Here is a 56655-nt window from a genome sequence, read left to right on the forward strand (position 1 = left end):
GGCAGGCCATCAGAAGTTCCATGAACTCCTCGACGACCTTCTCCCGTGTCGGCGGATTGAACCTGAAGTCGGTGCCGATGCCGCTGATGGCGTCCACCAGCCCCTTGTTCTCTTCAAGGAACGGTTCGATTTCGGATGCAAAATCAAATTCATAACCGCCCCTCGCCCTATCATATCTGCGGTCCACTTCATCGAGCAGCGCCCGCAGGTCTTCAAAAGATGCCTTTCTTGACAAAACTGCCACACTCCCTATAATTATCAATGGTTTAATTCCAATGATCTGTTGTATAATGTTATATTATCATCATACAGAATAATGGAAGGCGATGTACATGAAATATCCCAAGGGCATCAAACCCCGGCCGAAAGCTCCAATAAGCAGGAACCGCACACCGGACGGCAAAGTGAAGTACGGCTCCAGGGGGATGACTCTGGAAAAGGACCTGGACCAGACGAATGCATACTATCTGGAGACGGGGCGCGCCGTCATACACAAGAAACCCACGCCCGTGCAGATCGTCAATGTGGACTACCCTTCAAGGAGAAAGGCGAAGATTGATGAAGCTTATTTCAAGGTCCCTTCGACGAGCGACTACAACGGCATATACAGGGGCCGGTATATAGATTTTGAAGCAAAGGAGACACGCAACGACAAGCGCTTCCCCTTCATCAACATACATGAACACCAGGTGGACCATATGAGGCGCTGCCATGAGCAGGGAGGCATCGTGTTCATCATCATCAAGTTCTCATTATACGATGAAACATACCTGATGCCGATCGGGCATTTCCTGCCTTTCTGGGAAGCATTCCTTGATGGCGGCAGGAAGTCCATCAGGTACACGGACATAAAAGACGCGAGCCTGCTGCTGAAGCAGGGGATCAACCCGCGGATCAGCTACCTTGATGCAGTCGACGAATTTTATTTTGAGAATGGAGAATAGGATACTATGGAAGAGAACTATAAAAGAACCAAGGGCAGGAAGACTGGAAGCGGCACATCCAAAAAAGGGGGCCGGCGGTCCCGGGCCTCCCTCATCAAACGGATACTGCTGTGGGCGGTCCTCATTGGTCTGATCCTCCTCATCGTCGGTTCATTCCTGTTTGCGTATTACGCATCAAAATCCCCGGCATTCAGCGAGGAGAAGCTGAAGGATCCGATACCGGCGAAGATCTACGACAAGGATGATGAACTCGTCACCACGCTGTATGGCGGCCAGAAACGGATGCTGACGGATATAGACGAAACACCTGAGAAGGTCACAGATGCGATCCTTGCCGTGGAAGACAACCGCTTCTACGAGCATGGGGCCATCGACTTCGTAAGGCTTGGCGCTGCAGTGCTGAACAATGTCACTGACGGGTTCGGCAGCCAGGGTGCGAGCACGATCACCCAGCAGGTCGTCAAGCGGGTGTTCCTCACCGAGGAGAAGACGATCGAGAGGAAGGCGCAAGAAGCCTACCTCGCCTACCGTCTCGAGCAGGAATATTCCAAGGATGAGATTCTTGAGATGTACATGAACAAGATCTACTACTCCGACGGCATATACGGTATCCGGACGGCCAGCCTCTATTATTTCGGCAAGGAGCTTGAAGCGTTGAACCTGGCGGAAACGGCCTATCTCGCCGGCCTGCCGCAGCTGCCGAACAGATACAATCTGTATGTTGATTCTGAGACCGGGACGAATCGTGCACATACCGTATTGAACCTGATGCTCCATCATGAGCGCATTACGGAAGCCGAGTACAATGAAGCCATCAACACCGACATCACCGCCAACCTGGTTCAGCGTTCCGAAGAGGAGCGTGCCTCGAATGAGCCTGAGGATCCGGAATACGCCTCCTACATCAACGTGGTGAAGCGGGAGCTCCAGCAGAACGACAAGTTCAAGGACATGGAACTCGGGGAAGCCCTGGCCAGCGGCCTGTCCATCTATACAAACATGGACAGCAGCATCCAGACCGAGCTTCAGACGATGGTCAATGACCGGGACTACTACTACAATCCGAAGTTCAAGAGCGAGCACTTCAACCTTGCCTCGTCGATCCTCGATACCGAGACAGGCAATCTCGTCGCCATCTCAGGCGGCCGTGACTACCGCGAAGTGGTCATGCACAACCAGGCACTGGTGAAAAAGAATGTCGGATCCACCATGAAGCCGTTCCTGGCCTATGGCCCTGCCATCGAAAATATGGAATGGCGGACCGACCAGACGATCGAGGATGAAGCGGAATACCAGCCGGAAGGCTTTGATCATACGATATATAACTATGACAAACAGGATCATGGTGAAGTGACCATGCGCGACGCCCTGAGGCAGAGCCTCAACATACCTGCCGTCAAGACTTTCGAGACGGTGATGGACGAAGCAGGAGAAAATGCACCGGAGGAATTTGCGGAAGCCGTGGGACTCGAATACAGCACCGAAGAGGAGGAAGACCTCCCACTGACCTTCAATGATGTGCTCGGCGGCGGGGACTACTCCCGGTTCACACCATTGCAGATGGCAGAAGCCTACGCTTCGCTCGGCAACGGCGGCACCTACAATGAAGCCCAGTCCATCCGCTACGTGGTGACGGATGAGGGGGAAACGGTCGAATTCGAGCATGAGTCCGAGCAGGCGATGGAAGACTATACCGCCTATATGCTGACGGATATGCTGAAAGGGACTTTTGAACCTTACGGCAGCGCCGACTATATTCCGATGAACGGCCTTAACATTGCCGCGAAGACGGGGACGACATCCTACAGCAGCGATATCCGGGAAGAAAACAATCTGCCGGCCAGCTCAGCGAAGGATGCCTGGATCGTCGGCTATACGCCGGAGTACACGATGAGCCTGTGGACAGGCTTTACAGCGACCGAAGAAGGCGGAGACACTTCGTTCGTCGGTGCGGACGAGCATATCACGCCACAGTGGTTCTTCAGGGACATCATGCAGTCGATCAGCACATATAACGGCCAGGACTTCGAGCGTCCCGACAGTGTGGTCGACGTCAATGGCGATGAACTTGCTGTAAAAGGCAGTGAGGACATGCAGACTTATGAAGACGAACAGCGTCAGCGCAATACCCAGCAGCGCCAGCAGCCGGAGGAAGACATCGATGAACCGAACCAGGTGATCACCGAGGATCCTGAAGCGGCGGATGAAGCAGAACCATCCACTGAACAGGAAACGCCGGAAACACAACCTGAAGAGCGTACTGAAGAACAGGTTGAGGAACCGGCTGAAGAAGAAACCGAAGAACCGACAGAAGAAGTGACGGAACAGCAAACGGAGGAGTCGGAACCGGCCACAGAAGAGGAACCAACATCTGAAGAGACCGAAGCACCTGAACAGGAGCAGACGACCGAGGACCCGGCTTCTGAAGAAACCGGGGAACCAACGGAGGAACCGAATGAAGAAGAGACGGATGAAGCCGCATAATAAAAATCCCATGAGAATTTTTTCTCATGGGATTTTTCTATCTGTTCATCCTTATACGATAAGAAGCCAGCTTCTTGGTGAATTCATCATGGAGTGCCTTCAGCTGGATGATGCTGTGGTACTGGTAGGGGCGGGAGCGGATGTAGTCCTTGCGTTCCTTGAAGTTGAAGGGAAGCACATGTTCATGTGCCTCCTCCGGGATCTCATCGAGCACTTCATTGATTTGGAAGAAGATTTCCCCCTGATAGGCATCGTAGAGTGCATGATCCGGGTGCCTCGCCTCTTCAAGCAGCTTCTGGTGCATCTCCCCAATTGTCATTTGAGCGCCTTCGCCTTCATCCGCTTCTGCCCTTCCCGGCAGTCTTCAAGCAGCAGGCAGGTTTCACATTTCGGATTTCTGGCTGTGCAATGGTAGCGTCCGAAGAAGATCAGCTGATGATGGGTCTTGCTCCAGCGTGCTTCTGGCACCTTCTGCATCAACGTCTTCTCGACTTCAAGGACGGAATCCTTGTAGCGTGCGATGCCGAGCCTTTTCGCCACACGTTCGACATGGGTGTCCACAGCAATCCGCGGAACGCCGAAAGCCACGGAAAGCACGACATTGGCGGTCTTCCGCCCCACTCCTGCGAGACTCACGAGATCTTCGTAGTTGTCAGGTATTTCGCCATCGAAACGGTCGATGACATCCCTGCACAGCTTCTGGATGTTTTTGGCCTTGTTCCTGAACAGGCCGATCGAGCGGATGTCATTCTCAAGTTCCGGAAGTTCTACAGCAAGATAGTCCTCCGGTGTTCTGTATTTCTTGAAGAGGTCACGGGTCACCCTGTTCACAAGATTGTCGGTGCATTGTGCGGAAAGCAGGACTGCAATGGTCAGTTCGAATGGGTTGCGGTGTACGAGCTCGCATTCCGCGTCCGGGAACATCACATCTATCTTGTCGATCATCTCTACCGTCTTCTTTTTACTGATCAAAAACATCTTCTCCTTCCAGCCATGAACGTACAGGCATCCGGTCCACCTTTTCCGCCGGTTCATCCCTGCCTATCTGGTTCAGGATGCGTTCGACATATTGGAGTGAAGTGATCTGGTTCTGGTAGGCCAGATCGACGGCATCCCGGATTGTCTGCGGGCTGTATCCGGAATCTTCAAGCCAGCTGTTGATCCTTTCGAATTCATTCGGGCTGATGACCCTGCCATACAGGCCTTCGACATACTCGAACAGGGATCTGATTTCAGACGGGTCCGCCTTTTCGGGCGCCGTCGATTCCATCAGGCGGGAGAGCTTTCCATAGAGGGGTTCGAGATTGAACCGCTCTATGTATTTGCCCTCTTCCCGGATCGTCTCGACTTCGAGCAGCTCCTTCTGTATCAGGCCCTGTATGAGCCCGGCTATCTGGGATTCCGACATCGTCGTCCCCTTGGACAGATGTGAGAACTCCGGCAGCTGTGATGACCGCTGATGGATGTCCATCAGTTTGATGAGGACGACAAAGGACGATTCATCAAGGCCCAGCTCGGAATAGCAATCCAGCAGCACTTTGTTCACGGCTATGTTCATGTATCTTATATATTCTTCAAACATGCTGTATCTCCTTATAAAAATATCGCCTGACGGCGATATTTTCGTCTATGGATATAGTCTGTTGAGCAGGCGTGGGAACGGTGCCGTCTCCCTGACATGCTGTACGCCGCTCAGCCAGGCGACTGTACGCTCGAGGCCGAGGCCGAACCCGGAATGCGGCACGCTGCCGTATCTCCTCAGGTCGAGATACCATTCATAGGCCTCCAGATCCAGACCGCTCTCCTCGATCTTCTGCTTGAGGGTGTCGTAGTCATGGATCCTTTCACTGCCCCCGATGATCTCCCCGTAGCCCTCAGGGGCGATCAGGTCGGCACACAGGACGGTGCGCGGGTCTTCCGGATTCTCCTCCATGTAGAAGGATTTGATCTCCTTCGGATAGTTCGTGATGAAGACGGGCTTATCGAAATGGTTCGCGATTTCGGTTTCATGCGGTGCACCGAAGTCCTCGCCCCACTCTATATCATCAAAGCCCTTCTCCTGCAGCAGTTCCACCGCTTCCGTATACGTGATGCGCGGGAACGGTGCGCGGATCTTCTCAAGGACGCTTGTATCGCGGTCCAATATGCCGAGGTCGATTCTGCAGTGCTCCAGCACCTGTTGTACGAGGTACTCGACATACTGTTCCTGTACTTCGAGGCTGTCCTCATGGTTGTAGAACGCCATCTCAGGCTCTATCATCCAGAACTCGATAAGGTGCCTCCTCGTCTTGGATTTCTCCGCACGGAATGTCGGACCGAATGAGAAGACCTTACCGTGTGCCATCGCAGCCGCTTCTGCATACAATTGGCCACTCTGTGACAGGTAGGCATCTTCATCGAAGTATTTTGTATGGAAAAGTTCCGTCGTACCTTCCGGTGAACTGCTTGTGAGTATCGGCGGATCGATCTTCTTATAGCCGTTCTCGAAGAAGAAGTCATGAGTGCTCTTGATGATCTGGTTGCGGATGTTCATGACTGCATGCTGCTTCTTCGAACGCAGCCACAGGTGCCTGTTGTCCATGAGGAATTCAGGACCATGGGCCTTCGGTGTGATTGGATAACCTTCCGAGGCATGGATGACCTCTATGCCGTCGACTTCCATCTCGTAGCCGAAATCTGAACGGTCATCCGCTTTGATCGTGCCTGAAACATACATGGATGTCTCCTGTGTCAGACCTTTTGCCTTTTCGAAAAGATCTGCATCATTTTCCTTCACAACGATGCCCTGCATGAAACCGGTGCCGTCCCTGAGCTGCAGGAACTGGATTTTACCGCTGCCGCGCTTCTGCAGGAGCCAGCAGCCGATCGTCACCTGCTGGCCTTCATATTTTGCTGCCTGGTTGATTGAAATCTTCATGTTAAACTCCTTTGGAATGTTGTTCTACAAATTTTCTGATGCGGTCCAATGCTTCTGTCATATCTTCGATGCTGAGCGAATAGCTGAGCCGGATGTTGTCCGGTGAACCGAAGCCGGAGCCCGGGACTGCCGCCACGTGGACTTCCTCGAGGACCGCTTCAACGAATGCATCCACACCGTCGAACCCACACTTCCTGGCGCACTCGGCGAAGTTCGGGAACAGGTAGAAGGCGCCTTCCGGCTTGATGCAGTCGATGTATGGAATCTCCATCAGCTTCTCATAGGCCTTGTCCCTTCTCTCCTTGAAGGTGCGGTTGTACTCCTCAAGATAGGATGGGTCCATATTATAGGCAGCGAGCGCCGCCCACTGCGACGGTGTCGCCGGGTTGGATGTCGAGTGGCTCGACAGTGCGGTCATGCCCTTGACTACATCGCTGTCCCCGCATACGTAGCCGATGCGCCATCCGGTCATCGAATGCGACTTGCTGACGCCATTGACGATGAGCGTGTTCCTTTTCATCTTGTCGCTGAATGAGGCGATGGAGATGTGCGGATGGTCGTAGACGAGTGTCTCATAGATCTCGTCCGCAACTACGACGATGTCCGTCTTTTCAAGGTATTCGGCGAGGCTGCGGAGCTCCTCCTCCGTGTATACCATGCCGCTCGGATTGCTTGGGGAGTTCAGCAGCAGCATGCGTGTCCTGTCGGTCACATGGCGGTCGATGATTTCGGGAGTGATCTTGAATGAAGTGGACTCGTCCGTCTCCATGATGACCGGATTACCTTCAGCGAGCTTCACCTGTTCAGTATAGCTCACCCAGTACGGGGTCGGGATGAGGACCTCGTCCCCCGGGTCGAGTGTGGCCTGAAAAAGGTTGTACAGCACATGTTTCGCACCAGTGCCTACAAAAATCTCCGACAGCTCGTACTCGAGGCCGTTATCGCGCTTCATCTTTTCGATGATGGCTTCCTTCAGCTCGGTGATGCCGGAGGCGGAAGTATACTTCGTCTGGCCGTCCTTGAGCGCTTCATAAGTCTTTTCTATGATTTCATCAGGGGTGTTGAAGTCCGGTTCTCCGGCACTGAGGCTGATGACATCGACCCCCTGGGCCTTGAGGTCCCTGGACTTGGCTGTGATGGCCAGTGTCTGGCTGGGCGTAATATTCTTGATTCGTTGAGAGAGTTCCATATTCCTTCTCCTTTAGAGTTGATATAGTCATTATAAATCACGGAGCAGCCCTTTGAAAGACTCTCCATCCCCCTGAATGACATTTTCAGAAGGAAAGTACTTCAAGAAGGCATTCCTGTACTTCCTGTCGAGGATGCGCTTGTCGAAAAGGAGCAGCAGTCCGCGGTCCTCGGGCCGCCGCTGTACACGCCCGGCAATCTGCCTGAACTGGAAAACAGCTTCCGGCAGATCATTCTTATAGAAGTTCCTGAAATCCGACTTCTTTGGGACGGGGAATGGCAGTTTGGTGAGCATCAGACATTTCGTCCCCGATGCCTGCATATTGATGCCTTCATTGAAGCTTGATGTCCCAAGCAGTACACATCTGTCCAGGTGGTTGAACTGCGAGAGCAGCTTCTCGCTGCTCGACATCCGGGTCTGCCGCAATATGACGAAATCCTCGAATGTCGGGACATCAGCCGTATATTCATGTACCTTGTCCAGAAGCTCGAAGTTCGAAAACAGCACCATCAGCTTCTGGCCGGTCTCACTCAAGTAGACCGCGATGTATTCCACTATGGCAGCGGTGAAGTCATCATCATTGATGTCATAGGCGGGGATGTCTTCAGGAATGAAGATCTTCGTCCCGCCGAACAGATTTTCATTCTGCACGATGAGCGACTTGAACGGCCTGTCGCCATACCAATAGTCGAGGTGGCTGAACCCGCCGTTCACTTCGAGTGTGCCGGACAGCATGATGGTGGCTTTTATATGTCCGGCCCGCTCCCGTAGTGATGCCATATCCTCCTGCTGGACATGCACTTTTATCTTCTGGAGGTTCCTGTTCCCTTCCAGGACATATCTATCCTGCCTGATGGCCGCACCGAGGGCATTGAGCATCTTCTGGTAGTGGTGCATGTGGTTGTATATGACCTGATAGTTCCGTGTGCCGCGTACTGCTCCAAGGAAGGTCGACGTATGCCTGATGCCCGTTTCGATGTGGTGCAGCAGGTCGCTCGAGTTTCTGGCCTCGATTGCAGTGAACATCTTATCTATGTTCTGGTTCAGATGCTTGAGTATATCCTCGAGAAGGTATACGGAAGTTGCATCATTATGGCTGATATAGTTTGCCAGAAGGCGCTCCTGACTCGGGGTGCCGATCTGGCCGATGAAGAACTTCATCGCCTGGTAGCTGAAGGTGGTCTTCATCCGCTCCTCGAGCGAACGTTTGAGCTGATGGGCCTCATCCACGATGACCGTATCGATATCCGGGAGGTGGTCGATGCAGTCGATGAGGAAATAGTGGTTCGTCAAGGTGAAGGTCGCATGCCCGGCTTCTGTGAGCGCCCTGTTGAAGAAGAAATGTCCGGCCCCTTCCCCAGCCTGTATGGAGGCGGTCCTGTAGTATGCACGCTCCGGTCCCCTCAGGTGTATTTCCGACAGGTCCCCCGTATCCGTTTCAAGCAGCCATACAAGAAGCTTCATCTTCAGCTGGATGATTTCTGTATTGTTGTCCTCCAGAGACAGCAGGAGCTTGAATGCATCCAGGTTCAAATAGTTCTCCCTGCCCTTCAGTGCCACGGCAGGGATCGGCATGCCGATGGCGGCCTCCAATGCCGCGAGGTCCTCGATGAGGATCTGATGCTGCAGTATCTTTTTTGATGTCGAGATCAGCACCTTCTGACCATACAGCGAATGGAAGCTGATGACGGCGATGAGGAAGGCGATGGTCTTGCCGACACCGGTATATGCTTCGAGCGCAAGGTTCTCCTTCTGCTCCAGCGCCTCGAAGATCTCGTTGGCGAGACGAAGCTGTTCCGTCCTGTACCGTCTGCCGGAATGTGCAATGTAGCGATCGTACAGCTCTCCGACAGTAGCAGCCTCCATCTTGCGCCGCTCTCCCTTCTTCCGCCTGATGTAGAAGTCCCCATGGCGCTCGAGGCCTTCGGCATCGCCAGTGCGTGATTCTGCGACTATGGAGAAGATGACATCGGATAGATTGTATTTCAATGGCTTCGACAGGTGATAGAGATGCTTCAGCGTCTCTGCGTCGAGTGTCATCATCTTCTGCAGCAGATGAATGAGGAGTTCTGCTGTGGCTCTGGCGTCCTCATCGGCCCTGTGGGCGTTCGACAGCTCCAGGCCGAGTGCCTGGGCGATTTCATTGAGCTGGAAGCGTTCAAGCCTGGGCAGGAAAATCTTCGACAGTTCCACGGTATCGAGCAGATGATTGGGCTGATAGTCGATGCCGCATGATTTGAAGGCAGACTGCAGGAAGCCGAAATCGAATTCGACATTATGCGCCGTAAAGATGCAGCCATCGAGCAGCCCGGCCACCCGGGAGGCGATGTCCCTGAATTTGGGTGCATCTTCGAGCATGGAACTATCGATGTTCGTCAGCTCTCTTATGAAAGGTGTCAACTCGGTTTCATCCGACAGGAAGGTGGTGTACTGATCGATTATCTTCAAATTCTGTACGACCACAATGCTCAGTTGGATGATACTATCTTTATTCTTGTTATTTCCGGTAGTTTCGAGATCCACTACCGCAAACTTCTGATTCTGCATCTCATCACCAGTTCCCACTATAGTTCTATATCTGCACTTATGACTTTTCTGATTTCACCCGTCCGGTCGAGCACTTCAAGGAACCCGTCATCATCTATGTCGAGGGCTTTCGCCATGTAGCTCTCCCCGGTTTCCGTGATCCTCAATTCCTTATTGAACACGATGGCGCGTGACTTCCATTCTTCCCTGATTGCACTGAACGGCTCGTTCAGGAAACGATGATAATAGTGTTCGATGTTCCGGATGAGCTTCCCCATGAAATCATCAAGATCCATATCAACGTTTACATCCATCTCCCGTTCGATGGAAGTGGCGTTTGGGAGGTCCATTATGTCCTCGTCTCCGAATATGTTGATCCCAATACCACAGATTATAGCATTTATGACGCCGCTTTCGCTGACGACTTCAGTCAGGAAGCCGGACACCTTCCTCTTGTCTATATAGATGTCGTTCGGCCATTTTATGCCGCTTTCGATGTGGAAGACCTGATCGATCGATTTGGAGATGGCGAGCGAAATGAACAGGTTGAACCGGATGATTTCCGATATTGGTATATTGGGCCTGAGTACGAGCGAGAGGTAGAGGCCCCTATTCTTTGGTGAAGCCCATTCGCGGTTGAACCGCCCCCGTCCGCTGGTCTGCTCCTCGGCCACCACCATATAGGCGCCGTCATGATGTTCCAGCTTCTGCATTGCTTCGATCTGGGTCGATCCGGTGGTGGGCAGGTATTCCACATGGCTGAACAGCTCCGACTGTGCCACGAGCATCTCCAGGGCTGTGGGGCTTATGTAGCGCGGGTGTCCGGTCAGATGATAGCCTTTGCTTGTGACGGACTCGATCCGGTATCCTTCACGCTTCAGCGCGTTCATGTTCTTCCAGACTGCAGTCCTTGAAACGCCAAGCCTGTCAGCCATCTCCTGTCCGGAAATGAATCGGTCATTCTTCAGTAATTTCAATATCTCCTGCTTCATATTCGACATGTGTCTCCACCCACTCCATTATAATCTTCGTGTCATTCTCCAGACTGCCATCCAGGATCTTCTCCTCTACTGCTGAAAACACCTTCCTGATCCATCTGCCACCGCGCGCATTGAAGAGTTGCATGAGCATATTGCCATCAAGTTTGATGTCTGAAATGCCTGAGATGGGCAGCTGCGGCTTCAGTTCAATGGCGGACTTGAGCAGGTCCTTCTTCTCCTTCGATTCCGTGAAGGCGTTCAACTCCACGATTTCAGAGGCATTCTTCAAAATCTTCATGTCATACCCATAGGCGACTTCCTTGATGGTACTCGGCTTGTGTAGCATTCCTATCAGTCTGGTGGTGTCCTTGATCTCCCTTTTCATGTCATTGGAGAGTTTCAGTTCATGCAGATGGGGCTCGAGCCCGGGGTTCCTCCACATCTGGAGTGCAATCTCATTTTCCAGTGACCGGACATCCGTATCAAGGAAATCCTCATCCCCGATATTTTCAAGGAAGGCTAGATGCGCCTTGAGGCGGGTCTTCACCATCAGGGCTTTGGCCGCTTTGACGCCGGCACCCCTGTACAGCTTATCGAGTTCGACGACGCACCGCTCCACCGCAACGAATTCAAGGTTTTGCGCATGCGCAGCCATCGCATTTTCGGTCTCGGGGGCGACGTGGAATTCGAGATGGGCAGCAAACCGGGCAGCCCTCAGCATCCGCAATGCATCTTCGTTGAACCGCTCCTCCGGACAGCCCACGGTACGGATGACCCGCTCCTCTATATCCTTCATGCCCCCGTAGGGATCAAGGATCTCGAAGTTTTCATCCATGGCCATGGCATTCATTGTAAAATCCCTGCGTTCCAGATCGCTGTTGAGCTGGTTTGTGAATGACACCTGGTCCGGTCTCCGGAAGTCGCTGTAGCCCGATTCGGTACGGAATGTCGTCACTTCGAATGGAATGTCATCAATGAGCACGATGATCGTACCATGCTCTTTGCCCACATCGACGGTGCGTTCGAATATGCGTTCGATATCATCGGGCAGTGCATCGGTGGTGATGTCGACATCGTTTATTGCCCGCTGCATATGATGATCGCGCACACATCCCCCGACGAAATACCCCTTGTATCCATACGTTTCCAAAGTGCCGAGTATCCTATTGCCTATCAGGAAGAGTTCATGCATTGTTCTTTTCTCCAATCAGCTGATTGTACAGGGATTCATATTGGCTGACGATGACATCCGAGTGGAATCGGCTTCTGATATCTTCAAGCATGCGGGCCTGGAGCTCATTGTAGAGCGCATCATCCTCAAGAATCTTGATGATATATTCCCCGGCGCCGGTGTAATCTCCAATATCCACAAGATAGCCGGTCTTTTCATGCTGGATGACTTCGCTGATGCCACCGGCGACTGTACCGACGGGAACAGCGCCGCAATTCATCGCTTCAAGCAGGGCCAGGCCGAAACTCTCCTTTTCGCTCATGAGCAGGAAGATGTCGCTCATCATATAGAACTTCCTGACATCCGTCTGCTGGCCTGCAAATATGACGGATTCCTGCAGTCCAAGGTGTTTTACAAGCTGACGCACGCTGTTCATTTCGGGGCCGTCCCCTACAAGCACCAGTACACTGTCCATCTTCCCATGCACACCATCGAATGCCCTGACGATATCATCGATCCGCTTTATCTTTCTGAAGTTGGAAGTGTGCATCAGTACTTTCGTGTCTTGCGGAATTTCATAGCGGGCCTTCATTTCAGATTTGATCCGGTCCCGGCCGTCCATATTGAAATACGACTCGTCCACGAAATTATGCACGGTCTTTATTTCATTTTCGGGCTCTATCAGCGAGAGCGTCTGATTCTTGAGGCTCTCCGATACGGCGGTGACGATATCAGATCCATTGATGCCGAACCGGATTGCGCTGACCAGGGACATATCATATCCGAGAACCGTGATATCCGTCCCGTGCAGGGTGGTGACGATGCCGACATCCCTCTTTGCCATCTGTCGTGCGAGGATGCCGCAAACCGCATGGGGTACCGCATAGTGCATATGGATGACATCCAGATCATATTCGATGATCACTTCAGAGATTTTGCTCGCCAGTGTGATGTCATAGGGGGGATAACGGAATACGCTGTAATCATTTATATCCGTCTGATGGATATATATGTTCGGATGGTTGGCATCCAGACGGAATGGGACATTGGAAGTGATGAAGTGCACCTCATGTCCGCGTCTTGCCATCTGTATGCCGAGTTCAGTGGCGATGATGCCGCTGCCCCCGACACTCGGATAGCAGGTTATGCCTATCTTCATCAGATCTACCCCCTATCTTTATGGCTCAGATGATAGAGTACCGCCTCAGCCGTACCCTCATTCGTCGCCAGAGGCACGTCATATACGTCTGACAGGCGCAGCAGCGCACTCACATCCGGCTCATGGGGCTGGGCGGTAAGCGGATCCCGGAAGAAGATGATGCAGTCTATCGTATTGTTCGCCACCATGGCGCCGATCTCCTGGTCCCCGCCAAGCGGTCCCGATTTGCATCTGTGTACATCAAGGCCGGTATGCTTGATGATTCTGCCACCGGTCGTTCCTGTAGCGTATAGTATCTGGTTTCTGAAGAAATCCATGTGCTTATCTATGAATCTGAGGAGGTCATCTTTCTTTTCATCATGTGCAATCAATGCGATTTTCATATTATCATCCGTTCTTTAGGTTGCTGGTATTGATTATAGATAATGTTCCCTCTGGTGTGAAGGCGATTTTGGCACTTCATCATATGATGGCACTCAGTGTGTATCATATCATAATAATATTAACAGAATTCCGGACAAATAAAAAAGGAACCCTTTCACAGGCTCCTTTTTGCTTCTAGTTGCCGCTCCTGGCAATCAGAATGAATCTGACAAGTTCCGCCACGGCGACTGCAGTCGCTGCAACATAGGTCATTGCGGCTGCGTTCAATACCTTCTTGGCATGACGGTACTCTTTTTCGTTGACGATGTTCAATGATTCGATCTGGTTCATCGCCCGCTTGGATGCATCGAACTCGACGGGCAGCGTCACGATCTGGAACAGGACTGCAAATGCCATGAGTGCGATTCCGCCCCACAGTAGCAGTTCTCCAAGTCCCCCGCCTGCGTTGCTCTGTGCATACGTGATGAGCATACCGGCAATGATCAGGAAGTACGAGAAGTTGCTCCCCAATTGTGCGAGTGGGAAAAGTGCAGAACGGAAGTTCAGGAATGCATAGCCTGTCGCATGCTGGATCGCATGGCCGACCTCATGGGCTGCAACTGCCGTTCCGGCCACACTCGGTGTATCATAGTTATGCGGGGAAAGGACGAGTTTCTTATTCTTAGGATCGTAATAGTCGCTCAGGAACCCCTGTCCTCTTTCGACGGAAACATCATAGATGCCATTCTCCTTGAGGATTTCCTCTGCAACCTCACGCCCTGTAAGACCACTCGTTGAACGTACCTTAGAGTACTTGTTGAACGTGGACTTTACGTTCATCTGCGCGAGCATTGGAACAACCATTAAAATCACAAAATATACAATTATATACACGTGGATTCCAACCTCCAAAAGTTTTTCATACTTTATTTTACTTCAATTTTTCTTATATAGTCAATCAGAACGCCTTGGCACAAGCTGATGGAGCAGCACAAGTACGAATACGCTCAGCCAGAAGGCGAAATAGCCGATGTGCTCCTGATATTGGGACAGGTTGCCGTAGACCGGGTACTGTCCATATACGTAATCTATGATGTCATTATGGAACAGCCAGATGGCTGTGATATAGAGGTGTACAGGCCTGATTTCAAGGTGCGGCAGAAACAGGATTGCCTGGAGGGCCATGATGCCGTGTGAAGCAATGAGCATCAGGCCGATCCATGAAACAAAGCCCGTCTCCATGAAGGTGAGCAGGTTCATGACTACCGCCCACACACCATATTTGATCAGTGTTGTGAACGCAAGGGCATCGATCAGCCCCCACTTCTTTCCGATCAGTATAAAAATGATGAGCACCGACAGGAAAAGCGTAGCTGTCGGACTGTCGGGAACGAATGGAATGAAATACCACTCGGTATCGGACAACTGTCCCCTGTACCACCAGTAGCCGTACAGGGTTCCCAGTGCATTGGATATGAGAAGCAGGATCAGGAACCACCTGTTATACATCAAGTCGATAATTTTATACATTGGGATGAACTCCTATTAAAAAAAGCCCTATTGCTAGGGCTTTTTCTTATTCTATATCGTCATCAGTTCGAAGAATTCTCTGCCTCGTCTCGCGATGTCAGCTCGAGATTCGCAACAAACTCGGAAATCTGCTGGATTTCTTCTTCTGTAAGTTGATCTTCGAATGCAGGCATATCCCCTGCACCATTCGTTACGAATGCGTTAACCGTTTCAGCGTTGAGGTCAGGTTCGATCAGGTTTGGTCCCGATCCGCCAGTCAACTCACCGCCGTGGCAGCTTGTACAGTTCGAACGTATCAGATCCTGGAAGACAGGATCTTCAGTGTCCAGATTGGAGAACACGATCTGACCCTGCTGATTCTGTGTTTCCCAGTCATGGTAGGCAACCGACTCCCATGTAGTATAGAAGATGATGCCGAATGAGATGAGCATCATGGCAGCTGCTACCGGACGCTTCGTCCAGCGGCGCTCCTTGTTGTTGTCGAGCCAAGGGGCAAGGAGAAGCGCACCGACACCGAGACCTGGGATGACCATGGCACCGATGATGTTGAATGGTCCTGATGCATATGTGTATTTAAGAATTTGATAAAGGAATAGGAAATACCAGTCTGGGAGAGGTATATATCCTGTATCTGTAGGATCTGCCACCCTTTCGAGTGGCGCTGGATGCGCTACTGTCAAACAAAGGAAACCGATGAGGAATACTGCACCAGTCACCCATTCCTTCAGAAGAAAGTCTGGATAGAACTCTTCAGTACGACCCGGGAATTCCGAATAGTCGCGGTTAAGTTTTGGTTTGTCATACTTCTGTATTCGTGAATCGCCGACGAATGTCAACCCTTTTCCACGTTTCATATCATTTTACCTCCCTTGTCATTCCTATAGTGGTCCTGAGATACCTTGTCTACGTATCATGATGAAGTGGATCGCCATCAATACGAATAGAGCAGCAGGCAGGAAGAATACATGGATGGCAAAGAAACGTGTCAGCGTCTGTGCACCGATGATGGTTTCATCACCAGCAAGCAGCGTCTTGATCCATTCACCGACAAACGGTACACTCTCTGCGATATCCAAACCTACTTTTGTGGCAAACAATGCCTTCATGTCCCAAGGCAGCAGGTAGCCTGTAAATGCAAGTGCAAGCATTACCAGGAATAGCAATACGCCGACGACCCAGTTGAGTTCGCGTGGCGCTTTGTATGAACCTGTAAAGAATACCCTTAGAGTATGTAGGAACATCATTACTACTACCAGGCTGGCGCCCCAGTGGTGCATGCCTCTGACGATCAGTCCGGCCGCAACGTCATGCTGCAGGTAATAGACTGAATTCCATGCATTGACGATGTCAGGAACGTAATACATTGTCAGGAACATTCCTGATAAGATCTGTATAACTGTAATAAAAAACGTTAACCCACCGAAGCAATAGACGAACGCCGAGAAGTGGTACGCGGGGTTAACATGTTCTGGTACTTCATGGTCGGCAACATCCCTCCATATAGGAGTGATATCAATGCGATCGTCTATCCAATCATAGATTCTGTTAAGCACATTTTTCCCTCCTATACTAATTTACGAGTTCATTGGCTTTCATTTCGCCAATTGTGATGTAACCATCGGACACGCCGACTTCATACTGATCCAATGGTCCTCTTGGAGGTGTACCCGGTACGTTCTGACCATTTTTCTCATAAAGACCATTGTGGCATGGACAGAAGAAACGGTTCGGATTCGCATCGTCACCTGCCCAGGTCACCGTACATCCGAGGTGTTTACATATTGGGGACAGGGCAATGATATCTTCCCCGTCACGGTATACCCAGACGAAATCAGTGACTTCACTTTCATACCAGCCATCCTGCTGTTCATAGGAAAAGTCCACTTTGACAGGCTCTTCCGTAATATCATCAGCTGAGACACTTGTGGTGATCATGGAACCTGCTGCATCCTCCTGGAAGAGCGGATCCAATGCGAATCTTCCCATTGGCAATATAACACCAGCCGCCATGAAAGATCCTACTCCCATCAAGGAATAGTTTAGGAATTGGCGTCTTGTTACTTTTTGCGACATTCATATTTCCCCCCTCAAACGCGCGTTCTTTTACATATATTAATATAACTAGGACATTTCAATTTTAGCCTATTAGGTGAAACCGGTCAATAAGCTATCACAACTTTTGGGATTGACGGATGGCATAATGGTGTAAAACTACTTATTTCTTGAGTTCCATATTGAAATGATTCTTTTCATGACATCCTTGACTTCATCATTGATGAGGCTCATCTTCATTTCGATGCTCATATCCTCCAGTGGAATCCGGTTCAGCACGATGAAATGGGCATCTTCCACTTCCAGGTCATGATGGGTCAGTACAATGACTTTCTTGAAGCCGTATGACTTCAGTTGTTCAACATATGCTTCAAGCACTGATGTGATTCCTTCCACTGTCATTAGTGCAGGAGTGATGAAGAGACGCCCCTTCAGCTGCTTCTCCAACTGTATCGTCACCATCTGGATCATTTCCATATCGCTGGCGTTGGACTTGGCCCCTTCATCCATGTCTGCATTGGTAAAGGGGATCACTGCAGTATCGACAAATTCGATTTCATCCTTCAATACTTTCAGGTCCTGATGATTATAGAGCATGCTCTCACCTTTTCTACTTATTTTATCTGATTGAGGTATTCGGTCAGTCTGATGAAGCGCTTGTGGTCTTTGGCATCGAGCGCTTCATCTATCTGCCTTATGACGGCTTCCTGCCCCATCTTCTCGAGCGTACTGTCCATGTCCGTCTCAAGTGACTTCATCTTATGGTAGCGTGCATCATGACGGCTGAGGTTGAAGTCGAGGAACAGTGTATGCTCCTGGTTCATGTTCAGCTCATGGAAGATGACCTCACCATCAACAGTGACCGTATTCCCCTTTTCGAAAAGGAGGGTGGGACTGGCGCTCCCGCTGTCGGAGATGCGCAGCTTCCTGTCGACGGTGCCCTCATCCCGAAAGACGACATTTCTGGACACCGTCGGGTGGGATTTGATGAAGTTCAGTATCCACACCGCCACCCGGTCATCGAATTCATAGTTGTACAGTATATAGTCAATGAAATCTTTCCTATATTTGGTCATGTTCATCATCAAAACGCTCCTTCTCGAACTGCCAATCCACATTGTCAGGTTCCATAATGATGAGTTTATCCAGTACATCCTTTCTTGAAGGATGCCGGATTTCCGTCAAGTACTCATAGTAGTCCGTATAGAACTCGATGGATTCCCCGATCAGCTTCGATGCCTCCTGGTACAGGGACAGCGCATCGGCATCATTTTCATTTTCCTGCTGGATCTTTGCAAGAAGATACAGGCTTTCCCCGGAGAGCGCATGGGTGTCGAGGCGTGATGTATACGTCCCAACCTCCGAAGTACGTCCAGTCTTCAGCAGAGTCTCAAAAAGCATCAGATAGGCGTCATCATAATCCTGATCCAGGGAGAGCGCCCTGTCGAAGCTCTCAAGCGCCTTTTCCTCCTCTCCGTTTCGGAAGTGGAGTCTGCCTAGGTGGAAGAAGAAGAGAGGTTCTGTATCGTCCTCTTTGATGTAGTCCCCGATCAGCTCTATGGCCGCCTCCAGGTCATGTTCGGTCTCGTGGACATTCATGAGCAGGATGTAGGCATTGACGTAGTAGGGTTCATTCTCTATCACCTGTCTGAGGAGGTTCTTGGCGGATTCGTATGACTGCAGTTGATACTCGAGAAGCGCCTTCCTGTAGTAGTCGTCGTTGGAATAGTATTTCTCGTCTGCAGCCTCGAAGTACATCTGTGCATTTTCAAGGTCGAGCTGATTCATGTGGAGTTCGGCGAGGCGCAGATTCAGTTCCACACCGTTCACTTCCTGGAAGCCATTGCTGATGAGCATTTCGTAATGCCGGATGGCATCCGGGAATTCACCATCCTCATAATAGATTTCTGCAAGGGCGAAATCCAGTATCGGATCATCGCTCAGCGCCTTCGCTTCCAGCAGCGACCTTACAGCGACATCGCTCATGTTGAGCTGCTGGAAGATTTCCGCCTTCAGCATAAGGACAGCCGGCGTCTTGTCGGCTTCATTCACCAGACTCAATGCTTCATCCAGGCGGCCATCTGTAATCAGTATGTCCACCAGGTAGGCAAGCACTTCGTCGTCGTGTCCGGTATTACTGTTTAGATGCGAGAAGATCGTCTCAGCAGGCTTGTGGAGACCTGACGCGATCAGCGTGTCCCCGAGGATGAAGAGTGCTTCAAGATCCATCTCATCAACGAGCTGGCTGATGTTGCCGAGCACCTCATCGAGTTTCCTTTCAGGATACTCCCCTTTTTTCAGTTGATCAATAACTTCATATATCTGGTCCTGCATATTATGCTTCCTTCCTTAACTTTTCCAGATCCTCCATAAATCCTGGATAGGATATGTCAATGGCAGAAACATCATCGATTTCTATCGGTGTGTCACTGATGATGGAGGAAATGATCAGCATCATGATGATGCGATGGTCATTATACCCTTTTACCGGCGTATTTTCCTCTATGGAGACTTGGCCCGGATGTACGGTGAAGCCATCCTCATACTCCGTAAAGCTGATTCCGAACTTTGAAAGCTCGTCGATGACGGCGCGGATCCGGTCCGTTTCCTTATATCTCAGTTCGTCCGCATCCCTGACAGTACACGCTTCAGTACTGTAGGCGGCAAGCAGCGCGATGATCGGAATCTCATCGATGAGGCGCGGGATGATGTCGCCGGAGATATCGAATCCTTTGAGGTTTGGCGTATGGGAGGCATGGACCGTTCCTATTGCCTCACCTTCACTGGAAGTCTGTTCGACCCTCACATCGGCACCCATCATTTCGAGTACATCAAGGATGCCGGAACGTGTGCTGTTGAGGGAGACATTTTCAACAGTAATGCTCGAACCGGGCTTCAGCACGGCAAGTACTATGGGAAATGCTGCCGACGAGATGTCTCCGGGAACCGTAACATCGGAAGCGGACAACGCATTGCCGCCCTTGAGTCTGATTACGCCGTCTTCTGCAGAAATGTCCGCCCCGAACTGTTCAAGCATGATTTCAGTATGATTCCGTGAAGGGGATGGTTCATGGATGACGGTCGTCCCTTCCGTATAGAGGGCGGCGAGCAGAATGGCACTCTTCACCTGGGCGCTTGCCATCGGCATCGTATAGCTGATTGGGGAAAGCCTGGCCGGCCTGATGATGATGGGCGGATATTTTTCATCCTTCAGCGAAATGTCCGCGCCCATTTCAGCGAGGGGCCGCTGGATGCGGTCCATCGGACGCTTGGCGATCGACTCATCCCCCTCCATCTCGGCAGTGAGGCCGAGCCCGGCAATCAGCCCGGTGAGCAGGCGGGTCGTCGTCCCCGAATTGCCGGTATATAAAGTCTTCGCAGGGGCGTGAAGCTGTGCGGCTCCCGGTGAAGTGACGACCCATTCCCCCTGTTTCTGTTCCACCTCTGCACCAAGGGCGCGCATGCATTCCAGGGTGCGGTGGGTATCCTCGCTCGGCAGCGGATAATGGATGCGGGTCGTCCCTGCAGCAAGTGCGCCGAACATGAGGGCCCGGTGGGTGATTGACTTGTCTCCCGGGACTTTTAAAGTGCCGTTGAATTTGCTGTTCATTAAAGACTTCATAAGCTCTCCTTTAGATAAGAAAGATATTTTTTGAGTTCGGTGTTTTCTATTTCAATGAAATGGCACTGGCCGATGGATTTCATCAATACAAAACCGGTCGCTGCACGGCTCTGGTTCTTCTTATCCCTTCCCATCAATGACATCATTTCATCCTCGTCGATGGACTTCAATTTATGGATCGGATAGCCATGATGGCTGAAATATTCCCTGAAATGGTCCAGATCGAATATTTTCCGCCCTTCCACTTCATTTGAGAGGAACATCGTGAAATAGAGTCCGAGTACGACTGCGATGCCATGAGGCATTTTATATCTATATTCTATGGCATGGCCGAGAGTGTGTCCAAGATTAAGATATTTTCTGATCCCCGACTCCTTTTCATCATTCAGGACATGATGCATCTTCGTTTCTATGCCGCTGATGATGAATGGTTTCAGGGCGTCAAGCGTAATCTCCCCACGTGTTTCAGCCATCAGGTCCCGTACGGTCTCCTCGTCTTTCAGGAGGGCATGCTTGAACACTTCACCGAAGCCGCTGAGCACTTCGTCCTGCGGAAGCGTCTCAAGGAGGCTGAGGTCGTAGATGACCGCCTTCGGCCTGTAGAATACGCCGATCAGATTCTTGCCATGCGTACTGTTGATGGCAGTCTTGCCTCCGATTGAAGAGTCATGTGCAAGCAGTGTGGTGGGTACCTGGATGTAATCCACGCCGCGCAGTACCGTCGCTGCAGCAAAACCGCCAGCATCACCTGCTGCACCACCGCCGACCACGATAATCAGGTGATGCCTCTGGATGCCCCTTTCGAGCAGGGACTCTGTAATATGCTTGAAGGCATCGAAAGATTTCGATGCCTCGCCGCCTTCCAATATGATGGGACTGTCGATGAAAGACAGCACGCTGTCCTTATACAGTTGATATACATTGCGGTCCACAAGGAAGTGGACGGCATCGTAATCCGCTGAATAATCGGCGAGCCGGCTTTCCAGTATGCCGTGATCCACGTGGATCGTGTAGTTGTCTGAAGCATAACTCGTCCGTATTTCCATCCTAGTACTCACTCACTCGGGTCTTGTATTTGGAAACTGCTTCTTCCAGCTCATTGAAATCATCATGGGGGAATTTTTCGAGGATGGCCCTTGCCATTTCGATGGCCACCATATGTTCACATACGACGGAGGCTGCAGGCACTGCACATGCATCACTGCGCTCGATCGTCGCCTTGAATGGTTCCTTGGTGTTGATGTCCACGCTGAAGAGCGGCTTATACAATGTAGGGATGGGTTTCATGACAGCTTTGACGACAACGGGCATGCCGGTTGTCATGCCGCCTTCGAAACCGCCGAGATTGTTGGTGCGTCTGTAGTAACCCCGGTCCTCGCTGTAGAGGATTTCATCCTGTACCTGCGAACCTGGTGTTTCACCTGCCATGAAGCCGATGCCGAATTCCACGCCTTTGAAGGCATTGATGCTGACGATGCTGGCTGCGATCTTGGAATCGAGCTTGCGGTCGTAGTGCACGTAGCTGCCGAGTCCCGGGATTGGATTTTCAACGATGACTTCGACTATACCACCGATGGAATCGCCTTTTTTCTTCGTCTCGTCTATGAGCTGTTCGGCTTCCTTCGTCTTGTCTTCGGAAACCATCCGCACGGAGGAGTCATCCGGACGTGTGGCACGCTCCTCGATGCTGTAGTCTCCCTCGTCCTTGACGGTGCCAATCTGATTGACACGGCTGAACATGCGTATATCGAGGGCATGCAGCAGTTCCTTGCACAATGCACCGACCGCGACCCTGGAGGCAGTCTCCCGCGCTGATGAGCGCTCAAGTATGTTGCGGAGGTCGCGCATGTTGTACTTCATTCCGCCGACGAGATCGGCGTGGCCCGGACGGGGTTTTGTGATGACCCTCTTCATGGACTCCTCTTCTTCCGGAGTCAACGGCTCGCTGCCCATGATCTTGCTCCAGTGCTTGAAGTCATCATTTGTGATCTCGATCATGATCGGACTACCGAGCGTCTTGCCGTGTCTGATGCCGCTGCTGAATTGGAAGGTATCCTTTTCGATCTGCATGCGGCGTCCCCTGCCGTAGCCGCCCTGCCTCTTTATGAGCTCTGCCGTCATCCTTTCCTTGTCAATCGGAAGGTTCGCCGGGAACCCCTCCACTATAGCCGACAATTTCGGCCCATGTGATTCGCCCGCTGTCATAAATCTCATTTGTATAGCCTCCTCTTATTTATGGATATTAAAAAAAGCTGAGTGCTTTACCCAGCTTCTGCTATTCGATTCCCCTAGTAGATCCAGGCACTGTTGGACAAGTTGTAGTCAAGGATCTCACTGTCATCGAAGAAAAGTGAAATTTCACGCTCTGCACTCTCTGGGGAGTCTGAACCATGAATGATGTTCTTGCCTACTGTGAGTCCGAAGTCTCCACGGATGGTTCCTGGAGCCGCCTGCTGAGGGTTTGTGGAACCGACGACAAGACGCGCAGTCTCGATCACATTCTCCCCTTCGAGTACCATGGCGAAGACAGGGCCTGAAGTGATGAAGTCTACAAGCTCACCGAAGAAAGGCTTGTCCTGATGCTCCTGATAGTGTGTTTTAGCCAGGTCTTCTGAAACCTGCATCAGTTTGGCACCCGCCAACTTGAATCCTTTGTCTTCAAGGCGTGACACGATTGTGCCTACCAGGTTTCTTTGGACACCGTCCGGTTTGATCATTAGAAATGTTTTTTCCATTTTTGTATTCTCCTTTAGTTGAAATCCAGTCCATATCATTCTAACATTATTATTTTTGATTTTTCAATTTAATTCAGACGATTTGAGAGTTTTTCTGCGATTTCCTGCAGATATGTCCTTATCGGCTCTTCAATCTCTTCAGTGGCTTCCATGGCTTTCTGGATGTGGGAATTGCTGACAGCAATTGCCTTGTCGATTGCATTGGAATCGAGCAGAGCATCAATCAGGTGATTGAGCTGTACTTCCCCGCCGTCAAATGATTCCAGGTGCCTTCTGAAATCCGGATCTTCATCCCTCAGGATCAGCACCGGCAGTGTATAATGTCCATTTTCCATATCGGAAAACTTGGGTTTGCCGAGTGTTTCTTCGTTGCCGATGAAATCCAGGCAGTCATCGACGATCTGGAAGCTCATTCCGATGTGATAACCGTAATCCAACAGGGCATCGAGGGTCTTCTGATCGACGTTGGATGCATAGGCACCCATCTTGATGCTGAGTTCAATCAGCAACGCCGTCTTCCTGTATATCTTCCTGTAATAGTCATCCATGGTCTGGTGCGCATTGAACTGATGGTCGAGCTGGAACAGTTCACCGTCGATGATGTCCCGGATCGCTTTGGAAAAGGATTCGTGGAGTCCGCGGTGCTCTATTGTGCTCACCAGTGAAAGGGAGGTTGAGAGGAGATAGTTTCCGGTATTGACCGCCTGGAGATATCCATGTTCATAGTACACCGTCGATTTGCCCCGGCGCAGCTCACTGTTGTCGATGATGTCGTCATGTACAAGGCTTGACATATGTATAAGTTCAAGGCTTGCACTTGCCCTCAATACATCGGGGAACTTGTCCTCTTCACCGAGCTTTCCGACAAGTAGGGTGAAGGTGGGCCGAATTTTCTTGCCCCCTGCAATGAAAAGTTCATAGCTCTTCTCATTGACGAGCACTTCATTCGGGTCGAGGTGCTCCTTTATGAGATCGGTGACCGCCTCGAAGTCTGAAGCGAGATACTGCTTGACCGTCTTCAATGGCGACCCACCCGTCCAAGCGGCTTGTATCCGATATGGGTGGCGGCAGTGCCGAAAGTATGGGGGATGACCTTAAGATTGATGAATCCGCTCTTTTTCATCATGGATTTGAGCGCGTCTTTGGACAGGAACGCACTTGTCGATTCATACAGCCATTCGTATTCCTTGGCACTGTCTGCAATGATCCCTCCGAGGGTGGGCATGATCTTGCCGAAATAGAAGTCGAATCCTCTGCTGATCAGTTGATTTTCCGGGGTGGAAGTTTCCAGGATTACGAGCGTGCCACCCGGTTTCAATACTCTGTAGAACTCCTCTACTGCACTGCCATAATCCGGGAGGTTCCTGAGGCCGAAGCCGATCGTTACATAATCGAAAGAACCATCGTCAAACGGGAGTGCCATGGCATTTCCCTGAATCAGTTCTATATTGGCATGTCCAGACGTCTTTTCAGCTGCAACTTCCAGCATTTTTTCACTGAAGTCGAGGCCTACGACTTCAGCTTCCGGTGCTTCCTCGGCCAACTGTATCGTCCAATCTCCAGTACCGCAGCATACATCTAGTATGTCATGGTCATCTTTGACGAACACTTCCTTCATTGTCCTGTTCCGCCATAGATTGTGCTGGTTGAAGCTGATGATATTGTTCATCAGGTCATAATCAGTGGAAATAGAATTAAATATGTTTTGAACTTTTTTCTCTTTATCCATTCAACTCACCTTTGCTTTTGGTTTATGTATGGAAGCGAAGTGATATCCAGTTGCTCCAACTGCCTGTCTATGACATCGTTCAAACGTCTGTCTATGTATTCATTGGAGATGAGATAGAGGATCGGCCCATATAGAAGCCTCTTCAGCTCTTCCGGGTGCGGCATGTCATCAGACATGGCCAATTCGGACTTCTTTGAGCTCAATGCTTTTGATATATCCATCATATCCTGCAGAACCTTGTATTCTTCATGTTCGGCAAGCATCATATAGAATTTACTGAACAGGTAATCACCGGCCAGCACATGCAGTTCCCGCCTGTCCTCCCCGGGAATGTCATCCAGAAAGTTGAGGGCAGTGTTGAACAGCAGAACCGCCTGGTTCACATGGGGACTGTGGAGGATATATTCCCTGTTTGAAAAAAACTCAAAAAAAGGATCATCATGTAGTTCGAGGATCCATGAATTGGTACCCAGATCGGATTCTAGTTCTTTCCTTAGAGCATTCATGACAAATATCACCTTATAAATTAATAGACCTAACCATGACGTTAGGCCTAAAGTAATCAATTATTTTACCGCATCTTTAAGTGCTTTGCCTGCTTTGAATGCAGGGACTTTTGATGCTGCAATTTCAATTTCTTCTCCAGATTGTGGATTACGTCCTTTTCTTGCTGAACGTTCACGTACCTCGAAGTTACCGAAACCAATCAGTTGTACTTTCTCACCATTTTTCAATGATTCCTGAATAGTGTCAAATACTGCATCGACAGCAGCACCTGCTTCTTTTTTCGTGAGGTCAGCTTGGTCACTGACAGCATTGATCAAATCTGTTTTGTTCATCAGATCCACCTCCTTATATGACTATAATGATAACCATGATTATCATTATGTTTTGACTTTAACACAGTGGTTGTTGCACTGCAACGGATTTCACCGTTTCACAGCCAAAAAAGCCGTATTAATCGCTTTTGTGGCGGTTCGTCATGAAAATGGGCTCGTTTTCATCGTTGACTGTGATTTCCGGTGAATAGAGGGGGACGACCGGCGTATATTCATAAAGGACATGACGGACATCCTCACCGGTTTCGAATGACAGGTCGTTCTCGTTGATGATCCTGGCAATATCTTCACGGTAATCGACGATGAATTCTTCTCCCCCATTGTAGTATACATTCAGGGAAGCACCTGTGTAGGGACTCGAGACAGTCGGGTTTTCATCCAGGTTGTAGAAGCCGAGGTCCAGAGGGTATACATTAGGCCCGATCGGTTCATCCAATTCGACATGTTCGCCCATCGCCTTGAGGCGGATGTTCAGCGACCTGACTTCTTCTGTAATATTCAAGTCTGCAAGCTTCACTTTCGGATCCTCTTCAGCATCTATGATGACGTACTGGTAATGTCCCCCCGCCTCGTAGGCACTCTCCGGCCGTTCATCAAGGTAGGCCGGCACGAGCCTTTCAAAGTCGATCTGGTACTCCAGGTACTCCCGCTGCCCCTCTTTCGTCTCTATCGGCAGCAGGCCGTCGGAATCTTCCCGGAACTGGTCCACTGCATTCTGCACCATCTCTATCTGCATATTTTCAGGCATCTGGTTCTGCACCTGTTCCGACTCGGGGTACAGGCAGCCCGACATCAGGATGCTGCCTGCTATGGCGGCAAGGATCAATCTGAACCTACGCATGGCTGCTGCCCCCCAGTACAGGAATCATCAGCAGGAATGCAATGATGAGGAGCGCCCAGGCGACCATTGACACGATGATACTGATGATCCTGGATGATATCTTGTACCGCGCCACATAGATGAGTACGGCAGCGAGGGCCATTGCACCCAATGAATAGAACGATATCCACATTAAATCCATTCTCGATATATCAAACATCTTATCACTCTCTAGTCCAATCTTTATATTGTTTCTCCAGAACATCCTTCAGTTCATCGGTTTCCCCAGTCTTTTCGCGCATCATCAGGGCATAGAATGCCTCTTCCTCGCTGATGTCCTCGAAAAGGTACTGGTAGAGTACTTTTGTAATCGGCATCTCGACGTCATATTGCGCTGCAAGCTCATATGCTGCACGCGTAGTGTTGACGCCTTCAACTACCATGCCCATCTCCTGCTGTGCTTCTTCTATGGTCCTGCCCTCTGCGAGCATGATGCCGCAGCGATAGTTCCTAGAATGCATGCTCGTTGCAGTGACGATGAGGTCCCCCATTCCTGTAAGGCCGAGGAATGTAAGGGGATCGGCACCCATGCGTGTACCAAGGCGTGCAATCTCCTGAAGGCCGCGCGTAATGATCGCAGCCTTTGCATTATCCCCGAAATCGAGGCCATGCACGAGTCCGATCGCCAAAGCGATGATGTTCTTCAATGCGCCGCCGATTTCCACGCCGATCATATCATCATTATGGTAGACGCGGAAATACTTGTTCATGAAGACATCCTGGATGATCTTTGCACTCTCCGGCTTGAGTGAAGCTGTACTTACGGTCGTTGGTGATTTTTTTGCAACCTCTTCGGCATGACTCGGGCCGCTGAGTACACAGATGTCCTGCACTGTATCCTCGCCCGTCTCTTCGGCAATGACCTCGGAAACCCTCAGATGGGTGTCGAGTTCCAGCCCTTTTGCGACATGGACGATCAGAACCTTCTTCTGAAGGCGCTTCAAAAGAGCATTGATGTCCTTGGTCACACTCCTCACCGCCTTGACTGGCACGGCAAGCACCAGGATTTCGGCATGGCTGACCCCTTCTTCAAGGTTGGATATCGCTCTGATGCTGTCAGGAAGGGGCACATCCTTCAAATATCTGTTGTTAGTATGCTCCTCATTGATCTCCTTGACTACATCTTCATTTCTGCCATAGATACGCACGTCATGATCATTGTCGACAAGCACCATCGCCATGCTCGTACCGAAACTCCCGGTTCCGACCACTGTAATTTTCATAAGGACTCCCCCCTCCTAATTCCTTTTCCTGCTGAGGATGTGTATTGGTGTGCCAGTGAAATCAAAGGCTTTCCTCATCTGGTTCTCCAAATATCTTCGGTAGCTGAAGTGCATCAGGTCGACATCGTTGACGAATAATACGAATGTCGGCGGTGCCACACTGACTTGTGTACCATAGAAGATGTTGAGCCTGCGCCCCTTGTCAGTAGGGGTCGGGTTCATGCTCACGCTATCAACGAGGACTTCGTTCAATGTGCTGGACTGGACACGCTTCTTATGGGAATCGTTCGCCAGTTTGATGAGTGGGAAAAGTGTCGCAAGACGGGACTTGTTCAATGCGGAGACGAAGGTGATGGGGGCATAGTCGAGGAACTGGAATTCCCTTCTTATCTTATCCTCGAACTTCTTCATCGTCTTATCATCTTTTTCTACAGCATCCCATTTGTTCACTACGATTATCACCGCACGCCCGGCTTCATGGGCGAGTCCGGCAATACGCTTGTCCTGTTCAATGATGCCTTCTTCCCCATTCAGGACGACGAGCACGACATCGGACCGTTCAATCGCTCGGTTTGCGCGCAGTACTGAATATTTTTCGGTAGCTTCATACACTTTGCCCCGTTTTCTCATGCCGGCGGTGTCGACAAGTGTGTAATGCTCACCATCATAGAAGTATTCCGTATCGATGGCATCCCGTGTTGTACCCGCGATATCCGATACGATGACCCGCTCTTCACCAAGGATGGCATTGACGAGACTTGATTTTCCGACATTCGGCCGGCCGATCAGCGATACCCTGATCGAATCGTCCGCCTCCACTTCCTCCTCGAGTGATTTGAAGTGTTCAACAGCCTGGTCAAGCACATCGCCGAGACCGAGACCGTGGGAGCCGGATACCGGGAAAGGATCCCCGAGGCCGAGATTATAGAATTCATATATTTCATTGCGCATTTCAAAATTGTCGATCTTATTTACAGCAAGCACGACCGGTTTTTTGGACTTCTGCAGAATCCGGGCAACAAAAAGGTCATCCTCTGTAACCCCTTCCCTGCCATTGGTGATCATCAGGATGACATCCGCTTCCAGTATTGCGATTTCAGCCTGCATTTTTATCTGTTCCTGAAACGGCTCATCCTTTATTTCTATCCCACCTGTATCGATGACATTGAATTCGTGATTGAGCCAGTCCCCCGAAGCATAGAGCCGATCCCGTGTGACACCCGGCGTATCTTCAACAATCGCTTTTCTTTCACCGATGATGCGATTGAATAAAGTGGACTTGCCGACATTCGGTCTCCCTACTACGGCTATTGTTGGTTTGTACATATCCTACCTCCTATATTTAAGGTTATTTTAACACAAAAATAAAATAAAGAGCGATACTATCGCTCTTTAATCATTTGTATAACCTATTGATTTGAAGTCGTTCTAGATATCCAGATCCCTGAAACGGTCACCGAATACATCTCCGAGTGTCGGGCCTTCGTCATCTGAATCATCCCGGTAGACTTTAGCCTGCTCTTCCCTGGATGGTCTTTCGGAAGTTTCCTTGATGGAGAGGGATACCTTTTCGGAGTCCTCGTTGAGTGAGAGGATCTTCACTGTAACCGTCTGGCCCTCTTTCAGCACGTCGGATGGTGTCGCAACATGCTCGTGGCTGATTTCGGATACGTGTACAAGTCCTTCGACACCTGGCGTCACTTCGACGAATGCACCGAAGTCCACAAGTCTTTTCACCGTGCCATCAAGGACATCGCCTTCTGAATGTTCATTCACGAACGTATTGAAAGGACTCTCCTGTGCCTGTTTGAGTGAAAGGCTGATGCGTTCCTGTTCAGGATCGACATCGAGGATCTTAACCTGTACCTTGTCTCCGATGTTCACTGCATCTTCAACTTTTTCGACTCTGCTGTAGTCAAGTTCTGAGATGTGAGCGAGTCCGTCGACTTCACCGAGGTTGATGAAGGCGCCGAAAGTAGTGATGCGGACAACCTCACCTTCAACGATGCTGCCTGCTTCAAGGTTTTCAAGCTGCTTCTTGCGCTCTTCCGCCTTTTCAGCTTCGACGATGCGTTTACGGTTGAGGATGACGCGGTTCTTTTCAGGTTCGATGTCTTCAACTTTGACTTCCAGTTCCTGTCCTTCAAACTGGTCGAGGTCTTCGATGTACGCATCGGACAGGAGTGAGGCAGGAATGAATCCTCTGACGCCCACATCCACTACGAGTCCTGCTTTTACAACTTCCATCACAGTACCTGTAATCGTCTCGTCGTTATCCTTCGCGGACTGGAGAGTGTCATAGGCGTTGGTTTCATCGAGTTTCCTGATGGAGAAGATGACGTTCTTGCGGTCTTCTTCATTTTCGACTTTGATGACTACCCCTTCGATTGTATCTTCTTCAGAGACAATCTCCTCAGGGCGCTCGATCCTTTTGTTGGTGAGTTGGCTGATTGGAACGATACCTTCAAAATCGGAATCTTCAATGTGCGCTTTTACAAATTTGTCTTCTATCTTGTAGACGGTGCCCCTTACGGTATCACCGATTTCAAATTCGCTAGACGTATTTGATTCCGCCTCTTCGGAAGTGTTCACTTCCTCGTTCACCTGTTCCCCGTTGTTCTCTTCGTTGTTCTCTTCATTCAAAATATTTTCTGTCGTCATATGCCTGCCTCCAATTACATTACTAAAAAGTGTATATATCTAAGTTCTTACAAATATATTGATTTGTCAAGTAATTATGCGGAAATAAGCAGATTGTTGATGCCTTCCCTGATTCTTTCCGTTATTTCCTTGCGGTTCCTGCCCTCTGCCACAAGTGCGGCAGTATCAATAGGTTTGCCAAATACTATTGTAACACCTTTTTTCCTATCATAGTTGCCTTTAATTGCTGCGGGTACCACTTTTGCTCCGGATTTCACCGCCATGAAGCCCGCTCCCTGCTGAAGCTCCTTCAATGTGCCAGATCTGTTCCGGCTGCCTTCCGGGAATATGAGCAGCATGTTCCCTTCCTTCAGCACTTCGACGGATTTCTTCAACGCTGCCCTGTCACCCTTCCCACGCTCTACGGGAAAGGCGTTCAGACGGCTGATCAGGAAGCCGAGGACCGGTATCCTGAACAGCTCGGATTTCGCAAAGAATGCCATCTCCCTCTTTACGCTGATCGCGACGAGGGGCGGATCCAGCTCGGAAACGTGGTTGCTGCATATTATTACAGGTCCTTCCGAAGGAATCCTGTCCTCGCCGATCACCCTGATTTTGTATCTTACGTGATAGAATCTTTTGACCATTGCTTTAATTGTGCTGTAAAACATCTCTAATCCTCCCTCAGCAGGTCTTCCGCCATTCTGATGATTTTTTCCTCGACTTCAGGGATGCTCATGTGACTCGTGTCGAGCAATACGGCGTCATGTGCTTTTATGAGCGGAGAGATCTCTCTGTTCATATCCAGATCGTCTCGGCGGATGATCTGGTCGGTCAATGTTGCAAGGTCGATGTCCGTACCCCGCTCCTTCTCCTCCTTCAGTCTGCGTTTTGCCCTTATTTCAGGCGACGCTTTCATATAGACCTTGAGTTCCGCCTCCGGCAGCACCGTGGTACCGATGTCCCTGCCATCCATCACCACGCCTTTGTCTTCGGCAATTTTCTGCTGCATGGAGACGAGGTATCGTCTCACTTCAGCAAGGCTTGAAATTTCACTTACGTTGTTCGTCACTTCCTGAGTGCGTATGTCCGCTGATACATCTTCACCATTCAGGTAGATGGAGGTGCCGTCTGTACCGAAGCGGATATCAAGATCATCCAACTGGTCGATGACGCCTCTTCCGTTCCGGATGGCATGGAGTGTGACCGCCCGGTACATTGCGCCGGTGTCGATATATATGTAGGCCATCCTTTGGGCCACACGCCTGGAAATCGTACTCTTGCCTGCTGCAGCAGGACCATCAATTGCAATATTGATTTTCTTTTTCATATAAACCCGCCTTGTTCATTGTTCCCGTTTATCTTATCATAGTTTTATAGATTCGTTTAGGAGGAAGTCATATGCAGAAGAAAATTTTGGCGATTCATACAGGGGGGACCATCAGTATGTCCTCAGAAGAAGGGCTGATCACTTCAGGAGAAGATAATCCGGTGAAGATCGACCGTGCAGAGGATCTCGGCATCTGTCTGGAGGAAACCTACCCTGTGAAGAAGCCTTCTCCCCATATGACCCTGGACGATATGATCGAAATCAGGGACATCATCCGCCGGGAGTCTGTGCGATATGACGGCTTCGTCATCACACATGGTACGGATACGCTTGAGGAGACGGCCTATTTCCTCGACCTCACACTGGATATCCCTCAGCCTGTGGTAATTACAGGGGCAATGCGGTCATTCAATGAAATCGGCTCCGATGGCATGTACAACTATCTGTCCAGCCTGCGGGCGGCAATGGATGACCAATCTGCTTCAAGAGGTGTCCTGGTCGTTTTCAACGACGAAATACATACGGCAAGGAACGTCACCAAGACACACACCTCGAATATAGCGACATTCCAGAGTCCAAACCATGGACCGATCGGCATCCTGACGAAGGATGATATCCACTATCATCATCAGGTGCGCACCCAGGACCAGTTCGACCGTGCTGATTCCACGAGGAAGGTGGGACTGATCAAAGCCCACGCAGATCTTGATGGTACCTTCTTCGAGGCACTGGTCGGAAACGGATACGATGGACTCGTGATCGAGGCACTGGGACAGGGGAACCTCCCGCCCAGCGCCCTCGGTGGTCTGCAGAAGGTCCTCGATGCGGGCATCAGCACCGTGCTCGTTTCACGTTCCTTCAATGGCATCGTCGGCAGCTATTATGATTATGAAGGTGGGGGTCATGACCTCAAAAACAGGGGAGTGATCTTCTCCAATGGTCTGAATGGCCAGAAGGCAAGGATCAAACTGCTTCTGGCATTATGCAATGCGCTCGAAGGGGATGCTCTGGAGGAAATTTTCCAGCATTAGAAAAAGATGCCCCCTGCCTGTTCAGGCAGGGGGCATCTTCATGCGTTCATTTCTTCTTCGAGATATCTTCGGCTATGGCGCCTCCATGGAACCTGCCATTCTCAATGAATATGGTATTGGCGTCATTGCCCGCGGCGATCACACCGGCAATGTATAGGCCATCCACGTTGGTCTCCATCGTTTCTCGGTCATGCATCGGGGCGACACCATATTCGTTCTCATTCAGCTGTACCCCGAACGACTTCAGCAGACGATAGTCGGGATGATAACCGATCATGGCAAATACATAATCGTTCGGTATCTCGAACGTCTCTCCTTCCTTCTCAAGCACGACACTGTCATCTTTGATGTCGACGACTTCAGTATTGAAGTGCATATCTATCTTGTCATGTTTGACGAGAGAGTCGAACTGCGGGAGTACCCATGGCTTGACGCTCTTGGAATATGCGCCCTGGCGGTAGACGACCGTAACATTGCTGCCGGCCTTCTCCAGTTCAATCGCAGCATCCACACTGGAGTTCTTCCCGCCGACCACGAGCACATCCTGGTTGAAGAAGGGATGCGCCTCCTTGAAGTAGTGGAAGACCTTATCCTTACCCTCACCGGGGACGTTCAACTGGTTCGGCTGCCCGTAATAGCCTGTGGCGATCACGAGATGGTCACAGCTGTAGCGTCCTTTGGATGTTTCCAATATGAACTGGTTTCCAGCCTTGCGTCCTGAGGACACTTCTTCATAAGTATTTATATTGAGGTCGAAATGCTTCACTGCCTCACGGTAATAGACCAGCGCCTGGTTCCTTTTCGGCTTATGCTGTTCTGTAATGAATGGGAAGTCCCCTATGGAAAGTTTCTCGCTTGAAGAGAAGAATGTCTGGTGGGTCGGATAGTTGTAGATGGCCTCGACAATATTGCCCTTTTCGATTACGAGGTATTCCAGCCCCCTGTTCTGCAGTTCGATGGCTGCAGATAAACCGCATGGTCCTGCCCCTATGATGATGGTCTCTATATGCTTCATGTTTAACACCTTTCTATTCTGGTATCACCAGTTCCTGTCCGACTGTCAATGAATCGGCATCCACACCATTGTTGGCATCCTGGATCTTTCTGATGTTATCTGAGCTGCCGCTGCCATAATACCTGATTGCGATACGGTACAGGTTGTCCTCGGCACGCACGATATGAACCGTCCCTGAAGATGACTCCGCTTCCGGTTCCCCGGAGGTTTCGGAGGACTCCTGGCCGGACTCCTCCGGTGCTTCTTCAGTTTCTTCCTCCTGGAGGGTTTCAGGCTCCTCCACGATGCTTGTACTGGAACCGGCAGTTTCCCCCGACTCCTTTTCCTCTATGGCTGTGGCTGCAGCCTCTTCAAGCTCAGCCTCTTCATCCGGACTCAATTCAATCTCCACGGCACCGGTGCCAAGGTCGTCCTGGCCGGTCTCTTCCCTGGATTCAGCCAGTTCACGCTCCATCTCCGCCTTCTGCTCTTCGAGCTCCTCATCCGTTGCTTCAGAAGGCGTTTCTGCCGTTTCTTCTGCGGTCTCCTCGCCATTGTCGGCCACACCCCCGGCCCCATCGTCTGTGGGCCAGAAGTTGCTTATGATGAGGACGCCCAATATGATTGTAACGGGCAGGATGAGCACGCCTGCGATGATGGCGGGCACGAGACGTTTGTCCCTGCCGGTCTTTTGATTTTCAGCCGGCTGGTCTTTCCGGGCCCTGAGTTCGGACAGCTTCTCCTTCGATACTTTGATTTCATCCTTGAACCTTCTGTTGTAGGAGGAAAGCTTGCCGGCGAAGAATGTCTTTCCCTTATCAAGGCTCTCCTTGTTGATATGCTTCGAGAACTTTCCGCTCCATGCTTTGAACCGGTCGCCGGCGGCCAACTTCTGACCACCCTTCTCCTTTGGCTTGTGGCGCTCTGCACGGCTCAGCTTGCCGGATTCCTCCCCGGATGATGGATGATCCTTGCTGCTCTTCTCCTTCTTGGACTGGGAAGTGCGCTTATGTTCTATATCCTTGTAAAAATCATCTTTCATAGACATTCTCCTCAAACTGGTATCGTTCTTTATAATTATAGTATGTTTCCATTTCATTTTAAAGAGGTATCATCTCAGGCGTGCGACTATAGTCGTATTGTAGTCCGCCAGGCCGAATATAATTGAAATATCCTTTGATTAGCCGTAAAATGAAGTAGAAAGAAATGGTTGAGAGGTGAAGATAGTGAGTGAAAAGAAATACACCATCGTCGATATGGACACATGTATCGCGTGTGGTGCCTGCGGCGCAGCAGCGCCTGATATATATGACTACGATGATGACGGTATAGCATACGTCATACTCGACGACAACCAGGGTACGATGGCAGTCCCTGAAGAACTGCTGGAAGACATGGAGGATGCATTCGATGGGTGCCCGACCGATTCGATAAAAGTCGAATCGCAGCCATTCGATGGAGACCCCTTAAAATATGAATGATATAGATGAATCCCTTGGAAATTGTATTTCCAAGGGATTTTTTCTACCTTCTGAGCTTCGGTATCAGTTTCACATAGACGAGATAAGCCACGAGACAGACAAGGATCCCCTTCACCAGATTGAATGGGATGATGCCCGCAGTCACCACAGCACGGATATTTTCTATAAGATCCGAATGGTCGATGATGATGCCGTACATCGGCAGCAGGACAAAGTAGTTCAGCACGGCCATCATTATGGTCAAGGCGATGATGCCGACAGTAAAGCCGACGATCAGGGACTTCTTCGTCTGATGCCTTTCGTGGATGAAATAGATCGGAAGCAGCAATGAAAATGCAGCAAGCATATTGGCCAGCGGCCCGATCGGTTCACTCGCCATCAGGAGGCCGTACAGCACAATCTTCATGATGATGATGAGGGAGCCGGCCACTCCGCCGAACAGGATGAATCCTATGAATGCCGGGATATCAGAAAAGTCGACGGTAAGGAATGGTGGAATAAAAGGAATCGGGAACTGGATGAGCATCAATATGAATGACAGTGCTGCCAAAATGCTTATAATGATCAGTCTTTCCAAACGGTTTCTCTTCATATGCGTCATTCCTCTGTATATTTTTTCGGAAGCGTAATGCGGAAGGAGGTCCCTTCCCCAAATATGCTTTCGAGGTCTATGGTTCCATTATGCCTGTGGATGATGCTTTTGACAATATACAGACCGAGACCTGTTCCATGCTGTCCCCGGGTCCGGGATTCGTCCACTTTATAGAAGCGCTCGAAAATGCGCTGCTGGTGCTCCGGCCTGATGCCTGTGCCTGTATCGGCCACTTCAATGGTGACATTGCGCGTTGTCGCCCCTGCGGTGATCGTGATGCGATCGCCTTCTGAAGTATAGCGGATTGCGTTATCGAGAAGGTTTGTAAGCACCTGGCTCAATTTGTCGAAATCGAATTCGAAGGTCAGGTCCCCTTCCTCTCTGACGATGGAAAAATCGATGCCATTCTCCAGCATTTCGTGTCTGAACCGGCTGCCGAGCTTATCAAGCAGCTGTCCAAAGTCATTTTCTTCGATATTGAAGAAGTCTGATCTGCTGTCCATCCTGGCAATGGTGATCAGTTCATTGACCATTGTGTTCATCCGATCCGACTCGTCCTTGATGATTCCGATCATTTCCTTTATCTCCTCTGGGTCGGTGACAATGTCATCGAGCAGTGCTTCGGAATAGCCGCTCAGCATGACCATCGGGGTCTTCAGTTCATGAGAAACGTTCGCGATGAATTCCGAACGCAGCTTCTCCGCATCCACTTCCTCGGTCACATCCCGCACAAGCAGGATGACCCCATAGACGATATCGCCCTCTTCCACTGGCGTGTAGGACAGCTGCAGATGACGGTTCTGCATCTCCATCCGTTCGATTGCAGCTTCCCTGTGTTCAGCGATCTCCCTGATGTTCTCATCGAATCGACCCGATTCCGAAGCATGACTCCTTATGAGGTCGTAGAGTTCATTGCCCTTCTGGTTGCTGTAGATCAGCTCGACATCGCTGTTGAAGTAGAGAACCCCTTCATTCATGTAGGTGAAGATCTGCTCCCTCAAGTTTCTTTCATGGGTGATTTCGCTGATGTTGCTGCGGATGTCATTATTCATCTTGTTGAAGGCGAGGGTGAGCTCCCCTATCTCATCACGGCTCTTCACATCCAGCGTATTATAGTTGCCTTTGGCTGTTGAGAACGCAGCATTCTTGAGGCTGATCAGCGGCCGCGTAATCCTGGTGATCAGGAAGAATGCGAAGGAGGTGGTGATGAGGAAGAGTACAAGGGCACTGCCGATGATGATGCCGGTGACTGCACGCATGGACTCGTTGATATCCTCAAGATCCCTGTATTTGATCAGGGCCATGTCGCTCTCGAAGTAGTCGCTCAAATTCGATACTTTGACCATATAGTCATGATCATATATGTCTTCAAGGATGAAGGTATTCCCTTCGCCCTCACCGGAAAGGATCCGCTGGTAGATTGCTTCGTCGGTTGAGGACTGTTGGGAAATCATCGTTCCATCAGTGTAGAGTATCAGATTGTCCTCCTGCAGAAGCAAGGAATCGAGGTCATTGATATCGTGCTCTGTCAGGACAATCTCCTCCGCACGGGTGATCTCCTCCTCGAGCAGCGTTTCTGTCGAATTGAGTACATAGTTGCGGAAGTATAGGCTCAAAATGATCGATAATATAATTAAAACTGTCGTTACTATCAGAATGATAGTTAACCACAGTTTTGTTACGACGCTGTTTATGACATTCATTATTCATTGACCTCGAACTTGTAGCCGATGCCCCACACGGTGTTGATCATATTGCTCGCCTCCGGCGAAACCTTATTGAGCTTCTCCCTGAGGCGCTTCACATGGGTGTCGACGGTCCTCAGATCGCCGTAGAAGTCATAATGCCAGACTTCCCTGAGCAGCTCCTCGCGGTCGAACACCTTGTCCGGGCTCCGTGCCAGGAACAGCAGCAGCTCGTATTCCTTCGGCGTCAGATTCACTTTGACGTCATCGGCGAGCACCCTGTGGGCATCATTGTCGATCACCAGATGATCGTATACGATGACATCCTTCGTTGATGAATCCGCCTCTATGAAGGATGTTTCCGATGAACGGCGGAGTATCGCCTTGACGCGCAGCACAACCTCCCTCGGAGAGAAAGGCTTGACGATGTAGTCATCTGCACCGACCTCAAAACCTTCTACACGGTTGTTCTCCTCGCCTTTGGCCGTCAGCATGATGATCGGTGTCGATTTTTGGGTCCTCAACCGCTTGGCGACTTCGATGCCGTCCATCTTCGGCATCATGAGGTCAAGAAGTATGCAGTGGAAATTCTGCTCCAGAGCGAGTTCTAGAGCATCCTCTCCATTATCAGCTTCAGTGATTTCATAACCCTCACGTGCGAGGTACATGTTCAGCAGTTTTCTGATGCGTTCTTCGTCATCTACTATGAGAATTCTTTCAGACATATAAACCCTCTTTCCATTTTATGCGTAGGAATGCAGCCCTGCAACGAGCAGGTTTATGGCAATCAGGTTGAAAAGGATGAGTAGGAAGCCGATGATGGCAAGCCATGCAGACTTTTCACCTTCATATCCCCTGTTGAGCCTGAGGTGAAGGAAGACCGTATAGAACATGAACGTGATGAACGCCCAAGTTTCTTTTGGATCCCAGCCCCAGAAACGACTCCAGGCGATCTGTGCCCAGATGGCCGCGAAGAATATGCCGCCAAGTGCAAAAATAGGGAAGCCGATGATGACCGACCGATAGCCGATTTCATCCATCAGGCTGAGGTCGGCCTTGTTGGACCATGGTTTCAAAACAGTGATGATCCGTTTCCTCAGGATAAGGCGGATGATTCCATATGTGATGAGGCCGAGCACGACAGACCAGATGACGGTGTTGAGCTTCTGTGAATCGATGATGGGAGGGAGGTTCACTCCACTGTGGAAGTGGTCCGCCTCCTCATAGTTGTTGTCACCGGCATGTTCAACAGGTACAGCGTTCTCGAAATTGACCAGGCTCGGCAGGTGGTATTCGGCGACCTGTGTCTCCCCCTGTTTATCCTGATAGAGGAAGTCATCCTGGTAGCCGATTACATTCTGCATGAGGACTGTCGTCACAATGAAGACAAGCACTGTTACTATACCCGCCATGATGGCTTCCAAAAAGCGTGCGCGCCAGGATTTTTCATCCGCCGGAACAGCCTTCAGAAGATAGATCAGGCCGGCGACGGCACTCATGGACAGTATACCATAAGCGAGGGTCACTGTAATGACATGGATGGCGAGCCAGCTGCTCTGGAGAGCCGGGATGAGCGGTTCCACTTCCCTTGAGAACATGCTGCCATAGGCCATGAGGAGCATGGATATGGGAAGTGCGAACAGGCCGAACAATTTGGTCTTGAAATAGAAGTATGTGATCAGGTAGCCTGCGATGATCATGATGGCGAACATGGTGATGAACTCATACATGTTCGATACAGGGGCATGGCCCTGGGCAATCCATCTCAGTATGAAATACGACAGCTGCAGGATGAACCCGACGATCACCATTGAGATGGCGATTTTGGCTGGCTTGTCTGACCTTGACTTGATGCTCGTCGCCAACGGAAGCATCGCCACGAGGTATAATATGAAAGCTGCATAGAGCAGCGTACTGCTTATTGATACAAGTTGAGATGCCATATAATATTACTCCTTGTTTTTGTCTTTGTCCGCGTCATCCAGTTTGTCATTCACTGCTCCGAGTCCGTTGGATTCAAGAATCTCGTTGATCTCCCGCTTCATTCCGAAGTAATTCTTGTTGGTATGTGCAGCGAGCACCAGATTATCGTCCGCCTTGATCCATATTCTCCTATGATTGATATACGAACCGATGAACAGACCAATCAGGAAAATGATGAAACCTGTAGCGATGAAGGGTATGGTGAGGTCTTTCTTGAGTGTCAGCACGGTAGCTATATGTTCTTCCGCTTCCACGAACCGGATGCTGTAGTCATTGTCTTCTGTAATGTCGGTACTGTTCATGATCTGCAGCAGGCTGAGTTCGCTTTCTTCACCATCTGCAACTTCGAAGACGAATGCCGGATTTCTCGGTACCGGTGTGGCTGACACCAATGTACCATTATCATCGATTTCAAGAAAATCAGGAGAATAAGCCCTCATGTTGACCGACACTCCCTCAGCAATATCAAATGAACTTTCGGGATCGCTCAAGTTGACTGTGAAATGATCGCCGACTGTATTGCCATCCTCGTCTTCCAGCCGGAAGGTCATGGCCTTGAGCTGTGAGTTGTCGTAGCTCGACTGGTAGAGTTCATAGCTGCCGAAACGGTATGGATGGTTGACGCGGATGCTGTATTCATCCACAGCTTCGAGGTCTGGGGAGGACCCGACTATATCCGCACTGGAGTTTTCATAGAAGGTGATGTCGGTCTGATAGTTGCTTATGAGCATCGTATTGCTGCTCAGTGCCTCGTTGAAGACTTCACCTGCATCCTCATCATAAGTATCGAGGGTGAACGCTTCATTTTTGACATAGTACTGACCTTCCGTCGTCGGCAGCTCTTCCGTTTCACCCTCGGGAATATGGACGATTTCATCCACGTACATGCCCGGGAAGAACCTCAGCATGCTGCCGAAAAGCAGGATGATCAGTCCAGTGTGGTTGATGTATGGACCGTATCGGGAAAGACGCCCTTTCTCGAGCAGATAATTGTCGCCTTCCTGCCGGACCTTATAGCGCTTTTTCGAAAATGCATCGATGATGCTGCCGGTATCGTCAGGACGGTCTGTGTTTAGGAACAGCCTTTGTCTGCGGAAGAAACTGTCGTGCTTTTTGACACGCTGCTTGCTCAATGATTTGAACAGCGGCACGCCCCGGTCGATACTTGCAGCAATGATGGACAGCGCAAGCATGCCGTTCAGTATGAGGAACCACCATGAAGAATAGAGGTTGTGGAATCCAAGGGAATAGTATAGGTAGCCGAGGGTTCCGTAATTTTCCTGGTAATACTCAGCTGGGTCGACACCAAGCGGGATGAAGTATTCCTGAGGGAAGATCGTACCAATCGACGCCGCAATGGCGATGGCGAGTATGATGGAGACACCGACCTTGATTGAAGTGAAGAAGATCCAGATCTTGTCGAAGATGCTCTTCGATTTCGTCTTGGACCTTACCGCACTGCCATCATACCTCATCAGGTCTTTTATTTTGTTCTTGTCGTAATCACTGTTGATCATTTTGCCGCAGGACTGGCACAGCTGCGTTCCGGGCGGATTGACATGACCACAGGATTCACATTTTATTTCCTTTAGTTCCATTGCTGATTCATCCTATTCTGTGGATTCACTGATAAACGCATTGATATCATCATGAGTGAGCTGATATTCCTGCTTTTTGACGACGGTCCCCTCTTTGTTTACGGCGATCGTCGTCGGTAGTGGGCCGATATTATAGGCTTCGGTTACACTTTTTGACCGATCCAGTGCTATGGGGAATTCCAGGTTGGCATCGAGGCCCGACATGAACTGGCGGATCTGCTGTTCATTTTCGGCAACATTCACGGCGATTATTTCATAATCTTCATGGCCCTGTGTATAGATGTCATTCATATCCGGCATTTCCTCCCGGCAAGGTTTGCACCATGTGCCCCAGAAATTCAGGATGACGCCCTTATCTTCGGTCAGCTTGGAAAGCTGGATCTCTTCGCCTTCTAGTGTCGTCAGCTTGAAGTCCACGGCCTCATCGCCGACTTCGACGGCCTTCGTTCCTGAAGTCAGGTTGAACCACACTGTAACACCTATGAGTACGGTGATGGTCACGATGATGCTCACTCTGAGGATGTTGCGTGTACGTCCCTTCATATTTATCACCTGCCTGTCGTTCTGATTCATAAATTCAATTATATCATCTTATAAAATTGTCCTGTATGACAGTATTATGACAATTGCCGGGGTCAGGACGCTTTGGCGTTTGCGATCAGCTTCTTGACTTCATGCGGTTTGAGGAAACGGTACTCCCCCTCCCCGAGCCCATCAAGTGTAAGGAAGTCATAACTGATGCGGGTCAGTTTGATCACCTTTAGCCCGAAGTGTTCGAACATCCGCCTCACCTGACGGTTGCGCCCTTCATGTATCGTCAGTTCAAGGATCATCTGTCTGTCCTTCTTGTCACGGATGACCTTCACATCTGCCGGTGCCGTGACACCGTCTTCGAGACGGATGCCCTTGCGCATCTGCTTCTGTTCCTCACGCTTCAAGATGCCGTCGATCTTTACGCGGTATGTCTTCTTCATTTCATATTTCGGGTGGGTCATGTATTGGGTGAATTCCCCATCATTCGTCATGAGCAGGATGCCGGAAGTGTCATAGTCCAGGCGTCCTACTGGATACAAGCGGACATCCATCCGTTCGAATGCATCCACTACAGTACGGCGGCTCCTCTCGTCTTCAGCCGTCGAGATCTCACCTGCCGGTTTGTAGTAGAGTATATAGACCTTCTCCTCCTGGCTGATTGGTACACCATCGACTTCTATCTTGTCGTTCTGCGTCACTTTTGTCCCGAGCTCCGTGACCGTCTGGCCGTTGACCTTCACCCGGCCCTCCTCTATCATAACTTCTGCTTTTCTTCTTGAAGTGACACCGCTGTTTGCGATTGCCTTCTGTAATCTTACCTCTTCCATTGCTACTCCTCCTCTATACTTTCAAAAAATAAATCCATTTCTTCCTGTTCCAGGATATCCTTCTGGGTCGGCAGCGCCTCAAGCGATTCCAGACCGAACAGCTGCAGGAAGTGGCCGGTGGTCACAAAATGGGCGGCCCGCTCATCAGATATGCTCTTCTTCGCGATCAGCCCCTTGCCGAGAAGCGTGGAGACGGGACCATCGGATGCGACCCCCCTCATCATCTCTATATCGCTTCTTGATACGGGCTGGTTATAGGCGATGATTGACAGGACCTCCAGCGAAGCCTGTGACAGCTTCTGGCTGGGCCGGTCGTCCAGAATGCGCTGGATATACTTTTCCATTTCGGGGGTCGTCTGCAAAAAGTATCTGTCCCCGTGCCTCTGTATGGTGAGGTTTGGTCTGGAATACTCCCCGACCACCTTCTCGAGATGTGCCTTCGTAATCGGTACATGCATGATCAGCTGTTCCTCGGAAAGGCCGGCGTCCCCTGCAATATACAATAATCCTTCAATGATTTCCATCTTCTCCATTAGTCATACAGCCTTTCAATTTCAAAATCCTCATGGCCCCGTGGACGGATGGCCAGCTGGTTGTCCTTCACGAAATCCAGCAGCGTGATGAATACCGCCACGACTTTGGGCTTCGATTCCGAAAAGGTGAAGAGGTCCCGAAGCCCAAGGATCCTTTTTTCTTCAAATCGCTGCCGCAGGAATGACTCGGCAGCCTCCCGTGAGACCGATTCCCTTCTGACGGTGATGTTCCGTGGGCGGTCGATGGAGATCCTGTCCCTCACCTTCTGGTATGCCACCATTAGATCAGCAAGGGAGACTTCAAGCGGTGCGTCATCGTCCGCCTGCTCCTCGAAGACGTGGGGTGCCTTGATGTAGATCCTTTCATTCTGCTTCTTCAGCTCCGCCAGCTGTTCGGCATACTGCTTGTAGTTCTGGTATTCGATGAGCTGCTCCATCAGTGATTCCCGCGGGTCCTCATACTCCTCCTCCAGATGGGGCGGTTCAGGCAGGAGCATATGGCTCTTTATTTTCAGCAGTTCGCTGGCCATCACGAGGTATTCGCTCGCCACATTGATTTCCAGCTCTTTCATTTCGTCGATATATTCCATATACTGACGGGTGAGCGTCTTCATCGGTATGTCATAGATATCGATTTCCAGCTCTTTGATCAGATGAAGAAGAAGGTCCAGCGGTCCTTCGAATACATCCAGTTGTACTTTGTATCCATTCATAAAAATTACCTCGATATCAGGAGACGATAACATGAAACTGTTTCATCTTATAGATTTCTATAACGAACTCATTATAAAGCAAGATTACTTCGAATGCCATGAAATCATGGAGGCCACGTGGAAGTCGTCCCCCGCATTCTCCAAAAATGATGCAGAAGTGTTCTTTATTCTTCTTGCTACCGGAGAATACCATTACAGACGTGGGAATATCAACGGGGCGGTAAGGTCATACCGCCGTGCGCTGAAGCTCCATGAGGAGAACACCTATGATCTCGCTGCCCTCGGCATGGAGGAGGAACTCGTCGAAATGATGACCGCAAGGATGGAGAACATGGAAGATATGCCATTCCACCCCCTTGCCTATCCATTGACGGAGGACATGTGGCAAGCGCTGCACGAACACGGCGGCTATGGGCCGTCGTCGGATATTGAAGCTTTCAAGAGGTGGACGCGGGATCGGGTCGTCCAGGATGAAGAAATTGTCTATAAGCACCGACTGCGCGACCGTACAGATGTCCTCCTGGAGAGGGAAGCTGCCATCAAAAAAAGAAAACATCGGAAATGATGTTTTCTATAGAACAAGCACCCAGTAGACGAACCCCCATATCAGAGCAAGGAGTGCAACCAGGATGAAGGTGAAGTATTTATTCTTCATCTGATGAAATCTCCTTGAACAAGCTTTCGCCATGAGTATCATATTCAATTTTATAGTTTTCGGCGATGGTGGCTGCGATATCGCTGAAGGTACTGGAGTCCCTGAGTGGTCCGTACTGCATTTCCCGTCCTGTCTTCATCAGAAGCGGGACATTTTCACGTGTATGATCCGTACCGGTGTAGGTCGGGTCATTGCCGTGGTCTGCAGTGATGATCAGGAGGTCATCTTCACGAAGCTTCGATACGATTTCAGGCAGACGGTCATCGAAGGCCTTCAGTGCATTGCTGTAGCCTTCAGGATTCCTTCTATGGCCATAGAGCGCATCGAAATCGACCAGATTGAGGAATGACATGCCATTGAAATCCCTGTCCATCACTTCAAGCAGCTTGTCCACGCCATCTTCATTGTTCTTCGTACGTACCGAATCCGTGATGCCCGATCCTGTGAAGATGTCGTTGATCTTGCCTATTGCGATGACATCATTGCCGTTGTCCTCAAGCGCGTTGAGCACTGTGCGCCCGAAAGGTTCAAGTGCATAGTCATGCCTGTTTTCCGTACGTGTGAAGTTTTCACTGGAGTCGCCGACATATGGACGGGCGATCACCCTGCCCACGAGGAAATCGGGATCGGTCGTCATTGCGCGGACCTTTTCACATATGGTGTAGAGCTCATCAAGCGGAATCACATCTTCATGGGCCGCTATCTGCAGTACGGGGTCATTCGAAGTATAGACGATCAGATCCCCGGTCTTCATCTGGTGCTCACCATATTCCTTGATGATTTCCGTGCCGCTGGCAGGCTTGTTGCCGACGATGTCACGGCCCGTGGCTTCACGTATCCTGTCGAGCAGTTCTTCAGGGAACCCGTCAGGATAGACTTTGAATGGCTTCTTGATGTTCAGGCCGGCGATTTCCCAATGCCCTGTCATCGTATCCTTACCCTGGGAGACTTCACTCATTTTGCTGTAGAAGGCTTCCGGGGATTCCGGACATCCAAGGCCTGGAAGCGGATCGATGCATCCGAGCCCGAACTTCTCAAGGTTGGGCAGTTCTACCGGATGGCTCTCAAGCGTGTGCTTCAGCGTATGTGTGCCGGCATCGCCGAACTCGGCAGCGTCATGCTGGGCACCGATGCCAACCGAGTCGAGGACGATAAGGTGGATTCTTTTGAACATTGTATCTCCTACTTTCTTGGATGGAATTTTTTATACATTTCTCTTATTTTAACAGCAGAAATCTGCGTGTAGATCTGTGTTGTGCTGATGTCGGAGTGGCCCAGCATCTCCTGGACCGCTCGCAAGTCCGCGCCATTCTCAACCAGGTGTGTGGCGAAGGAGTGGCGGAAAGTGTGCGGTGTGATGTTCTTGCCGATGCCGCTGGCCAATTCATACTTCTTCACCGTTTTCCACAAACCCTGACGTGTGAAACCTCTGCCGCGATTTGTGATGAACAGCTCTTCTGCGTCATCATCCTTCAGCAGGGCCAGGCGTTCATTCGCTATATACTGTTCCAGCAGCTCCCCGACGAAGTCGGTGATCGGAACAATCCGCTCCTTGCTCCCCTTCCCCATAATGCGGATGTAGCCCATATCGGTATTGAGGTCCGAAGTCTTTATGTCTATCAGTTCACTCACCCGGAGGCCGGAGGCATATAGGAGTTCCATCATCGCCCTGTCCCTGATGCCTGCCACCGACTGGTCGGGGGTCGCGAGGAGGCGCTCCATCTCCTCCACCGTCAGATAGACCGGAAGCTTTTTTGCTTCTTTGATGGAATGCAGCCGGAGGGCCGGATTATGCGTCGTGATGCCATCATTGACCAGGAACTGATGGAAATTTTTGAGTGTCGACTGCATGCGCGAAATCGTCTTGGCACTCTTGCCCGCCTGCTTCAGTTCCTTCAGGAAGGTGATGAGCAGCTCAGTGTCGATCCGTGAAGGTTCGAGCGTTTTCCGCTCGGTCAGATATGCTTCATACTGGAGGAGGTCCTGGCGGTAGGAATTGATGGAGGACTGGCTCAGCCCCTTTTCGACACTCAGGAAAAGCAGGTACTCATCAATATGCCTTTTGAAATCCATATCCATTATTCCTTCTTGCTCTGGCAGTCGCCGCATATTCCATGGAAAGTAAGCCGGTGGTCGGTCACTTTGAAGTTATAGTCCTTTTCGACAATCTTCTCTACATCCTCCAGAAGGTCTTCTTCTATTTCCTCTACTGCTCCGCATTCCATGCAGACAAGGTGATGGTGGAAATGCTTCGCGCCCTCTTTCCTGAGATCATAACGGCTGACCCCATCGCCGAAGTTGATTTTGTCGAGAATCTTGAGTTCACTTAACAGCTCGAGTGTACGATAGACCGTAGCCAGCCCTATTTCAGGGTATTTGTCCTTCACTTTGAGAAAGATATCTTCGGCACTTAAGTGATCACGTTCATTCTCGAGCAGGACGCGTACAGTCACCTCCCTTTGGGGAGTGAGCTTGTAATGGGCCCCCTGAAGTGCTTCCTTGATCCTCTGAATCCGATTTTCCACGTGTTCACCTACTTTGTATGATAATCAAAAACATTATAACCAATTTATAATGTTTTTAAAAGTCCTTTGCGTCTTATTTAGAATTATTATAAATTATATGACGCTATTACATGCTGAACGGCGATGAGCGTCTTGGAATCCCTGAAGGCACCTTCCTGAAGCAGTTTCTTCAGGTCCTCTAGCCTTACCTTTACGATATCGAGGAATTCATCGTCATCAAGCGCCTGGGTTTCCATCGTCATATCCTTGGCTTCATACAGGTAGACGTACTCATTGGAGAATCCGGGGGAAACATAGAATTCCTGGACCTCTTCGAGTGTCCCGGCGATGCCTCCTATTTCTTCACGCAGCTCCTTCACCGCCGTTTCATGCGGCGCCTCCCCCACTTCGATCTTGCCGGCGGGAATCTCGAGCAGAAAGTCATCCGGAGCGACCCTGTACTGGCGGACGAAATACATCTCCCCCTCATGGACTGCGATGAGGGAGACGGCCCCTTTGTGATAGACGATCTCACGGTCTGCAGTCTGACCGTCAGGAAGCTTCACCCTGCTGTGGTCGACCTTGATGACATGCCCGTCAAAAATTCTGTTATTGGAAATGATCTCTTCTTTAAGATGGGAGTAATCATTATTCTCCATATTCATAAGCCTCTCCTTTTTATTGGTGCAGTTGCCTCTACAGTTAGTATATTACCATAGCGGGAAATAATCATATAGTATGGGCAAAAAGGTAAAATAATGCAAGAACCCGGCCAGTATTGGTATAATTCTAGATGACTAATTAATGGAGGCATGAACTTATGAGAAACATTCAGTTAAAAGATGGCATCAATATATCCGAACTTTCCCTTGGATGCATGAATCTGCCCTTGGACGACAGGACAGAGACCGAAAAGATCATCCGTTTCGCCCTGGAATCTGGAATCACCCACTTTGATACTGCAGACCTTTATCAGTTTGGGCAGAATGAAGAGGTCCTCGGCGAAGTGATGAAACAGTTCCGTTCCGACTACACATTCACAATCGGCACGAAAGGCGGCAATGAGTTCGATGCGGAAAAACAGGAGAAGATTGCATGGAACCCTTCCGCCAGCCATATCAAGAATGCGGTCAAGGATTCCCTCAAACGCCTCGGTGTCGAGTCGATCGACCTCTATCAGCTGCACGGCGGTACGATTGAAGATAATAAGGACGAAACCATATCCGCATTTGAGGACCTCAAGAAAGAGGGGCTGATCAAAAGCTACGGCATCTCCTCCATCCGCCTCAACGTCATCGACTATTATCTGAAGCACAGCAACATCTCAACGCTGATGATGCAGTTCAATCCGATAGACAACAGGCCGCTGGAAGTTGTCCGTAGCCTCGATGAGGATGTGAAGATACTTGCACGGGGGCCGGTGATGAAGGGACTGCTGAGTAGGAATTCCCGCAAGGTGCTCGATGACAAGTTTGCAGAGGGCGTGCTGGACTATTCGTATGACGAGCTGGAATCGGCCATCAGCAGACTCGGGCAGATCACTGCCGATCTCACTGCCCTTTCATACGCTTTCCTCCGCCATAACAACGCAGCAATCGTAAACGGTGTGAGCAGTCTCGCCCAGCTTGAGGACAATATGGAAAGCTACATGAATATGCCTGAGTTAACACAGGAGGAGTACAAAAACATCCTAGACGCGGTCAAATTGATCAGATATGAGGAGCACAGGGCATGAAATCCTTCATAAAGTGGCTGATTGCACTGGCCAGCTCCTTCATCATCCTTTTCACTTCGCTTGGCTACTATGCCTCAAGCCAGATCCTGTTCTTCAAGCTAAGGGATGTAGAAGTCATTAAAAGGCGCGAGACGCGGGCCAAGCGGTTGAACATGAAGGCCTTCCAGAGTCTGCCCCAGGACGACATCCTCATCCCATCCAAATTCGACTACAGCATCAATGCAGTCTTCGTCCATCCGAACGACACGAACAAATGGATGGTGCTGTGCCATGGTGTGACGGAAAACAAGATCAGTTCCATCAAATACCTCAACATGTTTACGGATATGGGGTACAACTGCGTCATTTATGACGCCAGGCGCCATGGGAACACGGGCGGCGTCCATTCGACATACGGCTTCTATGAAAAATATGATCTTGAAACCGTTGTGGACTACGTTTTCGACCATTACGGCCCGGATGTCGAAGTGGGCATCCACGGGGAGTCCATGGGTGCGGCAACGATGCTCCTCTATGCGGGAGAATTGTCCAACCGGGCAAAGTTCTATATTTCCGACGCATCCTTCTCTACTTTCGGGGACGAGCTGACGAACATATTCAGTCAGTATACGAAGATCGGATCTCCGCTGATCCTGATCTTTACGAATATATTTTTCCGCCTCAGAAGCAGGTTTTCACTATTCAAGGTCTCCCCGATCAGGGTCGTGGAAAAGATCGACCAGCCGGTGCTGTTCGTCCACTCGAAGCCGGACAAGTTCATCCCCTACACACATACTGAAGAACTGTACAAAAAGAAAAGGCCACCGAAGGCGGCCTGGTATCCGGAGCGCGGCGGACACGTCGAGAGCTACAACAAGAACCCCGAAAAGTACCGGAGGGTGGTTGAAAGTTTCATCGCGAATCACGTGGGATGGTGATTTCGAGGTAGTCATGCGCAATGACTGCACGGTCCCCCATCCTTTCCTCTACACTTTCCAGCATTTCGGCGTCATAGCGGTTGCTGATATGGACAAGGAGCAGCTGCCCATACGAAATGCGTGACAGGTTATTGAGCACATCATCTATTTCCGAGTGGAAATACTGGTGTGCTTTTTCCTTTTCCCCTTCAAGGTAGGTGGCTTCATGCACGATGAGGTCGGCGCCATCAAGAAGCTCCAGGTAGTCCGCCCTGTCGATGATTCGGGTATCGCCATGGACAGCGACCTTCCTTCCTTCAACCGGCGGGCTGAGGAAGTCTGCTGTAGCGTATGTCTCCCCTTCATGCTGAAAAGTCTGGGACTTCTTGATTTCCTTGTAGATAGGGCCCGGCATGATGCCGATGTCCTTCAGCTTGGTGCTGTCCAACGCCCCGAGCTTCTCAGGTTCGATGAAGACATACATGAAGCTGTCGACTGCATGGTCCAGCAGGTGGCTCTTCACAGTAAAGCCTTCCACTTCATATTCGCCGTCGTGGACGACCTCCACGAAACGAATGGGATAGTTGAGGTGGGAGCTGCTGATCCTGAATGTCACCTCGACCCATTCCTTGAGTCCAGGCGGTCCGTAGATGACTAGCGGGATGCCCTCCCCGCCCTGATGGGCACGGGAGGAAAGGAAGCCGGGCAGCCCGAATATATGGTCGCCATGCAGGTGCGTGATGAACACATGCTTTATCTTTGATGGCCTGATCGTCGTATTCAGTATCCTGTGCTGCAGGGCTTCCGAGGCGTCGATGAGGAAATACTGGTTGATCTCCTCGACCACATCCAGTACGAAACTTTGGGTATTTCTCGTTCTGGATGGAATGCCTGCGCCAGAACCTAGTACTTTGAATTTCATTCTATCACCTGTTTTTGAAATGTTGGTTCATTATATCATATTAAAGAGTTGTGTTTTTAGGAATACAGTGGAATAATGATAAAAGAAAAATTTTGACTAAAGGACTTGTTGGATATGACGACTCAACCATTTAAAGTAGCAATCGCATTGTTTGGAGCGACGGGCGACCTTTCACGGAGGAAGCTGCTCCCTTCCATCTTCCACCTCTTCCAGGAAGGTTCTTTGAAGGACGATTTTGCCCTGATTGCCGTCGGCAGGCGGGATATGGAGGATGCGGATTTCAGGGAAGTTGCCAGAAACTCCATCAACGACAATGACAAGCTTGAATCATTGGAGGGGCTCGAGGCATTCCTGCAACATATCCACTATGTGAAGGTCTCCGTCACGGATAGCGACAGTTATGCTGCGTTGAAGGAAAAATTCGATTCAGTCGAAAAAATGTACGATACTGCAGGAAACAGGCTGTTCTACTTGGCGATGCCGCCCCAATTCTTCACTGCTATTACAGACAGCCTGAGGATTTCAGGTGTGACGGAAACCGAAGGCTACAAGAAGCTGATCATCGAAAAGCCCTTCGGCAAGGATTACGAAAGTGCACACAGGCTGAATGAAGATATCTCCAAGTCGTTCAGGGAGCATGAAATCTTCCGTATCGACCACTATCTCGGCAAGGAGATGGTGCAGAATATAGAAGTCATCCGTTTCAGCAACAGCCTGTTCGAACCGTTGTGGAACAACCACTATGTATCCAACGTCCAGATCACCTCTTCCGAATCGCTCGGCGTGCTGGACCGCGGTGAATATTATGAGCGGAGCGGTGCAGTGCGCGATATGTTCCAGAACCACATGCTCCAGATCGTCTCCCTGCTCGGCATGGAGCCGCCGATCAGCCTGAATAGTGATGATATACGCGAAGAGAAGATCAAGGTGTTGAAAAGCCTGCGCAAAGTCGAAAAGAAGGACATCAACAAGTATTTTGTACGGGGCCAGTATGATGAGGGTACTGCAGAAGGTGAAGATGTCCCGGGATACCGGGAGGAAACTGACGTCAACAGCGTCTCCAACACGCCGACTTTCATAGCTGCGAGGCTGTTCATCGATAATTTCAGATGGGCAGGCGTCCCATTCTATGTCCGTACCGGTAAAAGGATGAGGAATAAGGAAACGAAGATTGTTGTGGAATTCAAGGAAGTCCCCAAAAATCTCTATTATCAGGATAATGCAGATGATGTACTTGCCAAAAACCTTCTGGTCATCCGGATCCAGCCGAATGAAAGCATCACACTGCACCTGAACGTCAAGGATCATGCAGGAGAGCAGGATACAAAAGAAATCAAACTTTCCTACTCCGTCGATAATCAGGAACTTTCAAGGACAGTGGATGCCTATGAGAACCTGATCTACGATTGTCTGGACGGAGATGCGACCAATTTCACCCATTATGAAGAACTGATGAACGCCTGGTCCTTCGTCGATCCGATCAATGAAGTATGGGAAAAGGATATTGCTCCTTTCCCGAACTACCGTTCAGGATCGGACGGCCCGGTCAAAAGCAACCTCCTTCTTTCCAAGGATGGATTCAAATGGTGGAACGTATAAGTGGAGAAGTGAGGATATAATGGAAACAGTTAATTTTGTCGAAAAGTTTATCATCTATATAGAAGATCACCTGCGTGAACGCATAGACTACGACCGGGTGCTTGAAGGCATGGGAGTGGAACCGAAATCGTTCATCACCATATTCACTTCACTCGCCGGTATGACGCCCTATGAATATCAGACACGCCGCAGGATGTCGGAGATCGCCCACGAATTGTATGCAGGCCACCTCCGGCTCATAGATATCGCAAAATATTATGGATACCGGGATATCGAATCATTCAAACATGAATATTTCAATGCCTTCGGTATTTCTCCATATGAGACGGAAAGGCAATTCAATACACTCGATCTGCAGGAGCGCATATCCTTTGAGGTGGTGCCTGTCGATTGTCCGAAGTATCCATCGAGAAGCGTCTATATGGACAGCTTCCGATTGGTTGGGTTCGTCAGGAGATTTTCCCTCGATGATTACAGGAGCGGGATGAAATATGACTTTCTTGCCTATCTCGAGGAGAATGACATGCTGAATGAACTGCTGAGATACAATGACGGTGCGGTAAAAGGCATCATTCTACATGAACGTTATGTCGATGAGGGGATGGAACTGACCGTCGGCGTCTCCTCCACCCTGGCCGGCCCTTTTGAAGAGACTTATACCGAGAGCAGTGAGTTCGTCATCTTCGAGTCCATGGGGAGCCCTCCAGAAGTGTCGGAAGACATATACAGGTACATCTTCCGCAGATGGCGTTTCAAAGAGGAGAAGGACCTCAACTGCAACTTCTCCATGGAAGTATTGAAAAGCAGGAATGACTTCGTTTCGGGTGATGCCAAAGTACAGGTGTGGCAGGCCCTATATCAGGATCTATAATAAAACCGTCGGTCCCCAATCAATGGGGACCGACGGTTTTTTGTACTACTGCCACTCCGTATGGAAAACGCCCGGCTTGTCGAGCCGTTCATATGTGTGGGCGCCGAAATAGTCGCGCTGTGCCTGGATCATGTTGCTTGAGACCCGCGCCTGCTTCATGCTGTCGAAGTAGGACAGTGCGCTCAGGAAGGCAGGCATCGGTATTTCATTTTCTATCGCATATATGCCGATGCGCCGCAGGCTCGGATGACTGGCGCTGACCACATCCCTGAAATAGTCATCCAGCAGCAGGTTGGTCAGTGCAGGGTCATTTTCGTATGCCCGGTTGATCTCCTCGAGGAACTGGGCACGTATGATGCACCCTTTTCGCCAGATCATGGATATTTCGCCAAGCTGAAGATTCCAATCATAGATTTCGCTCGCTTCACGAAGCAGCCTGAATCCCTGTGAATAGCTCATCAGTTTGCTGATGTACAGCGCCTGCTTCAAATCTTCCAGCACCGACTGCTTCTGGTCTTCGGACAGGCTTTTCATTTCACTCTGATAAGCTTCGCTGATGAGGGCACGTTCTTCTATCAGGCTCGAGAGGCATCTGACGAATACACTGTCGGTGATCAGCGAGAGCGGTATGCCGAGTTTCAGGCCTTCGATGCCCGTCCATTTTCCAGTCCCCTTCTGGCCCGCCTTATCTAGGATCAGATCGATGATATAGTTGCCGGATTCATCCTTGAACTCCAGTATACGTGCAGTGATTTCGATCAGGTAGCTGTTGAGGTCTCCCCTGTTCCATTCGTCGAATACTGCACTCATTTCATCATTCGACATATTGAGGCCGTGCTTCATGAAATAATAGCTTTCAGCAATCAGTTCCATATCTGCATATTCGATGCCGTTATGGATCATTTTGACGTAATGGCCGCTGCCATCCTCACCGATGTAGGTGACGCATGGTTTCCCGTCATCGGCTTTGGCAGCAATTTTCTCCAGTATGGCGCTGACGTTGTCATATGCCTGACGCTGTCCGCCAGGCATCAGGGAGGGACCATTCAAGGCGCCCTCTTCGCCACCGCTTACTCCCATGCCGATGAAGTTGATGCCCTCTTCAGTGAGCTGCATATTACGCCGCCGAGTGTTCTCATACTGTTCATTTCCCCCGTCGATCAGCGTGTCCCCCTCATCAAGGTACGGGGCGATCTGTTCGATGGTTTTATCCGTCACTTCCCCCGCTTTCACGAGAAGTAGGATGTTCCTCGGCTTCTTCAGGCTTTCAATGAATTTTTTCACTGAGGAGGCGATGTCCACATCCTCTTCCTTGAGTTCAATCATGCGGTTCTCCCTGACATCTTCGAAAAAGTCGAAAGTGACGACTTTGAAGCCGTTTCTCGACATGTTCTTTGCGATATTCGTCCCCATGACGCCAAGGCCGACTACTCCAATATCATAGATCATGCGTTCTGCTCCTTATCATTCTGGACTTTGATGATTTCAATGACCAGTTCAGTGATTTTGTGAAGTTCCTCTATCGGCATCTTCTCTTCAGTCGTATGAATGTTTTCATATCCAAGGCCGAGTATCGCCGTGTCCAGGCCAGCCCCGGCGAAGATATTGCCGTCGCTTCCCCCGCCCAGGCTGATCAGGTCGGGTCTGCGCCCGATATTCTCTATCGCCTGCACTGCCGTGCTGACCACTTCCGAGTCTTTGGAGGCTTTGAGAGCAGCATACATCACGTCTGAAGACACTTCTGCACGGCCACCCATATCTTCGGCGACCTTCTCGAAAGTTTCCTTCATATGCGCTGTCTGGGCCTCCATCTTCTCGTCATCGAGGCTTCTCGCTTCCCCAAGCAGGTAGACATAGTCCGTGACTACATTCGTCGCGCCGCCACCCTCAAACCGGCCGATGTTGGCAGTGGTCTCTTCATCGATGCGTCCGAGTTTCATCTGACTGATGGCACGGGCTGCGATATTGATGGCACTGACGCCGGTTTCCGGTGCAACACCTGCGTGGGCCGTCTTACCATGTATATGCGCTTCAATCTTGCTCTGGGTCGGTGCCGTGGTGACCACGGTGCCCACCTTGCCCGTGGAATCAATCGCATAACCGAACCTGCTCTTCAGCTGGGTGGCATCAAACGCTTTCGCGCCCACGAGTCCGGACTCCTCCCCAACGGTTATGACGATTTCGATGTCCCCATGGCGCATGCCGGATTCTTTGATATAATGGATGGCTTCGATGAGTGACGCAATCCCTGCCTTGTCATCCGATCCGAGGATCGTTGAACCATCGCTGACGATATAATCCCCATCGATGGATGGCTTCACGCCCACACCGGGCGCAACGGTATCCATATGGACTGTAAAGTAGATCGGTTCAGCCTTGGTGTTGTCTCCTTTGAGCCTGACGAGTATATTGCCCGCACCATACCCGGTTTTCTCCTGAGTATCATCTTCTTGGGCTTCGATACCCATATCTTTGAATTTTTTAAGAAGATAGTCGGCCATCTCCCTTTCATGGCCTGTTTCGGAATCAATCTGGACCATTTCCATAAATTGATCGACGAGTCTGTCCTTGTTCATAAATAGCTTCCTCCAATAGTTGAGTTGATTGTACAGTAGACGTGTATTATAATTAAAAGAGCAAATTTATAAGGATGGTTTTATGAACAACAAAAAAGTTCAGAAAGCAGTAATCTGGTTCATGATAATTCTCATTGTCATCTCCGGCCTGCTTTTCGGCGTCAGCATGCTGACAACAGTGTAACCAAATTAAAGAGGTCCCGCGGGACCTCTTTTTTTCGTTCATCAGATTTCTTTGCCGTGTTCTTCGAACCATGCCTGCAGGTTGGTAATGACACTCATCGTTTCATGCCCTTCAATTTCGTGCCTCTCGATCATATCCACAATTTTGCCATCCTTGAAGAGGGCAAATGATGGAGAGGACGGGAGGTATTCAGGCGCCTTTTCCCTGACATGTTCAGTCGCTTCCTTGTCCTGACCGGCAAATACAGTGAGCAGCTGGTCCGGCAGTTTATCGTAATTAAGGGCGTGTTTGGCAGCCGGACGAGCGATGCCACCGGCACAGCCGCATACTGAGTTGACCATTACGAGTGCCGTGCCTTCTTTTGAAAGGTGCTGGTCCACCTCTTCAGGTGTAGTCAGTTCCGTATAGCCAGATTCCTTCATTTCGCTT

Annotated in this window: 63 protein-coding genes (2 of these 63 only partly in view); 10 read left to right on the plus strand and 53 right to left on the minus strand. The window is 50.2% G+C overall.

Going from position 1 to position 56655, the window contains the following annotated elements; translation table 11 throughout:
* Positions 1 to 235, minus strand: the 5' portion of a protein-coding gene (locus LLU09_RS01580; RefSeq protein ID WP_228310193.1) for a hypothetical protein. The gene continues 95 nt to the left of window position 1, outside the view; 235 of the gene's 330 nt are visible here — the first part of the coding sequence; the start codon lies at positions 233 to 235; its stop codon lies beyond the left edge, outside the window.
* A gap of 97 nt (positions 236 to 332) precedes the next feature.
* Between LLU09_RS01580 and recU the strand changes: the two genes are divergently transcribed.
* Complete coding sequence (recU, locus tag LLU09_RS01585; protein ID WP_228310194.1) at positions 333 to 944, plus strand: Holliday junction resolvase RecU; 612 nt, start codon at positions 333 to 335, stop codon at positions 942 to 944.
* A gap of 6 nt (positions 945 to 950) precedes the next feature.
* The gene (locus tag LLU09_RS01590; protein ID WP_228310196.1) at positions 951 to 3428 is read left to right on the plus strand and encodes a transglycosylase domain-containing protein; all 2478 of its coding nucleotides are present in this window, start codon (positions 951 to 953) and stop codon (positions 3426 to 3428) included.
* A gap of 37 nt (positions 3429 to 3465) precedes the next feature.
* Here LLU09_RS01590 and LLU09_RS01595 read toward each other — a convergent pair whose 3' ends face one another.
* The 33 genes from LLU09_RS01595 to cmk form a co-directional block, all read right to left on the minus strand.
* Positions 3466 to 3747 carry a YpoC family protein gene (locus tag LLU09_RS01595; RefSeq protein WP_124009981.1) on the minus strand — a complete coding sequence of 94 codons (282 nt, stop codon included), beginning with the start codon at positions 3745 to 3747 and terminating at the stop codon, positions 3466 to 3468.
* Entirely contained in the window at positions 3744 to 4400 is a 657-nt protein-coding gene (gene nth / locus LLU09_RS01600) for an endonuclease III (RefSeq protein WP_094905526.1), read from the minus strand. The genes LLU09_RS01595 and nth overlap by 4 nt, the downstream gene beginning before the upstream one ends.
* Positions 4390 to 5010: a DnaD domain-containing protein gene (locus LLU09_RS01605; RefSeq protein ID WP_228310197.1), complete on the minus strand. Its 621-nt coding sequence runs from the start codon at positions 5008 to 5010 to the stop codon at positions 4390 to 4392. The genes nth and LLU09_RS01605 overlap by 11 nt, the downstream gene beginning before the upstream one ends.
* 45 nt (positions 5011 to 5055) lie before the next feature.
* Positions 5056 to 6345 carry an asparagine--tRNA ligase gene (gene asnS / locus LLU09_RS01610; RefSeq protein WP_228310198.1) on the minus strand — a complete coding sequence of 430 codons (1290 nt, stop codon included), beginning with the start codon at positions 6343 to 6345 and terminating at the stop codon, positions 5056 to 5058.
* 1 nt (position 6346) lies between these two features.
* Positions 6347 to 7534: a pyridoxal phosphate-dependent aminotransferase gene (locus LLU09_RS01615; protein ID WP_228310199.1), complete on the minus strand. Its 1188-nt coding sequence runs from the start codon at positions 7532 to 7534 to the stop codon at positions 6347 to 6349.
* 30 nt (positions 7535 to 7564) lie between these two features.
* Positions 7565 to 10081: an exonuclease domain-containing protein gene (locus tag LLU09_RS01620; protein ID WP_228310200.1), complete on the minus strand. Its 2517-nt coding sequence runs from the start codon at positions 10079 to 10081 to the stop codon at positions 7565 to 7567.
* A 17-nt stretch (positions 10082 to 10098) separates the two neighbouring features.
* Positions 10099 to 11061, minus strand: a complete 963-nt coding sequence (locus LLU09_RS01625; RefSeq protein ID WP_228310201.1) for a biotin--[acetyl-CoA-carboxylase] ligase — start codon at positions 11059 to 11061, stop codon at positions 10099 to 10101.
* Entirely contained in the window at positions 11018 to 12232 is a 1215-nt protein-coding gene (locus LLU09_RS01630; RefSeq protein ID WP_228310202.1) for a CCA tRNA nucleotidyltransferase, read from the minus strand. The genes LLU09_RS01625 and LLU09_RS01630 overlap by 44 nt, the downstream gene beginning before the upstream one ends.
* Positions 12225 to 13370, minus strand: coding sequence for an N-acetyl-alpha-D-glucosaminyl L-malate synthase BshA (gene bshA, locus LLU09_RS01635; RefSeq protein WP_228310203.1), 1146 nt, complete (start codon positions 13368 to 13370; stop codon positions 12225 to 12227). The genes LLU09_RS01630 and bshA overlap by 8 nt, the downstream gene beginning before the upstream one ends.
* A gap of 5 nt (positions 13371 to 13375) precedes the next feature.
* Positions 13376 to 13753, minus strand: coding sequence for a methylglyoxal synthase (mgsA, locus tag LLU09_RS01640; protein ID WP_094905534.1), 378 nt, complete (start codon positions 13751 to 13753; stop codon positions 13376 to 13378).
* Positions 13754 to 13928: 175 nt separating this feature from the next.
* Entirely contained in the window at positions 13929 to 14627 is a 699-nt protein-coding gene (locus LLU09_RS01645) for a zinc metallopeptidase (protein WP_228310204.1), read from the minus strand.
* A 60-nt stretch (positions 14628 to 14687) separates the two neighbouring features.
* Positions 14688 to 15263 carry a DUF1405 domain-containing protein gene (locus LLU09_RS01650; protein ID WP_228310205.1) on the minus strand — a complete coding sequence of 192 codons (576 nt, stop codon included), beginning with the start codon at positions 15261 to 15263 and terminating at the stop codon, positions 14688 to 14690.
* 62 nt (positions 15264 to 15325) lie between these two features.
* Complete coding sequence (locus LLU09_RS01655; RefSeq protein WP_228310206.1) at positions 15326 to 16117, minus strand: menaquinol-cytochrome c reductase cytochrome b/c subunit; 792 nt, start codon at positions 16115 to 16117, stop codon at positions 15326 to 15328.
* A 24-nt stretch (positions 16118 to 16141) separates the two neighbouring features.
* Positions 16142 to 16816, minus strand: a complete 675-nt coding sequence (qcrB, locus tag LLU09_RS01660) for a menaquinol-cytochrome c reductase cytochrome b subunit (RefSeq protein WP_228310207.1) — start codon at positions 16814 to 16816, stop codon at positions 16142 to 16144.
* A gap of 16 nt (positions 16817 to 16832) precedes the next feature.
* Positions 16833 to 17336, minus strand: a complete 504-nt coding sequence (locus LLU09_RS01665; protein WP_228310208.1) for a QcrA and Rieske domain-containing protein — start codon at positions 17334 to 17336, stop codon at positions 16833 to 16835.
* Positions 17337 to 17474: 138 nt separating this feature from the next.
* Positions 17475 to 17912, minus strand: coding sequence for a DUF2487 family protein (locus LLU09_RS01670; RefSeq protein ID WP_228310209.1), 438 nt, complete (start codon positions 17910 to 17912; stop codon positions 17475 to 17477).
* A gap of 17 nt (positions 17913 to 17929) precedes the next feature.
* Positions 17930 to 18400, minus strand: coding sequence for a YpiB family protein (locus LLU09_RS01675; protein WP_228310210.1), 471 nt, complete (start codon positions 18398 to 18400; stop codon positions 17930 to 17932).
* The gene (locus tag LLU09_RS01680; protein ID WP_228310211.1) at positions 18378 to 19649 is read right to left on the minus strand and encodes a tetratricopeptide repeat protein; all 1272 of its coding nucleotides are present in this window, start codon (positions 19647 to 19649) and stop codon (positions 18378 to 18380) included. The genes LLU09_RS01675 and LLU09_RS01680 overlap by 23 nt, the downstream gene beginning before the upstream one ends.
* Before the next feature lies 1 nt (position 19650).
* Positions 19651 to 20937 carry a 3-phosphoshikimate 1-carboxyvinyltransferase gene (gene aroA, locus LLU09_RS01685; RefSeq protein ID WP_228310212.1) on the minus strand — a complete coding sequence of 429 codons (1287 nt, stop codon included), beginning with the start codon at positions 20935 to 20937 and terminating at the stop codon, positions 19651 to 19653.
* Positions 20934 to 21995 (minus strand): 3-dehydroquinate synthase, encoded by a 1062-nt coding sequence (gene aroB / locus LLU09_RS01690; RefSeq protein WP_228310213.1) that lies wholly within the window; start codon positions 21993 to 21995, stop codon positions 20934 to 20936. Before aroB ends, aroA begins: the two co-directional genes overlap by 4 nt.
* Positions 21985 to 23151: a chorismate synthase gene (gene aroC / locus LLU09_RS01695; RefSeq protein WP_228310214.1), complete on the minus strand. Its 1167-nt coding sequence runs from the start codon at positions 23149 to 23151 to the stop codon at positions 21985 to 21987. Before aroC ends, aroB begins: the two co-directional genes overlap by 11 nt.
* A 74-nt stretch (positions 23152 to 23225) precedes the next feature.
* Positions 23226 to 23672 (minus strand): nucleoside-diphosphate kinase, encoded by a 447-nt coding sequence (gene ndk / locus LLU09_RS01700; RefSeq protein WP_228310215.1) that lies wholly within the window; start codon positions 23670 to 23672, stop codon positions 23226 to 23228.
* Positions 23673 to 23740: 68 nt separating this feature from the next.
* A complete protein-coding gene (locus LLU09_RS01705) occupies positions 23741 to 24694 on the minus strand; it encodes a polyprenyl synthetase family protein (protein WP_228310216.1) in 954 nt (317 codons plus the stop codon).
* Positions 24691 to 25401 carry a demethylmenaquinone methyltransferase gene (locus tag LLU09_RS01710; protein WP_228310217.1) on the minus strand — a complete coding sequence of 237 codons (711 nt, stop codon included), beginning with the start codon at positions 25399 to 25401 and terminating at the stop codon, positions 24691 to 24693. Before LLU09_RS01710 ends, LLU09_RS01705 begins: the two co-directional genes overlap by 4 nt.
* A gap of 5 nt (positions 25402 to 25406) precedes the next feature.
* A complete protein-coding gene (locus LLU09_RS01715) occupies positions 25407 to 25784 on the minus strand; it encodes a hypothetical protein (protein ID WP_228310218.1) in 378 nt (125 codons plus the stop codon).
* A gap of 183 nt (positions 25785 to 25967) precedes the next feature.
* Positions 25968 to 26240: an HU family DNA-binding protein gene (locus LLU09_RS01720; protein ID WP_031544853.1), complete on the minus strand. Its 273-nt coding sequence runs from the start codon at positions 26238 to 26240 to the stop codon at positions 25968 to 25970.
* A gap of 118 nt (positions 26241 to 26358) precedes the next feature.
* A complete protein-coding gene (locus LLU09_RS01725) occupies positions 26359 to 27081 on the minus strand; it encodes a hypothetical protein (RefSeq protein ID WP_228310219.1) in 723 nt (240 codons plus the stop codon).
* Positions 27074 to 27262 (minus strand): DUF2768 family protein, encoded by a 189-nt coding sequence (locus LLU09_RS01730; RefSeq protein ID WP_228310220.1) that lies wholly within the window; start codon positions 27260 to 27262, stop codon positions 27074 to 27076. The genes LLU09_RS01725 and LLU09_RS01730 overlap by 8 nt, the downstream gene beginning before the upstream one ends.
* A gap of 22 nt (positions 27263 to 27284) precedes the next feature.
* The gene (locus LLU09_RS01735) at positions 27285 to 28343 is read right to left on the minus strand and encodes an NAD(P)H-dependent glycerol-3-phosphate dehydrogenase (RefSeq protein ID WP_228310221.1); all 1059 of its coding nucleotides are present in this window, start codon (positions 28341 to 28343) and stop codon (positions 27285 to 27287) included.
* Between the two features lie 15 nt (positions 28344 to 28358).
* The gene (der, locus tag LLU09_RS01740; RefSeq protein ID WP_228310222.1) at positions 28359 to 29669 is read right to left on the minus strand and encodes a ribosome biogenesis GTPase Der; all 1311 of its coding nucleotides are present in this window, start codon (positions 29667 to 29669) and stop codon (positions 28359 to 28361) included.
* 102 nt (positions 29670 to 29771) lie between these two features.
* Positions 29772 to 31004: a 30S ribosomal protein S1 gene (rpsA, locus tag LLU09_RS01745; protein WP_228310223.1), complete on the minus strand. Its 1233-nt coding sequence runs from the start codon at positions 31002 to 31004 to the stop codon at positions 29772 to 29774.
* 74 nt (positions 31005 to 31078) lie between these two features.
* Positions 31079 to 31654 (minus strand): lysophospholipid acyltransferase family protein, encoded by a 576-nt coding sequence (locus tag LLU09_RS01750; protein ID WP_228310224.1) that lies wholly within the window; start codon positions 31652 to 31654, stop codon positions 31079 to 31081.
* A 2-nt stretch (positions 31655 to 31656) separates the two neighbouring features.
* Positions 31657 to 32313, minus strand: coding sequence for a (d)CMP kinase (cmk, locus tag LLU09_RS01755; protein ID WP_228310225.1), 657 nt, complete (start codon positions 32311 to 32313; stop codon positions 31657 to 31659).
* A 71-nt stretch (positions 32314 to 32384) separates the two neighbouring features.
* On the opposite strand from cmk, the gene LLU09_RS01760 reads away from it, so the two are divergent.
* The gene (locus LLU09_RS01760) at positions 32385 to 33344 is read left to right on the plus strand and encodes an asparaginase (protein WP_228310226.1); all 960 of its coding nucleotides are present in this window, start codon (positions 32385 to 32387) and stop codon (positions 33342 to 33344) included.
* Between the two features lie 46 nt (positions 33345 to 33390).
* On the opposite strand, the gene LLU09_RS01765 is transcribed toward LLU09_RS01760, so the two are convergent.
* Positions 33391 to 34359: a YpdA family putative bacillithiol disulfide reductase gene (locus tag LLU09_RS01765; protein WP_228310227.1), complete on the minus strand. Its 969-nt coding sequence runs from the start codon at positions 34357 to 34359 to the stop codon at positions 33391 to 33393.
* Between the two features lie 13 nt (positions 34360 to 34372).
* The gene (locus LLU09_RS01770) at positions 34373 to 35380 is read right to left on the minus strand and encodes a LysM peptidoglycan-binding domain-containing protein (RefSeq protein ID WP_228310228.1); all 1008 of its coding nucleotides are present in this window, start codon (positions 35378 to 35380) and stop codon (positions 34373 to 34375) included.
* Positions 35381 to 35594: 214 nt separating this feature from the next.
* On the opposite strand from LLU09_RS01770, the gene LLU09_RS01775 reads away from it, so the two are divergent.
* Positions 35595 to 35819: a 4Fe-4S domain-containing protein gene (locus tag LLU09_RS01775; protein ID WP_031544881.1), complete on the plus strand. Its 225-nt coding sequence runs from the start codon at positions 35595 to 35597 to the stop codon at positions 35817 to 35819.
* A 43-nt stretch (positions 35820 to 35862) separates the two neighbouring features.
* Here LLU09_RS01775 and LLU09_RS01780 read toward each other — a convergent pair whose 3' ends face one another.
* The 9 genes from LLU09_RS01780 to LLU09_RS01820 form a co-directional block, all read right to left on the minus strand.
* Positions 35863 to 36411, minus strand: coding sequence for an ECF transporter S component (locus tag LLU09_RS01780; RefSeq protein ID WP_228310229.1), 549 nt, complete (start codon positions 36409 to 36411; stop codon positions 35863 to 35865).
* A gap of 5 nt (positions 36412 to 36416) precedes the next feature.
* A complete protein-coding gene (locus LLU09_RS01785; RefSeq protein ID WP_228310230.1) occupies positions 36417 to 38027 on the minus strand; it encodes a HAMP domain-containing sensor histidine kinase in 1611 nt (536 codons plus the stop codon).
* 86 nt (positions 38028 to 38113) lie between these two features.
* Positions 38114 to 38821: a response regulator transcription factor gene (locus LLU09_RS01790; RefSeq protein ID WP_228310231.1), complete on the minus strand. Its 708-nt coding sequence runs from the start codon at positions 38819 to 38821 to the stop codon at positions 38114 to 38116.
* Positions 38822 to 38839: 18 nt separating this feature from the next.
* Positions 38840 to 40039, minus strand: a complete 1200-nt coding sequence (ccsB, locus tag LLU09_RS01795; RefSeq protein ID WP_228310232.1) for a c-type cytochrome biogenesis protein CcsB — start codon at positions 40037 to 40039, stop codon at positions 38840 to 38842.
* 6 nt (positions 40040 to 40045) lie between these two features.
* Entirely contained in the window at positions 40046 to 41677 is a 1632-nt protein-coding gene (locus tag LLU09_RS01800; RefSeq protein ID WP_228310233.1) for a cytochrome c biogenesis protein ResB, read from the minus strand.
* Between the two features lie 12 nt (positions 41678 to 41689).
* On the minus strand, positions 41690 to 42250 hold the full coding sequence (resA, locus tag LLU09_RS01805; protein ID WP_228310234.1) for a thiol-disulfide oxidoreductase ResA: 561 nt from the start codon (positions 42248 to 42250) through the stop codon (positions 41690 to 41692).
* 62 nt (positions 42251 to 42312) lie between these two features.
* On the minus strand, positions 42313 to 43038 hold the full coding sequence (locus LLU09_RS01810; RefSeq protein WP_228310235.1) for a pseudouridine synthase: 726 nt from the start codon (positions 43036 to 43038) through the stop codon (positions 42313 to 42315).
* Positions 43039 to 43040: 2 nt separating this feature from the next.
* Positions 43041 to 43562, minus strand: coding sequence for an SMC-Scp complex subunit ScpB (scpB, locus tag LLU09_RS01815; RefSeq protein ID WP_228310236.1), 522 nt, complete (start codon positions 43560 to 43562; stop codon positions 43041 to 43043).
* Positions 43563 to 43570: 8 nt separating this feature from the next.
* Positions 43571 to 44284, minus strand: a complete 714-nt coding sequence (locus LLU09_RS01820; protein WP_228310237.1) for a segregation and condensation protein A — start codon at positions 44282 to 44284, stop codon at positions 43571 to 43573.
* Between the two features lie 31 nt (positions 44285 to 44315).
* On the opposite strand from LLU09_RS01820, the gene LLU09_RS01825 reads away from it, so the two are divergent.
* Positions 44316 to 44849 carry a DUF309 domain-containing protein gene (locus LLU09_RS01825; protein ID WP_228310238.1) on the plus strand — a complete coding sequence of 178 codons (534 nt, stop codon included), beginning with the start codon at positions 44316 to 44318 and terminating at the stop codon, positions 44847 to 44849.
* 79 nt (positions 44850 to 44928) lie between these two features.
* On the opposite strand, the gene deoB is transcribed toward LLU09_RS01825, so the two are convergent.
* The 4 genes from deoB to LLU09_RS01845 all read right to left on the minus strand — a co-directional run bounded on the left by deoB (position 44929) and on the right by LLU09_RS01845 (position 48102).
* Positions 44929 to 46113, minus strand: a complete 1185-nt coding sequence (gene deoB / locus LLU09_RS01830) for a phosphopentomutase (protein ID WP_040104698.1) — start codon at positions 46111 to 46113, stop codon at positions 44929 to 44931.
* Between the two features lie 8 nt (positions 46114 to 46121).
* Positions 46122 to 47012, minus strand: coding sequence for a site-specific tyrosine recombinase XerD (gene xerD / locus LLU09_RS01835; RefSeq protein WP_228310239.1), 891 nt, complete (start codon positions 47010 to 47012; stop codon positions 46122 to 46124).
* A gap of 5 nt (positions 47013 to 47017) precedes the next feature.
* A complete protein-coding gene (gene fur / locus LLU09_RS01840; protein WP_228310240.1) occupies positions 47018 to 47464 on the minus strand; it encodes a ferric iron uptake transcriptional regulator in 447 nt (148 codons plus the stop codon).
* A gap of 86 nt (positions 47465 to 47550) precedes the next feature.
* Entirely contained in the window at positions 47551 to 48102 is a 552-nt protein-coding gene (locus LLU09_RS01845) for an NUDIX hydrolase (protein ID WP_228310241.1), read from the minus strand.
* Positions 48103 to 48263: 161 nt separating this feature from the next.
* Between LLU09_RS01845 and LLU09_RS01850 the strand changes: the two genes are divergently transcribed.
* Positions 48264 to 49178 carry an aldo/keto reductase gene (locus tag LLU09_RS01850; RefSeq protein ID WP_228310242.1) on the plus strand — a complete coding sequence of 305 codons (915 nt, stop codon included), beginning with the start codon at positions 48264 to 48266 and terminating at the stop codon, positions 49176 to 49178.
* Entirely contained in the window at positions 49175 to 50095 is a 921-nt protein-coding gene (locus LLU09_RS01855) for an alpha/beta hydrolase (protein WP_228310243.1), read from the plus strand. Before LLU09_RS01850 ends, LLU09_RS01855 begins: the two co-directional genes overlap by 4 nt.
* Here LLU09_RS01855 and LLU09_RS01860 read toward each other — a convergent pair.
* Entirely contained in the window at positions 50070 to 50996 is a 927-nt protein-coding gene (locus LLU09_RS01860; protein ID WP_228310244.1) for an MBL fold metallo-hydrolase, read from the minus strand. The two genes, LLU09_RS01855 and LLU09_RS01860, sit on opposite strands and share 26 nt — an antisense overlap.
* A 114-nt stretch (positions 50997 to 51110) precedes the next feature.
* Here LLU09_RS01860 and zwf point away from each other — a divergent pair, with 114 nt between their 5' ends.
* Both zwf and LLU09_RS01870 read left to right on the plus strand, forming a co-directional pair.
* Positions 51111 to 52595 carry a glucose-6-phosphate dehydrogenase gene (gene zwf, locus LLU09_RS01865; RefSeq protein ID WP_228310245.1) on the plus strand — a complete coding sequence of 495 codons (1485 nt, stop codon included), beginning with the start codon at positions 51111 to 51113 and terminating at the stop codon, positions 52593 to 52595.
* 19 nt (positions 52596 to 52614) lie between these two features.
* The gene (locus tag LLU09_RS01870) at positions 52615 to 53466 is read left to right on the plus strand and encodes a helix-turn-helix domain-containing protein (protein WP_228310246.1); all 852 of its coding nucleotides are present in this window, start codon (positions 52615 to 52617) and stop codon (positions 53464 to 53466) included.
* Positions 53467 to 53511: 45 nt separating this feature from the next.
* Here the strand turns inward: LLU09_RS01870 and gndA are convergent, their stop codons facing one another.
* On the minus strand, positions 53512 to 54915 hold the full coding sequence (gndA, locus tag LLU09_RS01875) for an NADP-dependent phosphogluconate dehydrogenase (protein WP_228310247.1): 1404 nt from the start codon (positions 54913 to 54915) through the stop codon (positions 53512 to 53514).
* A complete protein-coding gene (locus tag LLU09_RS01880) occupies positions 54912 to 56042 on the minus strand; it encodes a M20/M25/M40 family metallo-hydrolase (protein WP_228310248.1) in 1131 nt (376 codons plus the stop codon). Before LLU09_RS01880 ends, gndA begins: the two co-directional genes overlap by 4 nt.
* Before the next feature lie 82 nt (positions 56043 to 56124).
* Here LLU09_RS01880 and prli42 point away from each other — a divergent pair, with 82 nt between their 5' ends.
* Positions 56125 to 56226, plus strand: a complete 102-nt coding sequence (gene prli42, locus LLU09_RS01885) for a stressosome-associated protein Prli42 (protein ID WP_156956073.1) — start codon at positions 56125 to 56127, stop codon at positions 56224 to 56226.
* A 41-nt stretch (positions 56227 to 56267) separates the two neighbouring features.
* Here prli42 and LLU09_RS01890 read toward each other — a convergent pair whose 3' ends face one another.
* Positions 56268 to 56655, minus strand: partial view of a BrxA/BrxB family bacilliredoxin gene (locus LLU09_RS01890; protein ID WP_040104689.1) — the 3' portion only. 50 nt of this gene lie beyond the right edge of the window; only the last 388 of its 438 coding nucleotides appear in the window; its start codon lies off the right edge, out of view — the gene reads right to left on this strand; its stop codon occupies positions 56268 to 56270.

The organism is Salinicoccus sp. RF5, from assembly GCF_020786625.1.
GTDB lineage: Bacteria > Bacillota > Bacilli > Staphylococcales > Salinicoccaceae > Salinicoccus.

Excerpts from the sequence above, each read along its gene's own strand:
- LLU09_RS01675 (WP_228310210.1), bottom strand. The coding sequence starts at position 18,400 with ATGATGAACATGACCAAATATAGGAAAGATTTCATTGACTATATACTG.
- LLU09_RS01630 (WP_228310202.1), bottom strand. The coding sequence starts at position 12,232 with ATGCATGAACTCTTCCTGATAGGCAATAGGATACTCGGCACTTTGGAA.
- ndk (WP_228310215.1), bottom strand. The coding sequence starts at position 23,672 with ATGGAAAAAACATTTCTAATGATCAAACCGGACGGTGTCCAAAGAAAC.
- LLU09_RS01800 (WP_228310233.1), bottom strand. The coding sequence starts at position 41,677 with ATGGAACTAAAGGAAATAAAATGTGAATCCTGTGGTCATGTCAATCCG.
- LLU09_RS01680 (WP_228310211.1), bottom strand. The coding sequence starts at position 19,649 with ATGCAGGACCAGATATATGAAGTTATTGATCAACTGAAAAAAGGGGAG.
- LLU09_RS01770 (WP_228310228.1), bottom strand. The coding sequence starts at position 35,380 with ATGAAAGATGATTTTTACAAGGATATAGAACATAAGCGCACTTCCCAG.
- cmk (WP_228310225.1), bottom strand. The coding sequence starts at position 32,313 with ATGAAAAAGAAAATCAATATTGCAATTGATGGTCCTGCTGCAGCAGGC.
- aroA (WP_228310212.1), bottom strand. The coding sequence starts at position 20,937 with ATGAAGTCTTTAATGAACAGCAAATTCAACGGCACTTTAAAAGTCCCG.
- recU (WP_228310194.1), top strand. The coding sequence starts at position 333 with ATGAAATATCCCAAGGGCATCAAACCCCGGCCGAAAGCTCCAATAAGC.
- LLU09_RS01820 (WP_228310237.1), bottom strand. The coding sequence starts at position 44,284 with ATGAATGGATACAAAGTACAACTGGATGTATTCGAAGGACCGCTGGAC.
- LLU09_RS01720 (WP_031544853.1), bottom strand. The coding sequence starts at position 26,240 with ATGAACAAAACAGATTTGATCAATGCTGTCAGTGACCAAGCTGACCTC.
- aroC (WP_228310214.1), bottom strand. The coding sequence starts at position 23,151 with ATGAGATTTATGACAGCGGGCGAATCACATGGGCCGAAATTGTCGGCT.
- LLU09_RS01595 (WP_124009981.1), bottom strand. The coding sequence starts at position 3,747 with ATGACAATTGGGGAGATGCACCAGAAGCTGCTTGAAGAGGCGAGGCAC.
- xerD (WP_228310239.1), bottom strand. The coding sequence starts at position 47,012 with ATGGATTTCAAAAGGCATATTGATGAGTACCTGCTTTTCCTGAGTGTC.
- LLU09_RS01620 (WP_228310200.1), bottom strand. The coding sequence starts at position 10,081 with ATGCAGAATCAGAAGTTTGCGGTAGTGGATCTCGAAACTACCGGAAAT.
- LLU09_RS01710 (WP_228310217.1), bottom strand. The coding sequence starts at position 25,401 with ATGGATAAAGAGAAAAAAGTTCAAAACATATTTAATTCTATTTCCACT.
- asnS (WP_228310198.1), bottom strand. The coding sequence starts at position 6,345 with ATGAAGATTTCAATCAACCAGGCAGCAAAATATGAAGGCCAGCAGGTG.
- LLU09_RS01790 (WP_228310231.1), bottom strand. The coding sequence starts at position 38,821 with ATGTCTGAAAGAATTCTCATAGTAGATGACGAAGAACGCATCAGAAAA.
- ccsB (WP_228310232.1), bottom strand. The coding sequence starts at position 40,039 with ATGGCATCTCAACTTGTATCAATAAGCAGTACGCTGCTCTATGCAGCT.
- LLU09_RS01665 (WP_228310208.1), bottom strand. The coding sequence starts at position 17,336 with ATGTCGCAAAAAGTAACAAGACGCCAATTCCTAAACTATTCCTTGATG.
- scpB (WP_228310236.1), bottom strand. The coding sequence starts at position 43,562 with ATGGAAATCATTGAAGGATTATTGTATATTGCAGGGGACGCCGGCCTT.
- mgsA (WP_094905534.1), bottom strand. The coding sequence starts at position 13,753 with ATGAAAATCGCATTGATTGCACATGATGAAAAGAAAGATGACCTCCTC.
- LLU09_RS01730 (WP_228310220.1), bottom strand. The coding sequence starts at position 27,262 with ATGGATTTAATGTGGATATCGTTCTATTCATTGGGTGCAATGGCCCTC.
- LLU09_RS01760 (WP_228310226.1), top strand. The coding sequence starts at position 32,385 with ATGCAGAAGAAAATTTTGGCGATTCATACAGGGGGGACCATCAGTATG.
- LLU09_RS01870 (WP_228310246.1), top strand. The coding sequence starts at position 52,615 with ATGGAAACAGTTAATTTTGTCGAAAAGTTTATCATCTATATAGAAGAT.
- gndA (WP_228310247.1), bottom strand. The coding sequence starts at position 54,915 with ATGATCTATGATATTGGAGTAGTCGGCCTTGGCGTCATGGGGACGAAT.
- zwf (WP_228310245.1), top strand. The coding sequence starts at position 51,111 with ATGACGACTCAACCATTTAAAGTAGCAATCGCATTGTTTGGAGCGACG.
- LLU09_RS01810 (WP_228310235.1), bottom strand. The coding sequence starts at position 43,038 with ATGGAAGAGGTAAGATTACAGAAGGCAATCGCAAACAGCGGTGTCACT.
- LLU09_RS01860 (WP_228310244.1), bottom strand. The coding sequence starts at position 50,996 with ATGAAATTCAAAGTACTAGGTTCTGGCGCAGGCATTCCATCCAGAACG.
- LLU09_RS01765 (WP_228310227.1), bottom strand. The coding sequence starts at position 34,359 with ATGAAGCATATAGAGACCATCATCATAGGGGCAGGACCATGCGGTTTA.
- prli42 (WP_156956073.1), top strand. The coding sequence starts at position 56,125 with ATGAACAACAAAAAAGTTCAGAAAGCAGTAATCTGGTTCATGATAATT.
- resA (WP_228310234.1), bottom strand. The coding sequence starts at position 42,250 with ATGAATCAGAACGACAGGCAGGTGATAAATATGAAGGGACGTACACGC.
- rpsA (WP_228310223.1), bottom strand. The coding sequence starts at position 31,004 with ATGACGACAGAAAATATTTTGAATGAAGAGAACAACGAAGAGAACAAC.
- LLU09_RS01750 (WP_228310224.1), bottom strand. The coding sequence starts at position 31,654 with ATGTTTTACAGCACAATTAAAGCAATGGTCAAAAGATTCTATCACGTA.
- LLU09_RS01735 (WP_228310221.1), bottom strand. The coding sequence starts at position 28,343 with ATGAAAATTACAGTGGTCGGAACCGGGAGTTTCGGTACGAGCATGGCG.
- LLU09_RS01825 (WP_228310238.1), top strand. The coding sequence starts at position 44,316 with ATGAAACTGTTTCATCTTATAGATTTCTATAACGAACTCATTATAAAG.
- bshA (WP_228310203.1), bottom strand. The coding sequence starts at position 13,370 with ATGAAGATAGGCATAACCTGCTATCCGAGTGTCGGGGGCAGCGGCATC.
- LLU09_RS01850 (WP_228310242.1), top strand. The coding sequence starts at position 48,264 with ATGAGAAACATTCAGTTAAAAGATGGCATCAATATATCCGAACTTTCC.
- deoB (WP_040104698.1), bottom strand. The coding sequence starts at position 46,113 with ATGTTCAAAAGAATCCACCTTATCGTCCTCGACTCGGTTGGCATCGGT.
- LLU09_RS01725 (WP_228310219.1), bottom strand. The coding sequence starts at position 27,081 with ATGCGTAGGTTCAGATTGATCCTTGCCGCCATAGCAGGCAGCATCCTG.
- LLU09_RS01670 (WP_228310209.1), bottom strand. The coding sequence starts at position 17,912 with ATGCTCTATAATCATCAGGACCTGAAAGTATTGAAGGATGAAATCGAA.
- LLU09_RS01625 (WP_228310201.1), bottom strand. The coding sequence starts at position 11,061 with ATGTCGAATATGAAGCAGGAGATATTGAAATTACTGAAGAATGACCGA.
- LLU09_RS01845 (WP_228310241.1), bottom strand. The coding sequence starts at position 48,102 with ATGGAGAATAATGATTACTCCCATCTTAAAGAAGAGATCATTTCCAAT.
- LLU09_RS01615 (WP_228310199.1), bottom strand. The coding sequence starts at position 7,534 with ATGGAACTCTCTCAACGAATCAAGAATATTACGCCCAGCCAGACACTG.
- LLU09_RS01590 (WP_228310196.1), top strand. The coding sequence starts at position 951 with ATGGAAGAGAACTATAAAAGAACCAAGGGCAGGAAGACTGGAAGCGGC.
- LLU09_RS01880 (WP_228310248.1), bottom strand. The coding sequence starts at position 56,042 with ATGAACAAGGACAGACTCGTCGATCAATTTATGGAAATGGTCCAGATT.
- LLU09_RS01780 (WP_228310229.1), bottom strand. The coding sequence starts at position 36,411 with ATGAAGAGAAACCGTTTGGAAAGACTGATCATTATAAGCATTTTGGCA.
- LLU09_RS01855 (WP_228310243.1), top strand. The coding sequence starts at position 49,175 with ATGAAATCCTTCATAAAGTGGCTGATTGCACTGGCCAGCTCCTTCATC.
- LLU09_RS01605 (WP_228310197.1), bottom strand. The coding sequence starts at position 5,010 with ATGTTTGAAGAATATATAAGATACATGAACATAGCCGTGAACAAAGTG.
- LLU09_RS01655 (WP_228310206.1), bottom strand. The coding sequence starts at position 16,117 with ATGAAACGTGGAAAAGGGTTGACATTCGTCGGCGATTCACGAATACAG.
- der (WP_228310222.1), bottom strand. The coding sequence starts at position 29,669 with ATGTACAAACCAACAATAGCCGTAGTAGGGAGACCGAATGTCGGCAAG.
- LLU09_RS01775 (WP_031544881.1), top strand. The coding sequence starts at position 35,595 with ATGGACACATGTATCGCGTGTGGTGCCTGCGGCGCAGCAGCGCCTGAT.
- LLU09_RS01650 (WP_228310205.1), bottom strand. The coding sequence starts at position 15,263 with ATGTATAAAATTATCGACTTGATGTATAACAGGTGGTTCCTGATCCTG.